This is a genomic window from Pseudonocardia sp., from assembly GCF_025465255.1.
Taxonomy (GTDB): Bacteria; Actinomycetota; Actinomycetes; order Mycobacteriales; family Pseudonocardiaceae; genus Pseudonocardia.
This window is the reverse complement of the sequence record NZ_JAODNI010000228.1, coordinates 1-52192: the sequence shown is the minus strand read 5'-3', so window position 1 is coordinate 52192 and position 52192 is coordinate 1. Positions and strand designations below refer to the sequence as shown.

General features: G+C 72.8%; 47 protein-coding genes and 3 pseudogenes. 26 read left to right on the top strand and 24 right to left on the bottom strand.

The features are described 5' to 3' along the window. Positions 1–456: pseudogene (locus JWP64_RS28720) on the bottom strand (hypothetical protein); the annotation flags it as partial. Positions 457–842: 386 nt separating this feature from the next. Next, positions 843–1715, bottom strand: a complete 873-nt coding sequence (locus JWP64_RS28715) for an acyl-CoA desaturase (RefSeq protein WP_297503182.1) — start codon at positions 1713–1715, stop codon at positions 843–845. 495 nt (positions 1716–2210) lie between these two features. Between JWP64_RS28715 and JWP64_RS28710 the strand changes: the two genes are divergently transcribed. Further along, positions 2211–2414 carry a cold-shock protein gene (locus JWP64_RS28710; protein ID WP_297503176.1) on the top strand — a complete coding sequence of 68 codons (204 nt, stop codon included), beginning with the start codon at positions 2211–2213 and terminating at the stop codon, positions 2412–2414. Between the two features lie 91 nt (positions 2415–2505). On the opposite strand, the gene JWP64_RS28705 is transcribed toward JWP64_RS28710, so the two are convergent. Continuing rightward, on the bottom strand, positions 2506–3432 hold the full coding sequence (locus JWP64_RS28705) for an NAD-dependent epimerase/dehydratase family protein (RefSeq protein WP_297503175.1): 927 nt from the start codon (positions 3430–3432) through the stop codon (positions 2506–2508). A 274-nt stretch (positions 3433–3706) separates the two neighbouring features. On the opposite strand from JWP64_RS28705, the gene JWP64_RS28700 reads away from it, so the two are divergent. The 4 genes from JWP64_RS28700 (at position 3707) to JWP64_RS28685 (ending at position 7805) form a co-directional block, all read left to right on the top strand. After that, entirely contained in the window at positions 3707–4231 is a 525-nt protein-coding gene (locus tag JWP64_RS28700; protein ID WP_297503174.1) for a hypothetical protein, read from the top strand. 502 nt (positions 4232–4733) lie between these two features. Beyond that, complete coding sequence (locus JWP64_RS28695) at positions 4734–5942, top strand: DUF445 domain-containing protein (protein ID WP_297503181.1); 1209 nt, start codon at positions 4734–4736, stop codon at positions 5940–5942. A gap of 73 nt (positions 5943–6015) precedes the next feature. After that, a complete protein-coding gene (locus JWP64_RS28690) occupies positions 6016–7005 on the top strand; it encodes an ATP-binding cassette domain-containing protein (protein WP_297503173.1) in 990 nt (329 codons plus the stop codon). Next, positions 7002–7805 (top strand): ABC transporter permease, encoded by an 804-nt coding sequence (locus JWP64_RS28685; RefSeq protein WP_297503172.1) that lies wholly within the window; start codon positions 7002–7004, stop codon positions 7803–7805. Before JWP64_RS28690 ends, JWP64_RS28685 begins: the two co-directional genes overlap by 4 nt. Positions 7806–7809: 4 nt before the next feature. Here JWP64_RS28685 and JWP64_RS28680 read toward each other — a convergent pair whose 3' ends face one another. Both JWP64_RS28680 and crcB read right to left on the bottom strand, forming a co-directional pair. After that, a complete protein-coding gene (locus JWP64_RS28680) occupies positions 7810–8166 on the bottom strand; it encodes a CrcB family protein (protein WP_297503171.1) in 357 nt (118 codons plus the stop codon). Beyond that, positions 8163–8633, bottom strand: coding sequence for a fluoride efflux transporter CrcB (gene crcB / locus JWP64_RS28675; protein WP_297503170.1), 471 nt, complete (start codon positions 8631–8633; stop codon positions 8163–8165). The genes JWP64_RS28680 and crcB overlap by 4 nt, the downstream gene beginning before the upstream one ends. Positions 8634–8757: 124 nt before the next feature. Between crcB and JWP64_RS28670 the strand changes: the two genes are divergently transcribed. The 7 genes and pseudogenes from JWP64_RS28670 (at position 8758) to JWP64_RS31735 (ending at position 15044) form a co-directional block, all read left to right on the top strand. Further along, positions 8758–9216 (top strand): helix-turn-helix transcriptional regulator, encoded by a 459-nt coding sequence (locus JWP64_RS28670; protein WP_297503169.1) that lies wholly within the window; start codon positions 8758–8760, stop codon positions 9214–9216. A 5-nt stretch (positions 9217–9221) separates the two neighbouring features. Then, entirely contained in the window at positions 9222–9998 is a 777-nt protein-coding gene (locus JWP64_RS28665) for a hypothetical protein (RefSeq protein ID WP_297503168.1), read from the top strand. Positions 9999–10144: 146 nt separating this feature from the next. Further along, positions 10145–10507, top strand: a complete 363-nt coding sequence (locus JWP64_RS28660) for a DUF2516 family protein (RefSeq protein WP_297503167.1) — start codon at positions 10145–10147, stop codon at positions 10505–10507. Next, complete coding sequence (locus tag JWP64_RS28655; protein WP_297503180.1) at positions 10501–11052, top strand: YbaK/EbsC family protein; 552 nt, start codon at positions 10501–10503, stop codon at positions 11050–11052. Before JWP64_RS28660 ends, JWP64_RS28655 begins: the two co-directional genes overlap by 7 nt. A gap of 89 nt (positions 11053–11141) precedes the next feature. Continuing rightward, complete coding sequence (gene lon, locus JWP64_RS28650; RefSeq protein ID WP_297503166.1) at positions 11142–13442, top strand: endopeptidase La; 2301 nt, start codon at positions 11142–11144, stop codon at positions 13440–13442. A gap of 203 nt (positions 13443–13645) precedes the next feature. Further along, positions 13646–14116 (top strand): annotated as a pseudogene (locus tag JWP64_RS31740) (FAD-dependent oxidoreductase); the annotation flags it as partial. Between the two features lie 616 nt (positions 14117–14732). Continuing rightward, positions 14733–15044 carry a BBE domain-containing protein gene (locus JWP64_RS31735; protein ID WP_366890757.1) on the top strand — a complete coding sequence of 104 codons (312 nt, stop codon included), beginning with the start codon at positions 14733–14735 and terminating at the stop codon, positions 15042–15044. Positions 15045–15105: 61 nt separating this feature from the next. Here the strand turns inward: JWP64_RS31735 and purU are convergent, their stop codons facing one another. Next, positions 15106–15999 (bottom strand): formyltetrahydrofolate deformylase, encoded by an 894-nt coding sequence (gene purU / locus JWP64_RS28640; RefSeq protein WP_297503165.1) that lies wholly within the window; start codon positions 15997–15999, stop codon positions 15106–15108. A gap of 251 nt (positions 16000–16250) precedes the next feature. Continuing rightward, positions 16251–16751, bottom strand: coding sequence for a DUF2505 domain-containing protein (locus tag JWP64_RS28635; protein WP_297503164.1), 501 nt, complete (start codon positions 16749–16751; stop codon positions 16251–16253). 23 nt (positions 16752–16774) lie between these two features. Between JWP64_RS28635 and JWP64_RS28630 the strand changes: the two genes are divergently transcribed. The 3 genes from JWP64_RS28630 to JWP64_RS28620 all read left to right on the top strand — a co-directional run bounded on the left by JWP64_RS28630 (position 16775) and on the right by JWP64_RS28620 (position 19428). Then, positions 16775–17824, top strand: coding sequence for a UDP-N-acetylmuramate dehydrogenase (locus tag JWP64_RS28630; RefSeq protein WP_297503163.1), 1050 nt, complete (start codon positions 16775–16777; stop codon positions 17822–17824). Between the two features lie 169 nt (positions 17825–17993). Then, positions 17994–19169 carry an Ig-like domain-containing protein gene (locus JWP64_RS28625; RefSeq protein ID WP_297503162.1) on the top strand — a complete coding sequence of 392 codons (1176 nt, stop codon included), beginning with the start codon at positions 17994–17996 and terminating at the stop codon, positions 19167–19169. Positions 19170–19209: 40 nt separating this feature from the next. Then, the gene (locus JWP64_RS28620) at positions 19210–19428 is read left to right on the top strand and encodes a hypothetical protein (protein WP_297503161.1); all 219 of its coding nucleotides are present in this window, start codon (positions 19210–19212) and stop codon (positions 19426–19428) included. Between the two features lie 33 nt (positions 19429–19461). Here JWP64_RS28620 and JWP64_RS28615 read toward each other — a convergent pair whose 3' ends face one another. Both JWP64_RS28615 and JWP64_RS28610 read right to left on the bottom strand, forming a co-directional pair. Beyond that, complete coding sequence (locus JWP64_RS28615; RefSeq protein WP_297503160.1) at positions 19462–20223, bottom strand: SDR family NAD(P)-dependent oxidoreductase; 762 nt, start codon at positions 20221–20223, stop codon at positions 19462–19464. Positions 20224–20269: 46 nt separating this feature from the next. Then, complete coding sequence (locus JWP64_RS28610; RefSeq protein WP_297503159.1) at positions 20270–20521, bottom strand: DUF2530 domain-containing protein; 252 nt, start codon at positions 20519–20521, stop codon at positions 20270–20272. A 54-nt stretch (positions 20522–20575) separates the two neighbouring features. On the opposite strand from JWP64_RS28610, the gene JWP64_RS28605 reads away from it, so the two are divergent. Next, positions 20576–22021: an NCS2 family permease gene (locus JWP64_RS28605; RefSeq protein ID WP_297503158.1), complete on the top strand. Its 1446-nt coding sequence runs from the start codon at positions 20576–20578 to the stop codon at positions 22019–22021. 78 nt (positions 22022–22099) lie between these two features. After that, positions 22100–23344 (top strand): MFS transporter, encoded by a 1245-nt coding sequence (locus JWP64_RS28600; protein WP_297503157.1) that lies wholly within the window; start codon positions 22100–22102, stop codon positions 23342–23344. A 146-nt stretch (positions 23345–23490) separates the two neighbouring features. Here JWP64_RS28600 and JWP64_RS28595 read toward each other — a convergent pair whose 3' ends face one another. The 7 genes from JWP64_RS28595 to JWP64_RS28565 all read right to left on the bottom strand — a co-directional run bounded on the left by JWP64_RS28595 (position 23491) and on the right by JWP64_RS28565 (position 31629). Then, positions 23491–24375, bottom strand: a complete 885-nt coding sequence (locus JWP64_RS28595) for a DMT family transporter (RefSeq protein ID WP_297503156.1) — start codon at positions 24373–24375, stop codon at positions 23491–23493. Between the two features lie 179 nt (positions 24376–24554). Further along, the gene (locus JWP64_RS28590) at positions 24555–25493 is read right to left on the bottom strand and encodes a glycoside hydrolase family 16 protein (protein WP_297503155.1); all 939 of its coding nucleotides are present in this window, start codon (positions 25491–25493) and stop codon (positions 24555–24557) included. 72 nt (positions 25494–25565) lie between these two features. Beyond that, positions 25566–27365 carry a glycoside hydrolase family 16 protein gene (locus JWP64_RS28585; protein WP_297503154.1) on the bottom strand — a complete coding sequence of 600 codons (1800 nt, stop codon included), beginning with the start codon at positions 27363–27365 and terminating at the stop codon, positions 25566–25568. A 22-nt stretch (positions 27366–27387) separates the two neighbouring features. Continuing rightward, positions 27388–28410, bottom strand: a complete 1023-nt coding sequence (locus JWP64_RS28580; protein WP_297503153.1) for a hypothetical protein — start codon at positions 28408–28410, stop codon at positions 27388–27390. A 26-nt stretch (positions 28411–28436) separates the two neighbouring features. Continuing rightward, the gene (locus tag JWP64_RS28575) at positions 28437–29102 is read right to left on the bottom strand and encodes a hypothetical protein (RefSeq protein ID WP_297503152.1); all 666 of its coding nucleotides are present in this window, start codon (positions 29100–29102) and stop codon (positions 28437–28439) included. After that, positions 29099–29854 carry a hypothetical protein gene (locus JWP64_RS28570; protein ID WP_297503151.1) on the bottom strand — a complete coding sequence of 252 codons (756 nt, stop codon included), beginning with the start codon at positions 29852–29854 and terminating at the stop codon, positions 29099–29101. The genes JWP64_RS28575 and JWP64_RS28570 overlap by 4 nt, the downstream gene beginning before the upstream one ends. A gap of 266 nt (positions 29855–30120) precedes the next feature. Further along, complete coding sequence (locus JWP64_RS28565; protein WP_297503150.1) at positions 30121–31629, bottom strand: glutamate--cysteine ligase; 1509 nt, start codon at positions 31627–31629, stop codon at positions 30121–30123. Positions 31630–31806: 177 nt separating this feature from the next. Between JWP64_RS28565 and JWP64_RS28560 the strand changes: the two genes are divergently transcribed. Further along, positions 31807–32619, top strand: coding sequence for an RNA methyltransferase (locus JWP64_RS28560; protein WP_297503149.1), 813 nt, complete (start codon positions 31807–31809; stop codon positions 32617–32619). Positions 32620–32623: 4 nt separating this feature from the next. After that, positions 32624–33205 carry a DUF2537 domain-containing protein gene (locus tag JWP64_RS28555; protein WP_297503148.1) on the top strand — a complete coding sequence of 194 codons (582 nt, stop codon included), beginning with the start codon at positions 32624–32626 and terminating at the stop codon, positions 33203–33205. A gap of 283 nt (positions 33206–33488) precedes the next feature. On the opposite strand, the gene sepH is transcribed toward JWP64_RS28555, so the two are convergent. The 3 genes from sepH to JWP64_RS28540 all read right to left on the bottom strand — a co-directional run bounded on the left by sepH (position 33489) and on the right by JWP64_RS28540 (position 37496). Beyond that, positions 33489–35024, bottom strand: a complete 1536-nt coding sequence (sepH, locus tag JWP64_RS28550; protein WP_297503147.1) for a septation protein SepH — start codon at positions 35022–35024, stop codon at positions 33489–33491. Between the two features lie 294 nt (positions 35025–35318). Then, complete coding sequence (gene serC, locus JWP64_RS28545; RefSeq protein ID WP_297503146.1) at positions 35319–36452, bottom strand: phosphoserine transaminase; 1134 nt, start codon at positions 36450–36452, stop codon at positions 35319–35321. 60 nt (positions 36453–36512) lie between these two features. Further along, positions 36513–37496, bottom strand: coding sequence for a helix-turn-helix domain-containing protein (locus JWP64_RS28540; RefSeq protein ID WP_297503144.1), 984 nt, complete (start codon positions 37494–37496; stop codon positions 36513–36515). An 89-nt stretch (positions 37497–37585) separates the two neighbouring features. Here JWP64_RS28540 and JWP64_RS28535 point away from each other — a divergent pair, with 89 nt between their 5' ends. Then, positions 37586–38860, top strand: coding sequence for an MFS transporter (locus tag JWP64_RS28535; RefSeq protein ID WP_297503179.1), 1275 nt, complete (start codon positions 37586–37588; stop codon positions 38858–38860). A 64-nt stretch (positions 38861–38924) separates the two neighbouring features. Here the strand turns inward: JWP64_RS28535 and JWP64_RS28530 are convergent, their stop codons facing one another. Next, positions 38925–40061 (bottom strand): citrate synthase 2, encoded by a 1137-nt coding sequence (locus JWP64_RS28530; protein ID WP_297503142.1) that lies wholly within the window; start codon positions 40059–40061, stop codon positions 38925–38927. Positions 40062–40257: 196 nt separating this feature from the next. Between JWP64_RS28530 and pdxH the strand changes: the two genes are divergently transcribed. From pdxH to JWP64_RS28505, 5 genes are all read left to right on the top strand, one after another. Next, on the top strand, positions 40258–40887 hold the full coding sequence (gene pdxH, locus JWP64_RS28525; protein ID WP_297503178.1) for a pyridoxamine 5'-phosphate oxidase: 630 nt from the start codon (positions 40258–40260) through the stop codon (positions 40885–40887). 309 nt (positions 40888–41196) lie between these two features. Further along, the gene (locus tag JWP64_RS28520; RefSeq protein WP_297503177.1) at positions 41197–42456 is read left to right on the top strand and encodes an MFS transporter; all 1260 of its coding nucleotides are present in this window, start codon (positions 41197–41199) and stop codon (positions 42454–42456) included. A gap of 223 nt (positions 42457–42679) precedes the next feature. Next, positions 42680–43987, top strand: coding sequence for a citrate synthase (locus JWP64_RS28515; protein ID WP_297503140.1), 1308 nt, complete (start codon positions 42680–42682; stop codon positions 43985–43987). 124 nt (positions 43988–44111) lie between these two features. After that, positions 44112–45524, top strand: coding sequence for a deoxyribodipyrimidine photo-lyase (locus JWP64_RS28510; protein ID WP_297503138.1), 1413 nt, complete (start codon positions 44112–44114; stop codon positions 45522–45524). Positions 45525–45580: 56 nt separating this feature from the next. Beyond that, positions 45581–45898: a hypothetical protein gene (locus JWP64_RS28505; protein WP_297503136.1), complete on the top strand. Its 318-nt coding sequence runs from the start codon at positions 45581–45583 to the stop codon at positions 45896–45898. 33 nt (positions 45899–45931) lie between these two features. Here JWP64_RS28505 and JWP64_RS28500 read toward each other — a convergent pair whose 3' ends face one another. The 3 genes and pseudogenes from JWP64_RS28500 to JWP64_RS28490 all read right to left on the bottom strand — a co-directional run bounded on the left by JWP64_RS28500 (position 45932) and on the right by JWP64_RS28490 (position 47869). After that, positions 45932–46735 (bottom strand): ABC transporter permease, encoded by an 804-nt coding sequence (locus JWP64_RS28500; RefSeq protein ID WP_297503134.1) that lies wholly within the window; start codon positions 46733–46735, stop codon positions 45932–45934. Continuing rightward, a complete protein-coding gene (locus JWP64_RS28495; RefSeq protein ID WP_297503132.1) occupies positions 46732–47136 on the bottom strand; it encodes a hypothetical protein in 405 nt (134 codons plus the stop codon). The genes JWP64_RS28500 and JWP64_RS28495 overlap by 4 nt, the downstream gene beginning before the upstream one ends. After that, positions 47133–47869 (bottom strand): annotated as a pseudogene (locus JWP64_RS28490) (ATP-binding cassette domain-containing protein). Before JWP64_RS28490 ends, JWP64_RS28495 begins: the two are co-directional and overlap by 4 nt. Before the next feature lie 141 nt (positions 47870–48010). On the opposite strand from JWP64_RS28490, the gene JWP64_RS28485 reads away from it, so the two are divergent. Beyond that, the gene (locus tag JWP64_RS28485; protein WP_297503130.1) at positions 48011–49864 is read left to right on the top strand and encodes a TrkA family potassium uptake protein; all 1854 of its coding nucleotides are present in this window, start codon (positions 48011–48013) and stop codon (positions 49862–49864) included. Here JWP64_RS28485 and JWP64_RS28480 read toward each other — a convergent pair. Beyond that, on the bottom strand, positions 49825–51702 hold the full coding sequence (locus tag JWP64_RS28480) for a helix-turn-helix domain-containing protein (RefSeq protein WP_297503128.1): 1878 nt from the start codon (positions 51700–51702) through the stop codon (positions 49825–49827). The two genes, JWP64_RS28485 and JWP64_RS28480, sit on opposite strands and share 40 nt — an antisense overlap. Positions 51703–52192 lie beyond the last annotated feature (490 nt).

Genomic DNA, 52192 nt, shown 5'->3' with positions numbered 1-52192 from the left:
CGGCACGGCCGGTGCCGCCACGCCGGGGTCCGGGAGGGCAGGCGCGGGCAGGGCGGGCGCGGGCAGCGCGCCGACCGGGTCCGGAGCCGCGGCGGCGGGGTCCGGCGCCGCCGGCAGCGGGAGCTGCTCCTGGGCCGCGGCCGGCACGGCGTCCGCGGGGAGTGCCGCGACGACCGGCACCGCGGGTACGACGGGGACCGCCGGGACCGGGACGACGCCACCGAGCACCGAGGGCAGCAGGGCCTGGACCGTGGCCAGCAGCCCACCCAACAGGCCTCCGAGGGGCGTCACCGGCGCGGCGGGCAGGGCGGGTACCGCGGCGGGTACGGCGGGTACCGCGGGGACGGGGAGCTGTCCTACGACGGGTGCCGCCGAGGCCGTCCCCATGCCGAGGAGGGCGGCCGATCCGGCGACCGCGACGACGACGACCGACCGAGCCACTTTTCGTGAACGCACGACGAGCCTCCAACGGGTTTGATTCGACGTGCGAGATCTTGCGGAGCGCCCCCTTCCCGCGCCAGAGCCGGTTCAATCCCACCTCATCGGCGGAATTCCGCGATCGTCACGGAGCGCGACACCGCGCAGGCTTGAGTACCCGGACGGGGTCGCCCGAAGGAGGGTCGACGGCGGTGGCTCACCCGGGCGTGCCGTCGGCGCGCGCGACCGGGCGGCCGACCCGGAACGACACGTCACCCGAGAGCGTACGACTTCGCCGTCGGTCACTCGTTCGGGCCGCCGGTGACCGGCTGTGCAGGATCGACGCCCCGTTCGTCACCGCCCGTCACGCACGACGACGGGGCCCGGGCGCGATGCCCGGGCCCCGTCGCCGAGGAGAAGGTGCGTCAGCGCGCCGCGAGGCGCTCCAGCCGCTTCGTGGTCGGCCAGCGCACCGAGTGCGCCCAGCCGAACCGCTCGAAGAACCAGATGACCCGCGCCGAGATGTCGACCTGGCCGCGCTTCACACCGTGCCGCGCGCACGTCGGGTCCGCGTGGTGCAGGTTGTGCCAGGACTCGCCGAAGGACAGGACGGCCAGCCACCAGACGTTGGCGGAGCGGTCCCGCGCGGCGAAGGGCCGGTCTCCCCAGATGTGGCAGACCGAGTTGATGCACCAGGTGACGTGGTGCAGCAGCGCCACGCGCACGAGGCCGGCCCAGAGGAACGCGGTGAGCGCGCCCTGCCAGGACCACGTGGCCAGACCGCCGATCACGCCCGGCGTCACGATGCTGGCGATCGCGATCCACATGAAGCTGTCGTCCACCCGGACGATGTCGCGGTCCGCGAGCAGGTCCGGCGCGAAACGTTCGGCGTTCGTCTTGTCCCGCTCGAGCAGCCAGCCCATGTGCGCGTGCCAGAAGCCGCGGACGAGCGCCAGCGGGCCGGTGCCGAAGAGCCACGGCGAGTGCGGGTCGCCCTCCTTGTCCGAGAAGGCGTGGTGGCGGCGGTGGTCGGCGACCCAGGAGACGACGCTGCCCTGCAGCGACATGCTGCCGGCCACGGCGAGCGCGATCCGCAGCGGACGCGAGGCCTTGAAGGAGCCGTGGGTGAAGTAGCGGTGCAGCCCGACGGTCACTCCCAGGCCGCTGACCACGTAGAAGCCCACGAAGAGGCCGACGTCCACCCAGTCGAGCCCCCAGCCCCAGGTGAGCGGAACCGCGGCGGCGAGCGCGAGCGGCGGGATCGCCATGAACGCGATGACGAGGACCTGCTCGAGCATCGTTCGCTGCCCGGCGGTGACCGGGGCGGCGGCGGGAGGGGGCGGACGTTCGTGGGTGACTGCGGGCATGCCTGACCTTCGTTCGCTGAGGGGGGTGGTGGGTCGTCCGGACGGAGAAGGTCGTGACGGCACGGTCACGGACGGCGGCGGCGATGCCGCGCGCGATACCCGACCCACCTCTACGACGACCACCACAGGTAACGGTAGCGCAACGGCCAGGTCGCAGGGAGGTCGCGGCGGTGGTGTGGCGATCGCGTGTCCGGCGCGGGCGTGCCGTACACGTTGCGGTGCGGCCGTCGTCACGTCGGGGTCTGGTAGCGTTCGAGCCGGTTGCAGTCGTGTCTTCCTCGATCGCCGTGACAGCGTGCGTGCGAAGTGTGACAGCGGGCCCCGCGCGCGGTCCGAGGGTTCTCCTGTTCGGTGCGCGGCCTGCCCGCGCAGCCTCCGGTCGTCGCGATGTCGGCCGGATCCGTACCGTGTGTGGGAGAAATAGCTATGCCGCAGGGCACCGTCAAGTGGTTCAACGCCGAGAAGGGCTTCGGCTTCATCGCCACCGACGACAACGGGCCGGACGTGTTCGTCCACTACTCGGCCATCCAGACCAACGGCTTCCGGACCCTGGAGGAGAACCAGCGCGTCTCCTTCGAGGCCAGCCAGGGCGCCAAGGGTCCGCAGGCCGACACCGTGACCCCGCTCTGACGAACCTTCCGGTTTACGACGAGCTTCCGCCCCTGTAAGCAAGGGGCGATCCGATGCCGGCGATCCTTCGGGGTCGCCGGCATCGGCACGTCTAGAGGTACCTCTTCAGCCAGCCCGCGGTGAACGTCAGGCCCTCGTCGACGCCCCGGGGAGCGAATCCCAGCGCGCGGGCACCGGCGTCGTCCATGTGCACCGGCGGGAAGCCGCCGTAGACCTCCGAGCGTCTCGCGAAGGTCGGCGCGTCCGGTCCCAGGGTCGAACCGGGCGGCAGCGTGCGCACCCGGTGCGGGCTGCCCAGCAGTTCGGCGGCGGTGTTCACCACCCGTCCGAACGGCGCGACCTCGCCGCACAGCACGTACCGCTTCCCGGGATCCCCGTCGTCGAGCACGCGCAGCAGGCCCTCGCCGACGTCGGCCACCTGCACCCAGCCCATCGGCGCGTCGACGACCGTCGTGATCGTGCCGCGCGCCGCCTCCAGGAAGAGCCCGTTGTAGCTGAACGGCCCGCGCGGGCTCGGGCCGTAGATGCTGACGGGACAGGCGATCGAGACGGACAGGTCGCCGGCGGCGAGGACCAGTGCGTCCGCCTCCGCCTTGCTGGCGGAGTAGGGGTCGCTGAGCGCCGCGGGCGCGACGGGCTCCTCGGCGACGAGCCCGGTGGCGTCCATCACGGCCGCGCTGCTCGACGTCTGCACGAACCGCGGGACGCCCGCCTTGCGGGCCGCGGCCAGGATCGCCCGGGTCCCCTCCAGGTTCGCGTGCCGCACCTGCTCCGGTGTCCCGCCGACCGTCCCGGCCAGGTGCAGGACCGCGGCGCAGCCGTCGACGGCCTTCACGAGATCGTCCGAGTCCAGGTCCCCGGCGACGAGCTCGACGCCCGCGGGGAGCAGTTCGGCGGCCCGTCCCGGATCCCGCACCAGCGCTCGCACCGGCCGTGACCTGCGCACGAGCAGGTCGACGAGCACGCTCCCGAGATATCCGGTGGCCCCGGTGACGAACAGCACCGGAACATCATCCACCGCTCGTCCGCGGGACGGACGGTCGCCGGCGGGGCCCGGATCAGGGCATTCGCCGCCCGGTGGCCGCCCGTCCCGGTCCGGGAACCGGTGAGCCGTCGGTCACCGGTCGGCCGGGCGCCGTTCGTCGGCCCGTTCTCCATTCGTCTCCTCGTCACGTGCGGTCACCGCCGGGCACCCCCGAGTGGACACCTGAGAGCTCTCAGGGGGTGTTTCATCTCATGTGTGAAGGGGCGCCGACGACGGCGCACCGGCGGGCGAACCAAGGAGGTCGGCGATGTCGTGGTGGGACAGCTACCGGGCCGTCTACGGCGCGGAGCTGAGGGCTGCCGCGCGTGAGTACGTCGACCACGGGTGGCCGTTGGTCCCCGGGCCGGGCGCGGACGTGCTCCTCGACACGGGGTCCGTCCTCGACATCGTGGAGGTGCCGGCCGAGGTCGGCCGAACCGTCTGCGCCACGTTGCGTGACCAGGGCCAGGTGGTCCCGGTCGCCGCGACGCCGCACGACACGTGGTGGTTCCCGATGACCCCGAACCACGCCCTCCCGGCCGAGCTCAGCCTGCACGCGGACGTCGTGCTGCACACCGACGGCATCGGGGTCCTCGCCCCGCCGACGGAGCGGCCGGACGGCTGGGTGCACTGGCGGGTCGCCCCCGGGCTCGTCGGCTACCGGGTGCCCGACGCAGACGTGATCATCGAGGCCGTGACCGCCGCCGTCCGGCGGCGGGCGGCGAACGACGACGAGCAGCCGGGCGCCCAGCGGCCCGTCGCGGCCGTCGTCGCCGGAGTGCGCAAGGGCTAGTCCCTTGCGCCGGCGCGTCCGGCTCGTCGTCCGCGATCCCGCGGGGCATCGCCCCGCGCCGGACGACCCGGACGCACCTGGTGCGGCTCGGCGGCGGGGAGCACTTCTCCCCGAGCCTGGCAGCCGCACCCCGAACATGGCCGGGGCCGACGGAACACCGTCGGCCCCGGCCAGAACCATCTTCGGGGATCGTATGGTGTCCGGAGTCTCGACCGAGGCGTGGGGCAGCACGCCCCCACCGCTCGCGCCGGGGGAGCCCGCGCGACGGACCGCCGGACGGGTGGTCGCACCGCACACGCGCCGGTGCTCGACCCGGGCCCGACCGGTCCGGACGACGAGTGTTCGCACGGGCAGGCACTATGGGTTCGTGTCCCTCTCCGACCGCACCGACGTCGTCCCCGTGACCGAGCCCCCCGGACCGCGGCGTGGGACGCGGCCGTCCGTCCCGCTGGGTGCCTTCGGCCCGGTCGACGAGGAGATCAAGCGGCGCGACCTCCGGAAGATGAAGATGGTCGCCACCGGGTTCCTGCTCGGCGCGACGGTGCTGTTCCTCGTCATGCGCTACCTGGAGCAGATCCAGGGCCAGGCGTGGGCAGGCTACGTCCGGGCCGCGGCCGAGGCCGGCATGGTCGGCGCGCTGGCGGACTGGTTCGCCGTCACCGCGCTGTTCCGGCATCCCCTGGGGATCCCGATCCCGCACACGGCGATCATCCCGCGCAAGAAGGACACCATCGGCGACAGCCTCGGGGACTTCGTCGGCGAGAACTTCCTGTCCGAGGACGTCGTGCGGGACAAGCTCCGGCGCGTCGACGTGTCCTCGCGGGTCGGCGCCTGGATCGGCCAGGAGGCGAACGCGGACCGCATCACCGCGGAGCTCGCGACGGCCGCGCGCGGCGTCGTCACCGTCCTGCGGGACGACGACGTGCAGGAGATCATCGAGCAGATCCTGGTCCGCAAGATCCTGGAGAAGGAGGTCGGGCCGCCGCTGGGCAAGATCCTGGAGGGGATCCTCGCCGACGGGGCGCACCGGCGGCTCGTCGATCTCGTGTGCGACCGCGCCTACGACTGGGTCACGGACAACCAGGAGATGGTCCTGCGGGTCGTGCACGAGCGCGCGCCCATGTGGACGCCGCGGTTCGTCGACGACATGGTCGCGGACAAGCTGTTCAACGAGGTCCGCTCCTACGCCTGGGCGGTCAAGACGGACCCCGAGCACCCGCTGCGGCACGCCGTGGACCGCTTCCTCACCGAGTTCGCCGGGGACCTGCAGAAGGACCCGACGACCATCGCCCGTGCCGAGCAGGTCAAGCAGCAGGTCGTCGAGCACCCCGAGGTGCAGAAGTTCATCGGGCAGGCCTGGGGCGTCGTCAAGGGCATGATCCTCGACGCTGCGGCGGACCCGTCGAGCGCGCTGCGGATGCGGGTCCGGGACGGCCTGATGAGCTTCGGCGCCCGGCTCACGCAGGACGCGGAGCTGCGCGGGAAGCTCGACGGCTGGCTCGCGGACGCGGCGGGCTACGTCGTGCGGCACTACCGCCACGAGATCACCACGCTGATCACCGACACCGTCGCGAAGTGGGATGCGGAGGAGACCTCGCGGAAGATCGAGCTGCAGGTCGGGCGGGACCTCCAGTTCATCCGGATCAACGGCACGGTCGTCGGCGCGCTCGCCGGGCTGGTCATCTACACGGTGTCCGAAGTCCTCTTCTAGCCCGCGGCCGCGCACGAGCGCCGGGGCGCAAATCGGGCGAAAAGTGTCGGGGGCCCGCTCTAGTCTCCGCGGTATGACATCGACCGTGGCGGTACGCGCCGAGGGCCTCGTGAAGACGTTCGGCTCCACGCGCGCGCTCGACGGCGTGGACCTGGAGATCCCGGCCGGGACGATCCTCGGCCTGCTCGGACCCAACGGCGCCGGCAAGACCACGACGGTCCGGGTGCTCACCACGCTGCTCCGGCCGGACGCGGGGAGGGCCTGGGTGGCCGGGCACGACGTGGTCGCGGAACCCCAGGCGGTGCGGCGGGCGATCGGGCTGTCCGGCCAGTACGCCGCGGTGGACGAGAACCTCACCGGCTTCGAGAACCTCTACCTCGTCGGCCGGCTCTACGGGATGCGCCGCAGGCCGGCCCGCGAGCGGGCGCGGGAGCTGCTCGAGCGGTTCAACCTGCAGGAGGCGGCCGAGCGGCCGTCGAAGACGTACTCGGGCGGGATGCGCCGCCGCCTGGACCTCGCGGGTGCGCTGGTCGCGCAGCCGCCCGTCGTCGTGCTGGACGAGCCCACCACCGGGCTGGACCCGCGCGGCCGGCTGGACACCTGGTCGATGATCTCCGAGCTGGTGGCCGACGGGGCCACGGTGCTGCTCACCACGCAGTACCTGGAGGAGGCGGACCAGCTCGCGGACAGCATCGTCGTGATCGACAAGGGCCGGGCGATCGCGCGCGGCACGGCGGACGAGCTGAAGAACCGGGTCGGCGGGGAGAGGCTGCAGCTCGTCGTCGCGGACGCGGACCAGCTGCCGGCGGCGCGGACCGTCCTCGCCGAGGTCGGGTCCGGGGAGCCGGTCGTCGACGAGAACCTGCGACGGCTGTCCGTCCCGGTCGACGGCGGGACGAAGGCCCTGGTCGAGGTGCTGCGCCGGTACGACGGCGAGGGCATCGAGGTGCAGGACGTCGCGCTGCAGCGCCCCACGCTCGACGACGTGTTCCTCAGCCTGACCGGCCGGATCGCCGAGGACCCGGACGACGCCCCGGGCGCGGACCCGAAGGAGAAGAAGTGAACCCCGTGTCGCAGGCCGTCCGCGACGGCAGCATCGTCACCTGGCGGAACCTGGTCGGGATGAAGCGCGTCCCGGACGCGCTGATCGGCCTGACCGTGCAGCCGATCATGTTCGTGCTGCTCTTCGCGCTGGTGTTCGCCGGCAGCCTCGGCGGGGACACCTACCGGGAGTTCCTGATCGCCGGGATCTTCGCCCAAACCGTCGCGTTCAACGTCTTCTTCACGACGATCGGGATGGCGAACGACCTGGGCAAGGGCGTGATCGACCGGTTCCGGTCGCTGCCCATGTCCCGGGTGGCGGTGGTGCTCGGGCGTACGACGGCGGACCTGGGCGTCGGGGTGATCACCCTGATCGTCATGGCGCTCACCGGGCTGGTCGTCGGCTGGCGGATCCGCGGGAGCTGGCTGGACGCGCTGGCCGGCTTCGGGCTGCTCCTGCTGTTCTCCTTCGCGATGTCCTGGATCGGCGTGTTCGTGGGGTTGGTCGCGCGGAACGTGGAGGTCGCGCAGAGCGTCGGGCTGCTCTGGCTCTTCCCGTTCACGTTCCTGTCCAGCGCGTTCGTCTCGGTCCAGGGGTTCCCGAACTGGCTGCAGCCGGTGGGGGAGTGGAACCCGGTGAGCGCGGTGGCGCGGGCGTCGCGGGTGCTGTTCGGCAACCCGACCCAGCTGCCGGGCTTCCCGGAGTCCACGGCCTGGCCGGCGCAGAACGCCGTCCTCTACGCGGTGCTGTCGTCGATCGCGATCATCGCGGTCTTCCTGCCGCTGGCGGTGGCGAGGTACCGCCGGGTGGCCAGCCGGTAGCGCGTCAGACGAGGGTTCCCAGCGCGAGGCCGAGGCCGGCCGCTCCCAGGGCCGCCGACATCGAGCCGAGCGCGTTGAGGGCCGCGAAGAGGCGGGACCGGTCCGCGGCGAGCTGCACGGTCTCGTACCCGAAGGTCGAGTACGTGGTGAGGGCGCCGCAGAATCCGGTCCCCACCAGAGCGACGACCGCCGGTGAGGCCGTGGAGCCCAGCACGACCCCGAGCACGAACGAGCCCACGACGTTGACCGTGAACGTCCCCCACGGGAAGCCCGTGTCGTGCCGGGACTGCACCAGGCGGTCCGTCACGAAACGCAGAGGTGCACCGACCACGGCCCCGAGGGCCACTATGAGCGGGATCACCGGTGCCTCCCCTGCCCCGCCGCCCGGGCCAGGGCGACACCGGCCCAGGTTGCGAGCAGGGCCGCGGCGAGGGTCCCGAACAGGTACCCGAAGGCCGTCCCGACGTGCCCGTCCCGCAGCAGGCGCTGGGCGTCGACGGCGTAGGTGGAGAACGTCGTGAACCCGCCGAGGATCCCGGTCGCGACGAACGGCCGGAGCAGCGGATGCGGAGTGCTCAGCTCGGTGAGCACCACGAGGAGCGCCCCGATGACGAAGGCGCCCACCACGTTGATCGCGAACGTCCCGACCGGGAAGGCTCCGGGCGAGCCCGGCAGGGCGAGTCCGACCGCCCAGCGGGCGAGCGCACCGAGCGCGCCGCCGACGGCGACCGCGCCGATCGCGGGCAGCTGGCCGGACAGGGGCTCGAACACGCGTCGCGGAGGGGCGAAGACCTCGTCCTCGCCGCTCGTCGGCAGGCTCAGGGGCACGGACGGACCCTAACCGCACGATGCTCGGGACGTGGCGCAGGCCACGCCACCAGCGCAAGCATTCCGCTTGCAACAGCTAGCACTCGTGCGTACGGTCGGTGTCGTGCGAGGGAGGTGAATGCAGATGACCGAAGACCCGAAGAGTGACGGCACCACCGAACGCGTCGGCCAGGCGGTCGAGCAGGTCGGTCAGGCCGTCGGCCAGGCGGTCGACGACATCGGCTCCTACATCCGGGCCCAGCGGGAGACCGCCCAGGTCAGCCTGCGTCAGCTCGCCCGGACCGCCGGCGTGAGCAATCCCTACCTCAGCCAGATCGAGCGGGGGCTGCGCAAGCCGTCGGCCGAGATCCTGCAGCAGATCGCCAAGGGGCTCCGGATCTCCGCCGAGGCGCTCTACGTCAAGGCCGGGATCCTCGAGGAGAGGCCGCTGAGCCTGGTCACGGACGCGGTCCTTTCCGACGTCGCGCTGACCGAGCGGCAGAAGCAGGTCCTGCTCGACATCTACCAATCCTTCCGTCGCGAGAACGACCTACCGGCCGATCCCGGCGAACCAGCAGTTCCGACACCAGAACAGGGGAAGTGATCACCATGCCCGTTTCGCTGCCGACCGCCGCGGACGTCCGCAAGGTCCGTGAGCAGGCTGCCAAGAACGTCTCCGAGCAGGCCGGTGTCGTCAAGACGCCGCTGCTCGCCGCGCTCGGCGCCGGCGACTACGCCGTGAGCACCGTGCTCGGTGCCTACAGCACCGCCCGTGCCCGGACGACCGAGCAGGTCGGGGCCGCGCAGCAGCGCGCTGCCGAGCTGCCCACCGAGCTCGCCGATCTGCGCGGCAAGCTCAGCACCGACGAGCTGCGCAAGCTGGTCGACGAGCTGCGCGCCCAGGCCGAGAAGTACTACTCCGGCCTCGCGAAGCACGGCGAGACCACCTGGAGCAAGATCCGCCGGCAGCCGCAGGTCAAGCAGGCCTTCAGCACCGTCGAGTCGCTCACCGAGACCTTCGACGCCCGGCTGGACGGCTTCGTCGACGACGCGCACGACGCGGCGGAGAAGGCGCTGTCCACCGTGACCCGCCAGACCCGCTCGGCCGGCGAGAAGGCCGCGCAGCGGACCCAGAAGTTCGCCGAGGAGGTCGCCGAAGAGGTCACCGAGGTGACGTCCGACGCCGGCGCCAAGCTGACCTCCGTGGGCGAGGACACCGCCGCGAAGATCGACGAGGCGGGTGACGACGCCGCCGCCACCACGCGCAGCACCACGCGCAAGGCCGCGAACCGCACCGCCCCGAAGACGACGCCGAAGACCGCGACCCGCAAGCCGGCCGCGCGTCGTACCGGCACCAACGGCACGAACGGCACCGCCGAGAGCTGATCTCCCCAGTTCGCCCCGACGGCCCCGGAGCCTCCCGCTCCGGGGCCGTCGTCGTGCCCGGCCGGCCGGGGCGCGACCGCACGATGTTCATGAACGGTCACGGGGCGGGAGTGTCGGGAACCCGCCTGCGCACGTAGTCTGGGCCGGTGAACCTGCTAGCGAACCTCGACTCCCTGGTGCTGGCCGTCATCGGCATCGTGGTCGCCGTGGTGTCGGGGTACGCGTTCGTCCACGTCGTGCGGCAACGCGCGGACGCATTCCAGGCGGCCGGGAAGCTGACGAAGAACGCCTGGCTCGGCATCACCGGGGCGTCCGGGTTGTTCCTGCTGCTCATCCCGGTCTTCCGGGTCGTCTACAGCCCCAGCTTCGCGGGCATCCTCGCGGCCTTCCAGGGGCTGCGCAGCGAGTTCACGCTGTTCTGGCTGGCCGGCCTCGTGGCCACGCTCGTGTACGTCGTCGACGTGAAGCCCGCCGTCGTCGGGGTGCAGCGGGGCGACCAGCGCTGGTGATCTGGTCCGTCCTCGGCACCCTGCGCGCGGTGCCCGCACTCGACCGCCCGGACCTGCTGGCCGAACCGGTCGTCAAGGCCCTCGCCGCCCTGGACGACGCGAGCGGCGTGGGTGTGGCGGAGATCGATCCCGACCTGGCGGACACCGCCGCCTTCTGCGCTGCATACTCCTCGCCGCCCGAGTCGTCGGCGAACTGCGTCGTCGTCTCCGGGAAGCGCGGGGGCGAGGTGCGCTACGCGGCGTGCCTGGTCCTCGCGACGACCCGCGCGGACGTCAACGGCGTCGTGCGCAAGAAGCTGGACGTCCGGAAGGCCTCGTTCGCGCCGACTGCCGAGGCCGTCGAGCTCACGGGCATGGAGTACGGCGGGATCACCCCGCTCGGCCTGCCCGCGGACTGGCCGTTGCTGATCTCGCCCGAGGTCGCCGCCGCCGAGGCGGTCGTGGTCGGGAGCGGGATCCGCGGGTCGAAGCTCGCCGTCCCCGGCGCGGTACTGGCCGCCCTGCCCGGTGCCGAGGTCGTCGAGGGTCTCGCCCGACCTGCTTGAGTCCGCCTCGCTCAAGGTTCCTGCGTTCACTGACAGCGTAATTACTTGAGCGTTGGAATGTGTCTTGCGGTGTAAGCGTTGTTCAGGACATGACACAGACGCTGAAGCTGCCGGTGCTTCCGCTGACCGACTCGGTGGTGCTGCCCGGCATGGTGGTTCCCGTCCGGCTCGATGCGCCGGAGGTTCAGGCTGCGGTTGACGCCGCAGAAGGCAAGAAGGTCCTGGTCGTCCCCCGTGTCGACGGCAAGTACGCCGCGATCGGTGTGGTCGCGGTCCTCGAACAGATCGGCAGGCTCCCCAGTGGGGAGAAGGCCGCCGTGGTCCGCGGTGAAGGACGCGCACGTATCGGCTCGGGTGTGACCGGGCCGGGATCGGCCCTCTGGGTCGAGGCCGAGACCGTGGACGAGGGGCCGGTCGCCGGCCGCACCCACGAGCTCGCCAAGGAGTACAAGGCGCTGGTCGTCTCGATCCTGCAGCAGCGGGGTGCGTGGCAGATCATCGACAGTGTCCAGCAGATCTCCGACCCCTCCGAGCTGGCCGACACGGCCGGCTGGAACGCCTGGCTCGACCTCGAGCACAAGGTGCAGCTACTCGCCGAGGTCGACGTGACCCGGCGCCTCGAGCTGCTGCTCGAGTGGACGAAGGCGCACGTCGCCGAGCAGGAGGTCTCCGAGAAGATCTCGAACGACGTCCGCGAGGGCATGGAGAAGCAGCAGCGTGAGTTCCTGCTGCGCCAGCAGCTCGCGGCCATCCGCAAGGAGCTGGGCGACGACGACCCCGAGGGCGAGGCGGACTACCGCGCTCGCGTCGAGGGCGCCGACCTGCCCGAGCACGTCCGTAAGGCTGCGCTGACCGAGGTCGGCAAGCTGGAGCGGGCGTCGGACCAGAGCCCGGAGTCGGGCTGGATCCGCACCTGGCTGGACACGGTCCTGGACATCCCGTGGAACGAGACCACTGTCGACACCGACGACCTGGTCGCCGCCCGCGCGATCCTGGATGCGGACCACGCCGGACTCGACGACGTCAAGGAGCGTCTGATCGAGTTCCTGGCCGTCCGGTCCCGCCGCAACCGCAAGGGCCTGGAGACCGTCGGTGGACGCGGCTCGGGTGCCGTGCTCGCGCTCGTCGGACCTCCCGGCGTCGGCAAGACGTCCCTGGGTGAGTCCGTGGCGCACGCGCTCGGCCGCAAGTTCGTCCGCGTCGCCCTCGGCGGCGTGCGCGACGAGGCGGAGATCCGCGGGCACCGGCGCACCTACGTCGGCGCGCTGCCCGGCCGGATCGTCCGGGCCATCCGCGAGGCCGGCTCGATGAACCCGGTCGTGCTGCTCGACGAGATCGACAAGGTCGGCAGCGACTACCGGGGCGACCCGTCGGCCGCGCTGCTGGAGGTGCTGGACCCGGCGCAGAACCACACGTTCCGCGACCACTACCTCGAGGTCGACCTGGACCTGTCGAACGTCCTGTTCCTGGCCACCGCCAACGTGTACGACACCATCCCCGGCCCGCTCGCGGACCGCATGGAGATCGTGACGCTCGACGGCTACACCGAGCAGGAGAAGATCGCGATCGCGCGTGACCACCTGCTGCCGCGGCAGATCTCGAAGGCGGGTCTGGAGACCTCCGACGTGGAGTTCTCCGAGGTCGCGCTCGGGATGATCGCCGCCGAGTACACCCGCGAGGCGGGCGTGCGGCAGCTGGAGCGGGGCCTGGCGAAGGTCCTGCGGAAGGCCGCCGTCGCGCTGGACTCCGGCACAGAGGCACCGATCCACGTCGACGCGCAGACGCTCGTGAAGTACCTCGGGCGGCCGCGGTTCACCCCGGAGTCCGCGGAGCGCACGTCGGTTCCCGGCGTCGCAACCGGACTGGCCGTGACCGGAGCGGGCGGTGACGTCCTCTTCATCGAGGCCACCGCGATGGACGGCGACCCGGGCCTGACGATCACCGGGCAGCTGGGTGAGGTCATGACCGAGTCCGTCTCGATCGCGCTCTCGTACCTGCGGTCCCGCGGGCTCGCCGGTGACCTGGCGTCGAAGAAGCTGCACGTCCACGTGCCGGCCGGCGCGGTCCCGAAGGACGGGCCGAGCGCGGGCGTCACGATGACGACGGCGCTGGCGTCGCTCGCGTCGGGGCGTGCGGTGAAGTCGTCGGTCGGGATGACCGGCGAGGTCACGCTGCAGGGCAAGGTCCTGCCGATCGGCGGGGTCAAGCAGAAGCTGCTGGCCGCCCACCGTGCCGGACTGACGGACGTGATCATCCCGAAGCGCAACGAGCCCGACCTCGACGACCTGCCGGAGTCGGTGCGCGGTGAGCTGCGGGTCCACCCCGTCGCGGACGTGGCGGAGGTCCTGGAGCTGGCCCTGGAGCCGGTGCAGGAGCACGCCGCGGCCTGACCCGGTTGATCTACACGAACGGCACTTTCGCTCATACCTGGTGAGCGGAAGTGCCGTTCGTCGCATTTGGGCCCGAGACCGCCTGAACGCCAACATCAAGCCCGTCTGACCGCCCGTCGGGTCGGGTCGACACGTTCCGCTGACTATGATGTATCTCACTTTCGGTGAGGTTTCTCTGCCTTCTATCCGACGGAGGAGGAGCCATGACCAGCACGGCGCGGTACGACGTCGACGGGTTGCGGGGTGCGATGACCGGCGCCGTCGTCCTGCCCGGCGAAGCCGGCTACGACGACGCCCGGTCGATCTGGAACGGCGCGATCGACCGCAGGCCGGCACTGATCGCACGATGCCGGACCGCGGACGACGTGGCCGCCGCCGTCACCTTCGGCCGCGACCACAGCCTGGAGATCGCCGTCCGCGGAGGCGGACACGGCTTCGCCGGGACGGCGGTCTGCGACGACGGGCTCATGATCGACCTCTCGCTCCTGAACGGCGTGCAGGTCCACCCGCACGAACGCAGGGCGGTCGTCGGGGGCGGGGCGACCCTGGCGGACCTCGACGCCGCCACCCAGGCCCACGGTCTCGCCGTGACCGGTGGAGTCATCAGCCACACCGGCGTCGGCGGGCTGACCCTCGGTGGTGGCATGGGCTGGCTGGCGGGCCGCTGCGGGCTCAGTCTCGACAACCTGGTCGGGGCCCAGGTGGTGCTGGCCGACGGCCGCATCGTCCACGCCGCGGAGCGCGACCACGCCGACCTGTTCTGGGCACTACGCGGCGGCGGCGGCAACTTCGGCGTCGTCACCGAGTTCGAGTTCACCCTGCACGAGGTCGGCCCGGAGGTGCATCTCGGGCTGCTGTTCTGGGGTCTCGACCAGGGCCGTGAGGCGCTCCGGGCGTGCCGGGACTCCATCCCTGGTCTGCCCGAGACCAGCGGCGTGCTCATCGCGGCGGCCATGAACGCGCCTCCCGCGCCGTTCGTCCCGCCGGAGCACCACTTCGCACCCGGTCACGCGCTGATGGTCGTCGGGTTCGACGGCGCGGAGGAGCACGACCGCTCGCTCGACGCCGTCCGCCGGGCATGTCCGCCGCTGTTCGAGTTCGTGACCCCCCTCCCGTACGTCGCGCTGCAGGGCATGCTCGACGACAGCGCACCGTGGGGGATCGGCGGCTACGAGAAGGCGCTCTACCTCGACGATCTGACGGATGACGCCGTCGACGTCCTCGCCACGCGAGCCGGTGAGAAGCGCTCGCCGCTGAGCTTCGCCCCCATCTTCCTGCTGGACGGCGCCTATGCGCGGGTCGGCGACGACGACACCGCGTACGGGGGCCGGCGGAGGCGGCAGTACGTCGTCAACATCGCAGCGGTCGGCCCGGACCTCGCCGCACCGGCGGTCGACCGCGACTGGGTCCGGTCCATCTGGGACGAGCTCAGGCCGCTGGCCGCGGACGGGGGGAGGCTACGTGAACTTCATGGCGGAGGCGGACGCCGACCGGGTCCGCGCCAGCTACGGCGCCGCGAAGTACGAGCGGCTGGCGCACATCAAGGCCGAGTACGACCCGGGGAACCTCTTCCACCGCAACGCCAACATCAAGCCCGCCTGAGGGCTGTGCGCGGGGTAGGTGGCGCTGCGGCACCATCTACCGCGCACGGGCGGCTGAGCCGCTACTTGAACACCACGGTCTTGTTGCCGTGGACCAGCACCCGGTCCTCCAGGTGCCAGCGCAGGCCCCGGGCGAGCACGAGGCGCTCGATGTCCCGGCCCCGGCGGACCATGCTGTCCGGCGTGTCGCCGTGGTCCACCCGGATGACGTCCTGCTCGATGATCGGGCCGGCGTCGAGGTCCGCGGTGGCGTAGTGGCAGGTCGCGCCGATCAGCTTCACCCCGCGCGCGTACGCCTGGTGGTACGGCCGGGCGCCCGCGAACGACGGCAGGAAGCTGTGGTGGATGTTGATCGCGCGCCCGCCCCACTCCTCGCACAGGTGCGCGGGGAGGATCTGCATGAACCGGGCCAGGACGATCGCGTCCGGCTCGTGCGCGTCGACGAGCTTGCGGACCTCCTCGAACGCCGCGACCTTGCCCTGCTCGCGCTTCGGGTCCCGGACGCTCGGGAACGGCACGTGATGGAACGGCACGTCGTGCGCGCGCACGAGGTCCCCGAGCGAGTCGTGGTTGCCGATCACCGCATCGAGGACGACGGGTAGCTCGCCCGCCTGAACCCGGCCGAGCAGGTCGTGCAGGCAGTGCGGCTCCTTGGTGACGAGCAGGACCGCGTGCTTCGGCACGCCCGTGTCCGTCACCCGCCATGTCGCCTCCGGGCCGAACTCGGCCGCGACCTCGGCGAAGCGGACGCGCAGCTCGTCGACGTCGAAGGGGACGGAGTCCGCACGGATCGCCTGGCGCGTGAAGAACCAGCCGTCCTGCGGTTCCGCGTGGTACGCCGCCTCGACGATCCAGGCGCCGGCGTCCGCCAGGAATCCCGCGATCCGCGCGACGATGCCCGTACGGTCAGGGCAGCTGAAGGTGATGACGTAGCGGCGGTCTCGTCCGGGTTCCACGAGGGAAAATCGTGCCACTGCCCTGATCACGGCCCCCGCCGGGTGCGGATCCGGGTCGCCGGGGGCAGGCCGGGCCCCTGCCGGAGACGCTTTCCCGCGACGGTGCCCGCGCACGGGGTGGGCGGCGTGTGCGTCGTGGGCGCGCGTTCCCAGCCCTCGGACTGCTGGTGCGACCGCTCGAGTTCGGGACGCGTCTGCGCAGGTCACAGAGGGTTGTGCGGGCGTAGCCTCGTTCTAGCGAGGCTGCGCGCTCACAGGGAGTCGAGGTAGGCGTGGGTGAACTCGGCCTCCATGGCGAGCAGGCGCTTGATCTGGTCCCCGACCGTCGCCTCGATCTTGCCGCCGATGACCGGGACGTTGACCTTGGTCTCGATGTGCACGTCGAACGAGCTGCCCTCGGCCGTCGGGGCGAGCTTCATCGTCCCGTTCGCGCCGGCGGGCAGGCCGGGCAGCCGGACCTCCACCGTGCCGTCGTAGGAGCCGTCGCGCGCCGGCGTCCAGGTCTCCCGCCGCTGGACGACGATGTCGCTCTTGAGGAACGAGCGGACCACGCCCGGCAGGTCCTTCTCGTCGAGCCCGTGCTTGAGCCGGTAACGCACCCCCGACTCGTCCGCGTCGTACTCCAGGATCTCGGCCCCCCGGCCGCCGATCTCCTTGAGCCGCCTGTTCAGGTAGTTCTGGTCGATCATGGCTGCGTAGACCGCGTCGACGGGGTGGGCGGACGTCGAGCGGTAGTCGATCGAGCGAGACATGGGCGGAGGCTACCGTCGTGGCCGTGCAGACACCCGTTCTCCCGGTGCCCCGCCCGGACGTGCCGCTCGCCCCGCTGACGACGCTGCGCCTCGGCGGCCCGGCCCGGCGCCTGGTCGAGGCCCCGTCCGCGGAGGCGGTGGTGGCGACGGTCCGCGCGGCGGACGCGGCGGGGGAGCCGGTGCTGGTGCTCGGCGGCGGGTCCAACGTGGTCGTCGCGGACTCGGGTGTGGAGGGCACGGTCGTGCTCGTCACCGGTACCGGGATCGCCACCGAACGTCGCGAGGACGGATCGGTGCTGGTCACGGTCGAGGCGGGCGAGGACTGGGACGCGGTCGTCGCGGCCACGGTCGCGGACGGGCTGGGCGGGCTGGAGTGCCTCTCCGGGATCCCCGGCCGGACGGGTGCGACGCCGGTGCAGAACGTCGGCGCGTACGGCGTGGAGATCGCCGAGCTCCTGGTCGACGTCGACCTCTACGACCGGCGCTCAGGCACCGTCCGCGCGCACGTCCCGGCCGCGAGCCTGGGCCTGGGCTACCGCACGAGCGTGCTGAAGAGCACGGGCTCCGCGATCGTCCTGCGCGTGCGGTTCTCGCTGCCGGGCGGCGCGGAGAGCATGCCGATCCGCTACGCCGAGCTCGCCCGCACACTCGGCGTCGAGCAGGGGTCCCGGGTGCCGGCCGGCGTCGCCCGCGAGGCCGTGCTGGCCCTGCGCCGGGGCAAGGGCATGGTCCTCGACCCCGGGGACCACGACACGTGGAGCGCGGGCTCCTTCTTCACCAACCCGATCCTCCGCGAGGGCACCGTCCCGGCGGCACCGGGCTGGCCCGCGGGGGACGGCCTGGTCAAGCTGCCGGCAGCCTGGCTGATCCAGCACGCGGGGTTCGGCCGCGGCCACGCCGGGCCCGGCGGCCGGGTCCGGCTCTCCACGAAGCACGTCCTCGCGCTGACGAACCGGGGGGCCGGCCGGACCGAGGACCTCCTCGGGCTCGCCCGCGAGGTGCGGGACGGCGTGCGGGACGCGTTCGGGGTCGAGCTGCATCCCGAACCGGTGCTCGTCGGGTGCGCGTTGTAGGGACACAGCGTGACGATCGGCACAGCGCCACCCGAACGGGAGAGGTGCGCCGAAACCGGCGGAGTCGCCGCGTAACCTCGCGAAGGCACCCGATTCCTCCCCCGGCGCGCGCAACCTCGCTCGCCCTCCGGACGTCCATCACCGGGGAGTCGGGCTCGTGGGGGAGAGAATGCGTCGTTTTCTGCTGATCCTGGCCGTGATCGCGGTCGGATCGCTCGGTGTGGTCACCGCGGCCACGGCAGCCGGTGGGAAGGATGGTTCCGCGAGCAGCGCGGCGCCGGCCCTGCTGGTTCCGGACGCGTCGGTGGCCTACCAGCCCGCGGCGGGGGCCGCGGACGTGAACCCGGCGTCGCCTGTCTCGGCGACCGTCGAGGACGGAACGTTCGAGCAGGTCTCGCTCACCGACGCCGACGGCAAGCCCGTGTCCGGCGCGCTGAACGCCGAGAAGACCGCGTGGACGGCGAGCGAGCCGCTGGGCTACGGCACGGACTACACCTGGACCGGGGTCACGAGCGGCGGGGACGGCGTGCAGGTGCCCGTCCAGGGCGGCTTCCGCACCGTCACCCCGAGCAAGGCCGTGCGCGGCGTGATCAACATCGGCGACGGCCGGACCGTCGGCGTCGCGGCGCCGATCGAGATCCAGTTCAACAGCCACGTCGAGGACCGGGCGGCGGTCGAGCAGGCGCTGCGCGTGCGGACGTCGACGCCGATCGAGGGCGCGTGGGGCTGGCTGCCGGCCGAGAACGGCGGCTCCCGTGTGCACTGGCGGCCGAAGGAGTACTGGCCGGCGAACACGGACGTGACGGTCACCGCCAAGCTCTACGGCGTCGCCTACGGCGGCGGGGAGTACGGCGCGGCGGACGTCGACAGCACGTTCCGGATCGGCCGCGCGCAGATCGTGAAGGCGGACGCGCGGTCGTTCCAGATGGTCGTCGAGCGGGACGGCAAGCAGGTCGCGAGCTACCCGGCCAGTTACGGCCTCGCGTCGGACCCGAACCGCAACACCCGCTCGGGCGTCCACATCGTCACCGAGAAGTTCACGGACAAGCGGATGATCAGCGCGCAGTACGGCTACGACGTCGTCGAGAAGTGGGCCGTGCGGATGAGCAACAACGGCGAGTTCATCCACGCCAACCCCGCCTCGACGGGCGCGCAGGGCTCGTCGAACGTCACCCACGGCTGCGTGAACCTGTCGATCGACAACGCGAAGGCCTACTACGACACCGCCCTCTACGGGGACCCGGTGGAGGTCACGGGCACCCCGGTCCAGCTCTCGTCGAAGGACGGGGACGTGTGGGACTGGACGCTGTCGTGGGACAAGTGGCGCCAGCTCTCGGCCCTTTGAGGAATGGTTCACGCTCCGCGAGCCCGGGTAGGGCTGAGGCATGAGCGAGATCGACAGTCGTCAGGTGTCCGAGGAGCGAGCCCGGACCCGCGCCGAGCCCTTGCCCGAGGAGCGGAGGGCGGAGATCCCCGGCGAGGACCACCGCGCCGAGGCCGAGGAGATCCTGGCCGAGTCCGAGGAGCGGGTGCAGGGCGCGGTCGCGGGCCGGGAGCCCCGGGACGCCGCGGACGAGCACCGGCGTTCGGAGGACACCGTCTGACCGACGTGGCCGGGCCGCGGGGCCCGGCCACGGTCAGCTCTCCCGGTAGGCCCGGCTCGCCGACGCCTGGGCCCGCGGCTTCAGGACGATCTGGTCGAGGTTCACGTGGGACGGCCGGGTCGCGGCGAACGCGATCACGTCCGCGACGTCCTCGGCCGTCAGCGGGGTGAGGCCCTTGTAGACGTCGTCCGCCTTCTCCTCGTCGCCGCCGAACCGGACCAGGGAGAACTCCGTCTCGACCATCCCGGGGCAGATCTCGGTGAGCCGGACCGGCTGGCCCAGGAGCTCCCCGCGCAGCGTCCGGTGCAGCATCGCCTGGGCGTGCTTGGCGCCGGTGTAGCCCGCGCCGTTGTCGTAGGGCTCGAGCGCGGCGATCGAGGTGACGGTGACGATGTGCCCGTCGCCGGAGGCGAGCAAGGCCGGGAGCAGGCCCTTCGTCACCCGCAGCGTGCCGATCACATTGGCCTCGAACATCCAGCGCCAGTCGTCCTCGTCCGCCTCGGCGACGGGTTCGAGGCCCTTCGCGCCGCCCGCGTTGTTCACCAGCAGCCGGCACTCGGGGACCGCGGCGACGAAGGCCGAGACGGAGTCGGGGTCCGTCACGTCGAGCCGCACCGCGGTGCCGTCGATCTCCCTGGCGATCTCGGCGCACCGGTCCACCCGGCGGGCGCCGAGGACCACGTTGAAGCCGGCCCGGGCGAGCGCGCGGGCGGTGGCCGCCCCGATACCGGAGCTGGCCCCGGTGACGACGGCGGTGGGACGGCCAGAATCGGTGGGCTCGCTCGCGGCGGTCATGGGTGCACCCTAGGCAACGACGCCCGGCCGAGCTGCAGAGTCTGTCCTAATCGAGCCCGCGCTGGGCCGTCCGCGACCCCCGCCGCGCCGCGGCGCGCTGCCAGCTGGACACACCCCAGCCGAGGGCGCCGAGCAGTGCTCCCGCGACGCAGGTGGCGAAGGCGACGCCGAGCGGGCGGCCCGTGGCGAGGTGCGCCACCAGCAGCACGACCATCCCGACGACCCACAGCGCGGTACCGGCGCCGACGACGACGCGGATGTCGTCCAGGCGGCGCGGGAGCGGGGGCGGGTCGATCACGGCGCCAGCCTACCGGGGCCGGGTCCGGCGGAGCACGGCCGGAGGTGACACGGTATGCGCGTGATCGAGCGCTTCTTCCGGCTCGCCGAGCGCGGCTCCACGGTTCCCCGGGAGCTCCGCGGCGGCCTCGTCACCTTCGTGACGATGTCCTACATCATCGTGCTGAACCCGCTGATCCTCGGCAGCTTCTCGGCCGCGGATCCGGGGGCCAAGACCGATGCGCTCGGCGCGATCCTGCCGGTCCCGCAGGTCGCGGCCGTCACCGCACTCGTCGCGGGCCTGATGACGATCCTGTTCGGCCTCGTCGCCAACCTCCCGTTCGCGATCGCCACCGGCCTGGGCATCAACACCCTGCTCGCGGTCACGATCGCCCCGCTGATGAGCTGGCCCGAGGCGATGGGCCTCGTCGTCATCGACGGCGTGGTGATCGTGCTGCTGGCGGCCTCCGGCTTCCGGACGGCGGTGTTCAACGCCGTCCCGGCCGAGCTCAAGACGGCCATCGCGGTGGGCATCGGGTTGTTCATCGCGCTGATCGGGCTGGTCGACGCCGGGTTCGTCACCCGGCTGCCGGACGCCGCGAACACGACCGTCCCCGTCGGACTCGGGATCAGCGGCTCGATCGGGTCCTGGCCCACGTTCGTCTTCGTGATCGGCCTGCTGATCACCGGCGTGCTCGTCGCCCGCGGGGTGCGGGCCGGGATCCTGGTCGGTGTCCTCGTCACGACGGTGATCGCGATCATCGTCGAGTCGATCGCGCACGTCGGATCGGCCGCGACGAACCCCAGGGGCTGGTCCCTGGCCGTGCCGACGCTCCCGGACCGCGTCGTCGAGCTGCCGGACCTCTCGCTCGTCGGCAACGTGTCGTTGGGTGCGTTCACCCGGCTGGACACCCTGACGGTGGTCCTGCTCGTCTTCACGCTGGTGCTGGCAAACTTCTTCGACGCGATGGGCACCATGACCGGACTCGGCCGGCAGGCCGGGCTCGTCAACCGGGACGGGCAGCTGCCGAACATCGGCCGGGCCCTGGTCGTCGAGGGGGCCGGGGCGATCGCGGGTGGCGCGGCGTCCGCGTCGTCGAACACCGTGTTCGTCGAGTCCGCCGCGGGCATCGCCGAGGGCGCACGGACCGGGCTCGCCAACATCGTCACCGGGCTGCTGTTCCTGGCGGCGATGTTCTTCACGCCGCTCTACTCCATCGTCCCGGTGGAGGCGGCGGCCCCGGCGCTGGTGATCGTCGGGGCGCTGATGTTCCGCCAGGTCGCGGAGATCGACCTGACGGAGCTGCGGTCGGCGATACCGGCGTTCCTCACGATCGTCGTCATGCCGTTCACGTACTCGATCGCCAACGGCATCGGTGCGGGCTTCATCAGCTACGTCGTGCTGGCGGCGGCGACGGGCGGGGCACGCAAGGTGCATCCGCTGATGTGGGTGGTCGCGATCGCGTTCGTGGGCTATTTCGCAGTCGGGCCGATTCGCTCGCTGACGGGAGGGTCGTTGTAGTAAGCTAAGTAAATCGTGAGTGCTGTCGTCGAAACCCCGGGCCCTGCTCCGTCGACGTCCGCCGAGTCCCCTCCCGGCATGTTCGCCTCCCTGCACGTGCCCAACTACCGGCTCTACGCCGGCGGACAGATCGTCTCGCTCGTCGGGACGTGGATGCAGCGGATCGCGCAGGACTGGCTGGTCCTCGACCTCACCGGCGGCAGCGCCACGGCGCTGGGGGTCGCGGCGGCGCTGCAGTTCGCCCCGACGCTGCTGCTCTCGTTGTGGGGCGGGGTGCTGGCGGACCGGGTGGACAAGCGCCGCGCCCTGATCCTGCTGCAGATCGCGATGGGGCTCTGCGCGCTCGCACTGGGCGTCACGGTGGTGACGGGCGTCGTCGCGCTGTGGCAGGTCTACCTGCTGTGTGCGCTGCTCGGCTGCTTCTCCGCGCTCGACGTGCCGGTCCGTCAGTCCTTCGTCTCGGAGATGGTGGGTCCGGCGCAGCTCGGCAATGCGGTCGCGCTCAACTCGCTGACGTTCAACCTCGCCCGGATCGCGGGGCCCGCGGTGGCCGGTGCGCTGATCGTCGCGGTCGGCACCGGCTGGGTGTTCCTGATCAACGCGGCGAGCTTCGCCGGCGTCGTCACCGGGCTGGTGCTGATGCGCACGGACCGGCTGTTCCGGTCGGAGCCCGTGCCCCGCGCTCCGCACCAGCTGCGCGACGGCCTGGCGTACGTCCGTAGCCGGCCGGAGATGGTCGCGGTGCTGGTGCTGGTCTTCCTGGTCTCGACCTTCGGGATCAACTTCTTCATGACCCTGGCGATCATGGCGCGCAACGTCTTCCACCGCGATGCCCAGGGCTACGGCCTGCTGACGACGCTGATAGCGGTGGGGTCGGTGATCGGGGCGACGCTCGCCGCCCGGCGGTCCGGACGGCCGCGGATCCGGCTCGTCGCGTCGTCCGGGCTGGCGTTCGGCGTCCTGCTGGTGGCGGCCGGGCTGATGCCGACGTACCTCAGCACCGGGATCGCGCTCGTCCCGGTGGGGCTCGCGGCGCTGACCTTCACGACGGCGGCGAACTCGGCGGTGCAGCTCTCGGCCGATCCGGCGATGCGCGGGCGCGTGATGGGGATCTACATGCTGCTGTTCCTCGGTGGGACGCCGCTCGGCGGACCGCTGCTGGGGATGCTGGCCGAGCGCTTCGGCGGACGCGCGCCGCTGGTGGTCGGCGGGGTGGTGACCGTGGTGTCCGTGCTGGTCGTCGCGCTGGTCCTGGCCTGCCGGATGGAGCCGTCGCCCCTGGCCCGGTTCAGGACCACCCGGTTCGGGAGGTTGACCGCGTAGGAAGGGTAGGCTAACTTCAGTCACGTCGCTTCGTGGTGGGAGCGGCGCGTCAGTTCGGGAAGGATCAGGGCCCCTGCCTACAGGCAGGGGCCCTGGTTCGTCCTCCGGGTGGTTCGGTGGCCGGCATCCAACGCGGCTCGGTGGGGTCAGCGCCGGCGGGTGAGGGCGACGCCGGCGAGGGCCAGGACGCCGCCGGCCAGGGCGAGGGCGGGCGGGGCCTCGCCGAGCAGGATCGCGGCCATGACGATCGTGATCGGCGGGACGCCATAGGTGGTGACGCCCAGCCGTCCCGCGTCCATCCTCGCCAGGGCGTAGGCCCAGGTGCTGAACGCGAGGGCGGTCGGGACCAGGCCGAGGTAGACCATGCCCGCCGTCGCCCCGGCCGGGGCGCTCGCCAGGTCCCGCACGAGGCCGCCTGCGTACGGCAGACACGCGAGCATCCCGATCGTGCAGGCCAGGAAGGTCACCTGCAGGCCCGGGAGGCGGCGCAGGACGGGTTTCTGCGTCAGCACCCCGATCGCGTACGTCACCGCGGCGACGACGCACAGCAGTGCGCCCACGAGGTCGGTGGCGTCTCCTGTCGCGGTCGCCGCCCCGATCAGGACGACCCCGGCGAACGCGACCGCCGCGCCGATCACCAGCCAGCGCGGGAACCCTTCGCCGAGCAGCACGCCGGCGAACAGGGCGATCAGGATCGGGCCGATGTTCACCAGCATGGCCGTCGTGCCCGCGTCCACGCGTTGCTCCGCGGCGTTCAGTGCGACGTTGTAGGCGGCGAACCAGGCCAGCCCGCAGAGCAGCAGGAGCGCCCACTCGCGGCGGGTCGGGGCGACCCAGTTTCGGCGGACGAGCAGCAGGAGGCCGAGCGCGACGGTCCCGACGGCGAGGCGGCCGAGGGCGAGCGGCCCGGGCTCGAACGCCCGGCCGACATAGCGGATCGCCACGAAGGCCGACGCCCACGCGAGCACGGTGATCGTGACGGCCGCGAGGGCGCTCCAGCGGTACCGGGACGCGAGTGCGGGAGCGGTCACGAAACGACCGTAGGCGGACGGGGCGGCACGGCGCGCACGATTTCTCCGCGAGAGGCTTGCGGATCAAGAGAAGGGTAGGCTAACTTCATCACGTCGCTTCGTGGTGGGAGCGGCGCGTCAGTTCGGGACGTGGGGTCCCAGCCGATCGGCTGGGACCCCATCCCTGTCTAGGACAGACCCTAAAGCCCGTAGATGCGCACCCAGTCCACGTCGAGCTTCACCTCGGCCGGCGTCGTGGCGTCCGGCCCATCGGCCCAGCCATCGCCGAACGGGCCGATGTCCTGCTGGATGGCCAGGTGCATCGGGCGCGGCGGGATCTGCTCCTTGTCCGTGGTCCGGAACGTCTCCTGGCCGTCGATGAAGCCCGCGACGTGGTCCGGCGTCCACTCGACGGCGTAGGTGTGCCACTGGGTGAAGTCCCCGGGCACGGTGACGCCGGTCTGGCTGTTGTCCTTGCCGTAGTGCAGGACGAAGTGGGTCTCGGTGCGGTCGCCCTTCGGCTGCTCCATGAAGTCGATCTCGCCGCCGCGCGGGAAGTCCTCCGCATCCGGCCAGAGCAGGATCACGGCGCTGTAGCCGTTCCCGACCTGGGTACGCGCCCGCACCTCCCAGCGGCCGTACTGCTGGCCCCTGCCCCACGCCATCCCGGCCGACCTCAGGCCGCGGCTCGTGATCGTCATGACGCCGTCCGCGACCGTGATGTTCTTCGGGTCGTGCCGGCCGACGCCACCGGTGGTCTTCCCGGTGTAGGTGTTCCAGAGCGACTCGTCGAGCGCGCCGCCGTCGAACTCGTCGTGCGCCGTCAGGGGCCAGTTGTTCTTCACCGCGGCTTCGTCGCCCGAGCGGGCGCTCGGGTCCAGGGTCGCGACGCCGCCGGGGCGGACGGGGTCACCGGGGTCGTGCGGTGCGCTCGGGGCCCCGGCGGTGGTCGTCGTGATCGGGCGGCGCTCCTGCGAGGTCGACGAGGTGCGGCCGTAGCTGATCACGGCGGTCAGGACGCCCGCGAGGGCCACGATCGACACGATGGACAGCACGATCGTCCAGACACGGCGGGGGCCGGGCGGGGGCTCGGGGTCCGGTGACGGTGTCGGAGGGGTGAGCTGATCTGTGCCCGGCACGTGATCCCCCAAGGGTGATCGAGGTGGAGGGGCTCACCGTAGGGAACGGATTCTGTGCCGACGCTGAGAGGGTCAGCCGGCCTCGCCCTCCTGCCGGGTACGGGCCTCGTCCTGGTTCCGCACGCCGGCCTGGTCCCGGCCGTCGTCCCGGGTCTGCCCGCCGTCGTTCCGGGTGCCGCTGGACCGGCTGTCGTCGCTGGGCCGGTCGACGGTGCTCGATCCGGAGCCGCCGTCGAGGGAGTACTGACGGACCCAGTCGACGTGTTCGAGGCCGCCGCCGCCCGCGGAACCGTCCCCGGGGAAGTAGTCGAGCTGGATGCAGAGGTGCATCGGGCCGGGCGGGAGGATCCCGGTGTCCGTGGTCTCCCACCACTGCTCGCCGTCGACGTACGCGGTGACCCGCTCGGGAGTCCACTCCACAGCCCAGTTGTGCCATTCGGTCGCGTCGATGTCCAGGCTGCCGTGGACCTGGGAGTTGTCCTCGCCGTAGTGCAGGAAGATGTCGGTCGACTGACGGTCGGGGTCGCCGATCTCCATGAAGTCGATCTCCCCGCCGACCGGGAAGTTCTCCGCGTCCGGCCACAGCAGCAGCAACGAGTGGTAGGCGTCCGCGCTGGCGGGGGACTTCACACGGGCCTCCCAGCGGCCGTACTTCTGCCCGGGGTTCCACGCCATGCCGGAGGTGTTGCCGTCCTCGTCCCCGGTGATCGTCATGATGCCGTCCTGGAGGGACACCGCGTCCGGGGTGCGACGTCCCTTGCCGGCGTGGCCGGGGCCGTCGTAGATCGACCACTGGTCCATGCCGCCGTCGAAGTCGTCCTCCCGGTCGGGGGCGCCCCAGCCGAACCGCTCGGCGGCGGTGGTGCCCTGCCCGGTGGTGTCGCTGCTCGCGGCACCGGCGCTGCTCGTGCCGGAGCTGCCGCTGCTCGGGGTGCCGTTGCCCGCGGAACCGCGTGCGGAGGAGTCGTCCGCATCGATGGGCGAGGCGCCGGTGCTTCCGGAATCCGAGCGGTCGTTGCCTGAGCCATCAGCGCTGGAGTTGCCGGAGCTGCCGGAGCCGCCGGAGCGAGAACTGCCGGAGCTGGAACTGTCGGGCCCCGAGCCGGCGGAGTCCGAGCCGCCAGAGCTGGAGTCGGCCGAGCCGGAGCTGCTCTCGTCGGGGCTGTCCGATCCAGCGCTGTCCGGTCCAGCGTTGCCCGAGTCGGAGCTGCCCGAGCTGGAACCGCCCGAGCCCGAACTGCCGGCCCGGGAGCGGGACGATGTGGCGGAACGTTCAGGTGCGGGCACGACGAGGACGTCCCCGTCATGGTAGGTGTCGCCCGAGCCCGAGCCCGAGCCCGAGCCCGAGCCCGAGCCCGAGCCCGAGCCCGAGCCCGAGCCCGAGCCCGAGCCCGAGCCCGAGCCTTGGCCGGCTCCTGACCCGGTCCCGGCCCCGGTGCCGGATCCGCTCTCGGAGCCGGTCCCGGTTCGAATGCCGGCGCCGGCCTCGGACCCGGAGCTGGTTCCCGTCCCCGATCCCGTCCAGGAGCGCACGCGAGAGCTCCTGCCGCCGACCGAGCCCGACTCCGTGCCGGATTCCTGCTCCGATCCCGAGTCTTGTCCCGTATAGGTCCCGGAGCCCTGATCGGAGCCCTCGGTGTCCGCCGACGCCCGGCCGTCGCGCCCGGGCCCGGAGCTGTGCCCGCCCCTGCCCGGATGCCCGCTCGGCGTGTGCTCGTAGCTGCTGGCGCGGCTCGCGGCCGTGCTGACGGTCGCCGGGGCCACCTCGGATCCGTCCTTCGCCACGACCCCGACGACCGCGGCTGTCACCAGCAGCCCGGCCGCCACCCCGGCCACCAGGTAGCGGCGCAGCAACCTCTCGACGTCGATCATCAGGTTCTCCGGTTCGGGGGTGTCACGGCGCGAAGCTCACGTGGACGTGGTCGAAGTGCCCGCCGGTCGCGTCGTGGACGTCGTAGACGCTGCTGCGGTACGCCCGCCCCCACCCGCCGGAGTCGGTGACCGACGGGTCCCAGTAGCGGCCCTGCCAGATCAGGTACGAGACGCGCAGCGGGCCGGCGTTCGCCCGCAGCCACTCCGCGAGCCGCCAGCCGTTCGCCAGCTCCCGGCCCTGCGGGAACCTGCCGCCGGTGGTCGGGAACAGGTCGCAGGCCCGGCCGCGCGGGTGATCGCTCGACGGGTTCCAGGCGTGCGCGTCCCAGCAGCTCGCCGTGTGCACGACCGGGCCGCCCTGCAGGGACCCGAACGCCGTGGTGACGGCGTCGAGCCCGTGCCGGGCGACGCCGGTGAGGCAGCCACGCCCGCTCGTCGGATCCGTACCGGTGCAGCCGGCCGGACCGCCGCCCCACGGTCGCGCGGCCGCCGGAGGCGCCGTCGACGACGCGATCCGCGGTGCGACGACCTGCGGGACCGGTGGGGGCCGGTCCGCCGCCGCGTGCCTCGCGAGCCCGGTCGAGTGGCCGAGATAGGTCCTCGCGCCGGAGAGATGGTCCGGGACGGCCTCCGGTTCGGCCTCCCGCCCGGCGAGCGGAAGGTCCGCCGTCGCCGGCAGGCCACCCGTCGCCGCGCGCAGCGGCGGGCAGACCCACGGCGTGACGCCTCGGAGATCCGCCGCGACGGACGAGGCGAGCGACGAGGGCCAGCGAGAACCGCCGGCGCCGACCCAGGTCTGCTCGACGGCGGCGAGCAGCCCGGACCCGGGCGGCTCGCCGCTGCCCTGGACGACCCGGGCGATCGGCAGGTTCTCCGGGCACAGGGAGGCCATGAGCCCGAGCAGCGGGACGGAGGCGGCGGGGGGCACCTCCGCGTGCGCCGGGGCGGCGCCCGCGAGCATCGCCACCGGCAGCAGACACCCCGCGAGAACGGAGGCGAGCGCCGCCCGCACCGGAGTCCGGAGGGGTCGCAAGGACGTGCGCACGGGTCACCTCGACCGCCGCCCGGGCGTCATCGCCGGGCTCCGTTCACGGCGGGCAGCGCCGGCGGCCGCGAGCCGGTGGCCGGTGTGGCCAGGATCCGGATGCCGCGGACGGGCCGCAGCCCCGGGACGACCGCCTCGGGCTCGTCGGGCGGCACCGTGGCGTGAGGCCCCGCGGCCGGCAGCGCGGTGAGCGGCCTCGGGGCCGGCCGCGCCGGCGGGGCAGCGACGAGCGCGCGCGGCGCCGGAGCGCTCAGCCGGCCGGAGTCCGCGACCGCCCGGGCAAGCCTCCCGATTGCCGTGGCGTACGCCCGGACCGGCCGCGGCAAGGTCTCCCGCTGGGTCCCGAGCAGGTCCGTGACCTCGGCGTACGGGTCGTCGAGCTCGAGCCAGCGGGTGACCATCGGCAGCTCGACGACCGCGCTCCAGCCGGGCCCGGTCTCGGCCAGCAGCGCGGCGATGCGTCCCCGGCGGCTCGGCCCGCAGGTCACGGCCAGTACCGGCGGCGGCCCCCCGCCGAGCATCACGGACATCCGGCCGGCGCGGTTCAGGGACTCCGCGGTGCCCCGGCAGACCACGACGTCCGCGCTCCCGATCTCGATCCCGCCGTCCCGCGCGTGCAGGGCCAGCGCGACGGTCGACGCGCCGACACCGCCGGACACCCCGGCGACCACCGGGATCCTGAAGCCGCTCATGACAGCCCTCCGGGCCCCTCGTCGAGGTCCTCCTCGCCGGCGTCGACGACGAGCCGCTCGCCGTCGACCGCGATCCCGATGCTGATCCGCACCCAGTGGCTGGGCAGGCTCCGCCAGCCCCGGGCGGTGGGGGCGGGCGCCGCCGCGGGCACGCCGGCGACGCCCGCCTCCACGTCGACCGGGACCCCGCCGCGCTCACCGACGGAGCGGTAGGGCGTGACCCGGACCCGGACGTCCACCAGCAGCCGGCCGCAGCCGTCCGGCCGGACCAGTCCCGGGAGCGCGAAATCCGCGCGCTGCCGTCCCGCGCCGTCCCAGCCGAGGTTCACCGGGCAGGACCGGCGCAGGTAGTCCGCGAGGACGAGCGCGCGGCGGCCCGGGTCCTCCTCGTCCCAGGACAGGTAGTCCGACGCGAACGCCGCGGCCAGCGCGGCGGCCTCGGCGGGATGCGGCACGGGCTCGGGCGCCGGGGTCTCCACCCGCCGCTCGACGACCGGGGCCCACGGGGCCGAACCCGGTCCCGTCGGGCCGTAGGGGGCGGGGGGCACCGGCGGGAAGCCGAACGGGTCCGTCAACGGGTCCTCTCTCGGGTCCGGGCCCAGCAGGTCCTCGGCGCGGCGCGCCGGACGCGCGTAGCGGGTGGCGGTTCCCGACCCGCGGGCCCACCCGTCGTCGCCGGGAGGCACACGCGGGTCGGGACCGCCGGGGCCGGGATCGGGGCGGCCGAACAGACGGAAGGGCACGGGGCTCACCGGCCCTTCGTCGGGCCGGGAGCTGCGGGTCGATCGGGCATGGCTCCCCCGTCTGCGGGCGCGCCGGCTCACCCGTACGGCTCCGGGAGCCGGACGGGCGGAGCAGGCACGAGAGCCCGGCACGGGGCCGGGGATCGGTGTGGGCGGGCGCGTAGGGACGTGGCCGCCGTGTGGGACGGGAGGAACCCTAGGAACCGCGGGGCCGGTCCCGCGGGGAAACGGGAAGACCGTTCACCATCGCGAACGAGGTGGGTCGAGCCCGCCGGTCAGGCGGGGAGCTTCCAGGTGTGCACCGGCTCGTTCGCCTCGGACATCGCCACGTACCGCTCGAGCATCCCCAGGAGCGCCTTCTCCCGGCTCGCGCCCCGGTTCTCCAGGGCGGCGACCGTGTCCAGCTGCCAGCCCGCCGAGGTGCGCCGGGTGACGCAGCGCCGCTCGATGACATTGAGGTAGCGGTCGCGGACCGCCGCGCTGACGCCCCAGCGCGTCAGGCCCTCGTGGGCCAGGGGGAGCAGCTTGCGCAGGGTCAGTTCGTCGGGTCGGATCCAGCCGGTACCGGGCCAGTAGAGCGGGGCCTCCATGCCGTGCTTGGCCGCCGTCGTGAAGTTCTCCTCCGCCGCCTGGAAGGACATCGAGTGCCAGAGCGGCTCGTCCGCCTCCACCAGCACGCGGAGCAGGCCGTAGAAGAACAGCGCGTTCGCGACCATGTCGACCGCGGTCGGCCCGGACGGCAGCACGCGGTTCTCCAGCCGGATGTGCGGCTGCCCGTCCGCCACGTCGTAGACCGGGCGGTTCCAGCGCCAGATCGTCCCGTTGTGCAGTTTGAGCTCGTCGAGCTCGGGGACGCCGCCCGCGCGCAGCACGGCCATCGGGTCGGTGTTCCCGGTCATCGGCATGATCCCGGGGAAGTACCGGGCGTTCTCGGTGAACAGGTCCAGCACGGAACCGATCCAGCGCTCGCCGAACCACACCCGGGGCCGGACGCCCTGGTTGCGCAGCTCGACCGACCGTACGTCGCAGGCCTGCTTGAACAGCGGGATCCGGGTCTCGGCCCAGAGCCGGCGGCCGAGCAGGAACGGCGAGTTCGCGGCGAGCCCGAGCTGGACGCCCGCGAGGCACTGCGCGGCGTTCCAGTACGCCGGGAACTCCGCGGGCGAGAGCTGCAGGTGCAACTGCATCGACGTGCACGCCGCCTCGGCGACGATGGACTCGTAGTCCGCCGTGAAGGTCTCCGGCGGGACGGCGTGCAGGTTCGCCGGATCGTCGCCCGCGATCTCGATGTGGATCGGCTCGCCGCGTGCGGTCAGGACCTGCTCGTTCAGCACGGTGTAACGTCGGTCACTCGACAGCGACTCCGGCACCATGTGCTGCGTCTGCAGCGTCGGCAGGATCCCGATCATCACCACCTGCGACGCGCAGTCGCTGGCCTTCGCCCGGGCCACGGCGAGGTTGTCCAGGAGCTCGTGTTCGAGATGCCGCCACTGATCACCGGGCAGTGGGCGCGGGGGGAGGTTGAGCTCGAGGTTCCAGCGGCCGAGTTCGGTCTGGAACTCCGAGGCGCCGATGGCGTTCAGGACGTCCCGGCCGGTCATCGCGGGGGAGAGGTCGTCGTCGACCAGGTTCAGCTCGACCTCGATCCCCGTCATGGGGTCGTCCTCGGCGAACGGGTGCTCCCGCAGCATCGTGGCCAACGCTTCCAGGCACCGTTGCACCTTGGCCCGATATCGCTGGCGTTCCCGTCGACTGAACCGGGTCCGGTCGACGTCCTGGCCCATGCGTGAGCTGCCTCCTTGCTTCCGGATGTCCGGCCTCCGTCACCGGCCTGACCGGCGCCGGTCGGGCGGCTATCCACCGTGTCACATCGCCGAGCGGTCCGGTACCGGCTGAAAGGGCTACCCCGCGCGACGAGCGGCCGCCGACCTGGGTCGATCGGCACCTGGGATCATCAACTCGTGGCCACCATCACCGCGATCCGGGACCCTGCGGACCCCCGGCTGGACGACTACCGGGACCTCACCGTCGCCGACCGGCGGCCGGACCGGCCCGGCGGCCGCGGGATCGTCATCGCCGAGGGCGTCGTCGTGGTGCGCCGGCTGATCGACTCGCCCTACCCGGTGCGCTCCCTGCTCGGGGTCCCGCGGCGGCTCGCCGAGCTCGAGGACGACCTCGCCGCGCTCGACGTCCCGGCGTACGAGGCGGACGCGGACACCATGGCGACGACGGTCGGTTTCCACCTCAACCGCGGCGTGCTCGCCGTGGCGGACCGGGCCGAGGCGCCGGACGTCGCCGCGCTGGCGCGCACCGCACGGGTCCTGGCCGTCTGCGAGGGCGTCAACGACCACGAGAACCTCGGCTCGCTGTTCCGCAACGCCGCGGCCCTGGGCGTCGACGGGATCCTGCTCGGCCCACGCTGCTCGGACCCGCTCTACCGGCGCAGCGTCCGCGTCTCGATGGGGCACGTCCTGCGGGTGCCGTTCGCGACGATCCCCGAGCCCTGGCCCGCGTCGCTGGACGTCCTGCGGCAGGCCGGGCTGCGCGTCGCGGCGCTCACCCCGGCCGCGGACGCGGTCCCGCTCTCCGCCGCCGGCCTGTCCGGCGAACGGGTGGCATTGCTCGTCGGCGCGGAGGGCCCGGGGCTCAGCACGGAGGCGTTGCAGGCCGCTGACCTGCGGGTGAAGATCCCGATGGCCTCCGGGGTCGACTCTCTCAATGTCGCAACGGCCGCCGCGGTGGCCTTCCATGCGGTGGCGCCTTCCGTAACCTGAGAGCGTGCACCTCGCTGATGGGGGACAGGTGGTGCTCGGCGAAAAGCGGCCGGGCGACTCCGTGCTGCCCCCGGAACTCGAGGACTCGCTGCGCGAGTGGGGCGCTGTCGCGTCGACCGTCGCGCTGCGGGCGGGGCCGGTCGAGCAGGACCTCGTCCGACGGCGGGGCCGCCAGCTGGCGGGCCGCGTCTCGGACGTCCTGGGCCGGCCCGTCGAGTACGTGGATCCGGTGACCGGCGGGATCGACGTCGTCCACGGGCCGAACACGGGCCCGCTCGCCGGGCTCCCGCTCGTCGCGGAGCATCGGGCGCGGGCGGAGTCCGCGGAACCGACCCCCTGGGCGACGGGCCTGACGGTCGCGGTGTTCTTCGCCGTCCTCGCGGCGGTCGGGGACATCGCGCTGAGCCGGGCGTTCGGGACGGCCTTCGGTGCTCTCTGGGTGCCGGCGAACGTGATGGTGGTGCTCGGCCTGGCCCCGTCGATGTGGATCGCGCGGCGGATGCCGTTCTGGCGCTGGATCGCGCTGGGGGCGGCGGTGGGGCTCGGTGCGGCCTGGGTCTGCCTGATCCTCACCGCGCTCCTCTGAGCGGCCCTGGTCGCCTGCCGTGCGCTGACGTGACGGACTCCGGCCGACGTGTGGGCTCGCCGCGAGGTGCCGGGCGATCCGGGGCTCGGTCAGCGTTTGCGGTACAGGGCGGCCATCACGGGCCGGTATGTACCGCGGCCGCGATCAACCTCGTGCTGATCACCGTTCCTGACGGGCCATCCGTGGCCGGTGAGGGGTCGCGGGCGGCGATCGAGCAAGCACCCGAGGCCGGGACAGCACCCGACCCGCGCTCCGGAGCCGGATCGCGGGTCGGGTGGGTGGTTCAGCGCTGGCCGCGGACGCCCAGCAGGACCTCGTCCCAGGAGGGCATGACGGGCTTGCCCTTCTTGGTCCGCTTCGGCGGCGCGGGCGGGGCCTGCTCCGCCGCGGGCTTCTCGGCAGCAGGCTTCGAGGTAGGGGCTGCGGTGCTCGGGGTCTCAGGGGCAGGTGTCTCAGGGGCAGGTGTCTCAGCGGCAGGTGTCTCAGCGGCAGGGATCCCGGGGGCAGGGATCCCGGGGGCAGGGGCCTCGGCGGCAGGGCTCGCCTCGGCCTCTGCCGCCGTTGCCGGGGCTGGCTCGGAGCCCGTCACCGCGGTCGGCTCGGAGCTGGTACCCGTCGCCGGGGTCGGCGCCGAGCCGGCCGCGGCTGCCGGAGCCCCTTCGGAGATCGTCGCTGCTGGAGCCTGCTCGGAACCGGTGGCCGCTGAAGGAGTCGGCTCGGGGCTCGCCGCCGCGGCGGGCTTCTCCCCCGGAGTGGGGTCGGCCTCCGGGAGGTCCGGCTGAACACCCGCAGGCTTCGCCACCGGCTGATCGCCCGTCGCCGTCGTCGCCGGCTGATCGCCCGGCGCGGAAGTGTTTGCCGCCTGAGCACCCGAGGAGGAGCTGTCGGCGGGCTGGTCGGTCTCCGCCGCCTCGCTCTGCGCGTCTGCGGCAGCCGTGGGTGCCGCCGCCCGGTTCCATGCCGGCGCTCCCGCGGTCTCGTCGCGCGTCTCCTCCGCCGAAGCGGATTCGGGTTCCTCCACCGGCGACGGCTCCGGGCGGCGCGGTGCCGGCGGCGGGCGCCGCTGCTCCGGCGTGACCGACCGGGAACGGGTGTCCGAGCCGCCCAGCGGCCGCTCGCGCACGCCCATGCCGGAGGCTGCGCGAACCATCTCGGCCCGCGCCTGCTCGGAGTGCCAGCGGTCCTGCTCCTCCTCGGCGCGGGCGATGTCGATCACCGGGCCGACGGTGCGCAGCGGGCGTTGCGGCAGGCCCTCGACCAGATCGGAGGCGTGCTCGTCGAGCGCGGTGACCGTGCCGCCGTGCGCCCCGGGCTGGAACGTCCAGTGCGCCCGGATGTCCGACCGGCCCGCCCGCCAGCTGAGCGCGACGACCCACTTGCCGTCCTCGCCCTTCCAGGAGTCCCAGTCCGCCTCGGTGTGGTCCTGCCCGCGAAGCCCGAAGGTGTGCGCGACGGTCTCCCCGAGGGTCCGGACGTCCGGCCCGTCGCTCCGCACGGGATGCGCGGCCCGGGCGACCTCGGCCGTCCGGGTGCGCTCCAGCAGCACCGGGTAGGCGAAGCGCTCGATCTTCTGGGCGGGTACCCCGGCGGCCGAGGCGACCTGCTCCACGGACGCCCCGGCCCGGATCCGGGCTTGGATCTCACGTGGTCGCAACTGGCTCTCCAACTCGATCGCGATCTGTCCGAGCCGGGTGAGGTCACCGCGCGCGGCGGCCCGCAACTGCTCGTCGGCCGGGACCGTGAAGCGTTCGCGGCGCCCGGGGTCCTCGAGGACGACCGAACCGTCCTCGGTGATCCCGACGACCCGCAACGCCCGCATCGAGGCCTCCCCGCTGTCTCACGTCCCCGTCCGGGTGACGGTAGATGCCGATCCGTGTCCGACGGGTGAGGCGCGCCGGGACCGGATTCCCCTGGTGAACGGGGTGTGTCCGGCCTGCGACGCGTCCGGCTCCACCGGCGTTCGGCAGAGAGTTGCACGGAGTCGACCACTTGGTAAAGCTGAGACCCATGTTACGGATGTGACTACAGCGCGTCATCCCTCTCCGGATCACGGACCGGATACGACGGCGGCCGGGCCGCCCGAAGGCAGACCCGGCCGCGTCGAGGGGGTAGGTCAGCCGAGGCGCTCGACGACCCAGTCGATGCAGGTGGTGAGCGCCGAGACGTCCGCCGGCTCGACCGCCGGGAACATCCCGATCCGCAGCTGGTTGCGGCCCAGCTTGCGGTAGGGCTCGGTGTCCACGACACCGTTGGCGCGCAGCACCTTTGCGACGGCGGCGGCGTCCACCGAGTCCGCGAAGTCGATCGTGCCGACGACCTGCGAGCGGTGCGCCGGGTCCGCGAACGGCGAGGTGTACTCGGTCTTCTCGGCCCAGGAGTAGAGCCGGTCCGAGGAGTCCTTGGTGCGGGCGACGCAGGCGTCCAGGCCGCCGAGGCCGTTCATCCAGTCGATCTGCTCCGCGAGCATCAGCAGCGTCGCGACGGCCGGGGTGTTGTAGGTCTGGTCCTTCGCCGAGTTGTCGACGGCCGTGGCCAGCGACAGGAACGGCGGGATCCAGCGCTCACCCTGCGCCAGCTCGGCGACCCGCTTCAGCGCGGCCGGGCTCATCAGCGCGATCCAGAGCCCGCCGTCGGACGCGAAGCCCTTCTGCGGGGCGAAGTAGTAGGCGTCCGCCTGGGTGATGTCGACGGGCAGGCCGCCGGCGCCGGACGTCGCGTCGATGACGACGAGCTGGCCGTCGATCGCCGCCTCCGGGCGGACGACCGGCACCGAGACGCCGGTGGAGGTCTCGTTCTGGGCCCAGGCCAGCACGTCGCAGGAGGCGTCCGCGGTGGGCGCGGGTGCGGTGCCCGGCTCCGACGAGACGATCACCGGGTCCGCCAGGAACGGCGCGCCCTTGGTGGTGTCCGCGAACTTGGAGGAGAACTCGCCGTAGGCCAGGTGCAGGGAACGCTCGCGGACGAGGCCGAACGCGGCGGCGTCCCAGAAGGCGGTGGACCCGCCGTTGCCGAGGACGACCTCGTAGCCGTCCGGCAGGGAGAACAGCTCGGACAGGCCCGCCCGGACCCGGCCGACGAGCGACTTGACCGGCTTCTGGCGGTGCGAGGTGCCCATGTAGGTGGCGCCGGACTCCGCGAGCGCCGCGAGCTGCTCGGGGCGGACCTTGGACGGTCCGCATCCGAAGCGCCCGTCGGTGGGCAACAGGTCGGCGGGAATCTGCAGATCGGTGCTGGTCGACGCGGTCACGGAGCCCAGTGTCGCAGCCGCCCCCGACCGCCGCTGCCACCGGCCCGGTGACATCGGCCGTCAGGCGCTCGCCGGCACCCGGAACGAGCGCCGGTAGGCGAGGGGTGACATCCCGATCGCCGCGTGCAGGTGCTGGCGCAGCGACGCCGTGCTGCCGAAGCCCGCGCGGCCGGCGATCCCCTCGACGGGCAGGTCCGTCGTCTCCAGCAGGCGGCGGGCCAGCTCCACGCGGCGGGTGGTGAGCCAGCGGGCGGGGCTGAGGCCCGTCTCGGCGCGGAAGCGGCGGGTGAAGGTCCGGACGCTCATCGCGGACCGGGTCGCGAGCTCGTCGAGGGAGAGGGGTTCGCCGAGGTGCTCGAGGGCCCAGGTGCGCGCGGCCGCGGTGCTCGCGCCCGCCGGCTCGGGCACGGGTTGCTCGACGAACTGGGACTGCCCGCCCTCCCGCCAGGGCGCGACGACGCTGCGCCGGGCGACCGTGGCGGCGACCTCCGCGCCGTGGTCGCGCCGGACGAGGTGCAGCAACAGGTCGATGCCGGCGGCGTTGCCCGCGGAGGTGAGCACGTCCCCGTCGTCGACGAACAGGACGTCCGGATCCAGCTCGACCTGCGGGTACAGCGCCCGGAACCGGTCGGTGTGCAGCCAGTGCGTGGTGGCGGGGCGGCCGTCGAGCAGGCCGGCGGCCGCGAGGACGAACGCGCCGGTGCAGATCGAGACCACCCGGCCGCGCTCCGCTGCGCCCCGCAGGACGCCGGCGAGCTCGGGCGAGATCGACCCGTCGGCCATCTGCGGGCCATCGTTGTGCCCGGGGACGATGAGCGTCTCCGCGGTCCCGACGATCTCCGGCCCGTGTTCGGGCAGCACCGAGTAGCCCGCGGACGTGCGGACCGGGCCGCCGTCGAGAGTCGTGACGCGGACCCGGTAGAGCGGCTCGCCGTGCGGCCCGGCCGCGCCGCCCAGCAACTTGTGCGGCAGCCCCAGCTCGAACGCGATGACCCCCGGTAGCGCCAGCACCGCCACCTGATGACGTGATGTGCGCCTCGGCATGGCCGGATTCTTGCACAGTATGTCTGTCCGGCCACTTCCGTCGCCCCGCTCGCGCGGGCGATGCTGTGCCGGTGACCGAACTCGACACCATGGACGTGGCGCCACGCCGGGACCGGCGGGTCCACCCGGCCTGGTGGGCCGCGGCCGCCACGTTCCTCGCCCTCATCGGCGCGGCGGGCTTCCGCTCGACGCCCGGGGTGATGGTCGAGCCCCTCCACGACGAGTTCGGCTGGTCCATCGGCACGATCTCGGTCGCGCTCGCGGTCAACCTCGCGCTGTTCGGGATCACCGCGCCGTTCGCCGCGGCGCTGATGGAGCGCTTCGGCATCCGGCGGGTGGTGGCGAGCGCGCTCGTCCTCGTCGCCGTCGGCAGCGGGCTGACCGTCTTCATGACGGCGTCCTGGCAGCTGGTGATGCTGTGGGGCGTCGTCGTCGGCATCGGGACCGGCTCGATGGCGATGGCCCTGGTGGCGACGGTCGTCGGGCGCTGGTTCGTGGCCCGCCGCGGCCTCGTCTCCGGCATCCTCACGGCGGCGAACGCGACCGGGCAGCTGATCTTCCTGCCCGCGATCGCGAACATCGTGGCGAGCGGCGGCTGGCGCGCTGCGGCGCTGACCGTCAGCGGCGCGGCACTGGTCGTCGTGCCGATCGTGCTGCTTTTCCTCCGGAACCGGCCCGCCGACGTCGGCGAGCTGCCCTACGGCGGGAGCGAGGCGGACGTCGTCGAGCCGCTGCGGTCCGGGGCCGCCAAGCTGGCGATCACCACGCTCGTCGCCGCCGCCAGGAACCGGACGTTCTGGCTGCTCGTCGCCGGGTTCTTCGTCTGCGGGGCCACGACCAACGGGCTGATCCAGTCCCACTTCGTGCCGGCCGCCCACGACCACGGCATGCCCGCGACGACGGCGGCGAGCCTGCTGGCGATCGTCGGGATCTTCGACCTGGTGGGGACGATCTTCTCCGGCTGGCTGACCGACCGTTACGACCCGCGGGTCCTGCTCGCCGTCTACTACCTGCTGCGCGGGGTGTCGCTGGCGCTGCTGCCGCCGCTGTTCGGCGCGGACGTCGACGCCAGCATCTTCGCGTTCATCATCTTCTACGGCCTGGACTGGGTGGCCACGGTGCCGCCGACGATGGCGCTGTGCCGGTCCGCGTTCGGGGCGTCTGCACCGATCGTGTTCGGCTGGGTGTTCGCCTCGCACCAGCTGGGCGCGGCGTTCGCGGCGCTGGTCGCCGGGCTGGTGCGGGACGCCCTGGGCAGCTACGACGTCGCGTGGTTCGGCGGGGCGGTGCTGTGCGGGCTCGCGGTGGTGGCGTCCCTCGCCATCCGGAAGGCTCCGCGCAAGCCCGCGCCGCTCCCGGCCTGAACCGCAGCTCAGGCCGGGTCGTGCGGGTGGAACCTCGCCGGAACGAGGTTCCACCCGCACAGGGTCAGCCGGAGACCAGGTCCCAGCCCTCGACGTCCTGCGGCTTCCGCGGGCCCGGGCCGATGTACTGCGCGGACGGCCGGACCAGCTTGTTCTCCAGCTTCTGCTCCACGATGTGCGCGGACCAGCCCGCGGTCCGGGCGCTGGTGAACATCGCCGGCATCATGTGCGGCGGCACCTGGGCGAAATCCAGGATCACCGCGGCCCAGAACTCGACGTTCGTCTCGATGGGGTGGTCCGGGCGGCGCTCCCGCAGGATCTTCAGCGCGGCCTGCTCGAGCCCGGCGGCCACCTCGAAGCGCGGCGCGTCGAGCTCCTGGCAGGTGCGGCGCAGCACGCGGGCCCGGGGGTCCTCGGCCCGGTAGACCCGGTGCCCGAAGCCCATGAGCTTCTCCTTGCGGTCCAGGATGCCCTTGACCAGCGCCTCTGGGTCCCCGGTCCGCTCCACCTCGGCGATCATCGGCAGCACCCGGGCCGGCGCGCCGCCGTGCAGCGGTCCGGACATCGCGCCGATCGCCCCGGACAGGGACGCCGCGACGTCCGCGCCGGTGGACGCGATGACCCGCGCGGTGAACGTCGAGGCGTTCATGCCGTGCTCGGCCGCGGAGACCCAGTAGGCGTCGATGGCCCGCACGTGGGCGGGGTCCGGCTCGCCGCGCCAGCGCACCATGAACCGTTCGGTGATCGTCTTCGCCTCGTCGATCCGCGCCTGCGGCACGGCCGGGACACCGATCCCGCGAGCCGACTGCGCGACGTAGGACAGCGCCATCACCGAGGCCCGGGCCAGCTGGTCCCGCGCCTCCTCGACGGAGGTGTCCAGCAGCGGCTGATAGCCCCAGTGCGGCGCCAGCATGGCCAGCGCGGCCTGGACGTCCACGCGGACGTCACCGGTGTGCACGGGGATGGGGAACGGCTCCGCCGGTGGCAGGCCCGGCCCGAACCGGCCGTCGACGAGCAGGGCCCAGACGTTGCCGAACGACACCGCCCCGACCAGGTCCTCGATGTCGACTCCGCGATACCGCAGGGCGCCGCCGTCCTTGTCCGGCTCGGCGATCTGCGTGCGGAACGCGACGTGCCCCTCGAGGCCGGACTTGAAGCCCGGCGGCGGCGGGGGTACGTCGTGTGCGTCGGGGACGGACACCGGCATCTCCTCTGATCCAGGTCGTGTTCGCCGTCACCCTCCCGCCCACCAGCGCCGTTGCACAACGGGGCGTCCGGGTGGGTTCTGTCACCGGACCCGTTCGGAGGGTGGTCGCCGTGCCGCGCGCGACCTAGCGTCTAAGCCCCCATGAGGAGGTGTGCGAATGACGGTTCCCACGCAGAGTCCGCTGTCCGCCATGCGCGTCGACTACCGGAGCGGCGAGCTCGACGTCGACCTGCTCGCGCCGACCTGGCACGAGCAGCTGTCCGCCTGGCTGGCGGAGGCGCAGGCGGCCGGGCTGCCCGAGGCGAACGCGATGGTGCTGGCCACGGCGGACCCGGAGGGCCACCCGTCCTCGCGCACCGTCCTGTGCAAGGGCCTCGACGAGCGTGGCGTCGTCTTCTACACGAACTACACCTCGGCCAAGAGCCACGACCTGCGACGCACGCGCTTCGCGTCGGTGACCTTCCCCTGGTACGGCCTGCAGCGGCAGGTCCACCTGCGCGGCCGGGTCGAGCAGGCCAGCTACGCGGAGGCCGATGCCTACTGGGCCAGCCGCCCGCGCGGGTCGCAGCTGGGGGCGTGGGCGTCCGCCCAGTCCGTCACGGTCCACGACCGGCAGGTCCTCGACGACGCGCTCGGCAGCGTCACCCGGCGTTTCGCGGACGCCGAGGCCATCCCGCGGCCCCCGCACTGGGGCGGCTGGCGGCTGGTGCCGGACGAGGTCGAGTTCTGGCAGGGGCGCACGAACCGGATGCACGACCGGCTGCGCTTCGTCGGGAACCGGGACGACCGCACCTGGCGGGTCGTCCGGCTCGCGCCCTGACCGCCCACGCGGGGAGCGCCCGGCGGGGGTCCTTCTGGTAATCCTGGGGACGTGACAGTCCCTGGTGGTCCACCGTCGGACCAGCCGACCGATCCGATGCGGACCGGCGGCGAACCCCCCACGCGGCCCACCCGGGACCCGGCGGCGGATCCGGCGACCGTCGAGAGCCGGGCCCGAGGGAACCCGTCGGCCGAGCCGCCGACCGTGCGCGCGCCCCTCGGGGAGGGGCGCACGGTCCGCGTCCCGCACCACGAGGGCCGCACCCGTGAGGTACGCACCGAGGCCATCCCGGTCGGCCCCAGCCGGCGGATGCTCACTGCCGTCCGGGGCACCTTCGCCGACACCACGCCGCTGCAGACCCCGGCCTACCGCAGGCTCTGGCTGGCCGGGGTCGTGACGACGGTCGGCGCGCAGCTCTCGGTCGTCGCAGTCCCGACGCAGATCTACGCCATGACGAACTCGTCCGGCTATGTCGGCCTGACCGGCCTCTTCGGGCTGGTCCCGCTGATCGTCTTCGGGCTCTGGGGCGGGGCGATCGCGGACGCCGTGGATCGGCGCACGATGCTGCTGGTCACCGGCGCCGGGATCGCCGTCACGTCACTGGCGCTGTGGGTCGTCGCGGCGTCCGGCGTGGGCAGCGTCTGGGTCGTCCTCTGCCTGTTCTCGGTGCAGTCGGCGATGCTCGCGATGAACCAGCCCGTGCGCAGCGCGGTGATCCCGCGGCTGCTCCCGGCCGTCCAGCTGCCGGCGGCCAACGCACTGAACATGACGGTCATGCAGGTCGGCTCGATCGCCGGCCCACTGATGGCGGGCGTGCTGATCCCAGTGATCGGTCTCGGCACGCTCTACCTGCTCGACGCGATCTTCCTGCTGGCGACCCTCTGGGCCACCTGGAAGCTGCCGTCCATGCCGCCGCTGGACGCCGAGCCCGGCGTGCGCCGCAAGGCCGGGTTCCGCGAGGTCGTCGACGGGTTCCGCTACGTCTCGACGCAGAAGATCCTGCTGGTCTCGTTCCTGGTGGACCTGATCGCGATGGGCTTCGGGATGCCGCGCGTGCTGTTCCCGGAGCTGGCGGAGACCCGGTTCGGCGACCCGCCCGGCGGCGGGTTCGCCCTCGGCCTGCTGTTCGCGGCGGTGCCGATCGGGATGGTCGCGGCCGGCGTGCTGTCCGGCTGGCTGCAGAAGGTCCGACGGCAGGGGGTCGCGGTCACCGTGGCCGTCTGCGTCTGGGGCCTCGGCGTCGCCTTCTTCGGCCTGACGAACTCGCTGTGGCTCGCGGTGCTCGCGCTCGCCGTCGCCGGGGCCGGCGACCTGGTCAGCTCGGTCTACCGGAACTCGATGCTGCAGACCGTCGCGACGGACGAGATGCGCGGCCGGATGCAGGGCGTGTTCCTGGTCGTCGTGGCCGGCGGGCCCCGGCTGGCGGACATGTGGCACGGCTGGGCCGCGGAGGGCGTGGGCGCCGGTGCGGCGGCGACGATCGGCGGCGTCGCCGTGGTCGTCGTCGTGATCGCCGTGGTGTTCCGGTTCGCCGCGTTCTGGCGCTACGTGGGTCCCCGCGGCAGGTGAGCAGGACCGGTCGTCGTCCCACCAGGTGGCCAGCGGATGCCGGACCGCGGAACTCGGACGACGATGGGCGCAGGCCCGCGTCGGCGACGGTAAGAGGCCATCGCGGAGTGATCCTTACCGCGTCCGGGACGTGATGCGTAACGCCCTGGGCGACGGGGGGGCCTCGGAGCACTAGCGTTGTGTACAACCGAGATAATTGACGAGTGTGAGAGGGAACCTCCACATGGCTGACGAGTCCGCCGGAAGCGACACCGCCGTCCTGAAGTACCCGGGCGGGGAACACGAGATGGCCATCAAGGCGCCGACGGAGGGTGCTTCGGCAGTCGACGTCAGCAAGATCCTCGCGAAGACGGGGATGACGACGTTCGACCCCGGGTTCACGAGCACCGCGGCCTGCGCCTCGGCCATCACCTACATCGACGGCGACGCGGGGATCCTGCGTTACCGCGGTTACCCGATCGACCAGCTGGCCGAGAAGAGCAGCTTCCTGGAGGTCAGCTACCTGCTGATCTACGGCGAGCTGCCCACGGCGGCCGAGCTCGAGCGATTCACCAACGACATCAGCCGGCACACGCTGCTGCACGAGGACCTCAAGGGCTTCTTCGACGGCTTCCCGCGGGACGCGCACCCGATGCCGGTGCTGTCCTCTGCGGTCAGCGCGCTGTCGACCTTCTACCAGGACGCCCTGGACCCGTTCGACAAGGACGCGGTCGAGCTCTCCACCGTCCGGCTCATGGCGAAGGTCTTCACGATCGCCGCCTACGCCTACAAGAAGTCCGTGGGCCAGCCGTTCCTCTACCCGGACAACTCGCTGGGCCTGGTCGAGAACTTCCTGCGGATGACGTTCGGCTTCCCGGCCGAGCCGTACGAGGTGGACCCGGCCATCGCGAAGGCCCTGGACACGCTGCTGATCCTGCACGCGGACCACGAGCAGAACTGTTCGACCTCGACGGTCCGGCTCGTCGGCTCGTCGCAGGCGAACCTGTTCGCGTCGATCTCCGCGGGGGTGAACGCCCTGTTCGGCCCGCTGCACGGTGGCGCGAACCAGGCCGTGCTGGAGATGCTCACCCGGATCAAGGACGTCGAGGACGGCAACGTCGACGCGTTCGTCGAGCGGGTGAAGAACAAGGAGAAGGGCGCGAAGCTGATGGGCTTCGGGCACCGGGTCTACAAGAACTACGACCCGCGCGCGAAGATCGTCAAGCAGAACGCGGACGAGGTGCTCAAGAACCTCGGCGTCACGGACCCGCTGCTCGACATCGCCATGCGGCTGGAGGAGAAGGCGCTGGCGGACGACTACTTCGTCGAGCGCAAGCTCTACCCGAACGTCGACTTCTACACCGGCGTGATCTACCGGGCCATGGGCTTCCCGACCAAGATGTTCACGGTCCTGTTCGCGCTCGGCCGGCTCCCCGGCTGGATCGCGCACTGGCGGGAGATGATGGACGACCCGCAGAACAAGATCGGCCGCCCGCGCCAGCTCTACGTCGGCGCGACCGAGCGCAAGTACACCGGCATCAGCGAGCGCTGAGCCACCTGCACGATGCACGCCCACGGGGCGGGCCCACCGGGCCCGCCCCGTGGGCGTCCTTCGGTTCGGGTGCTCGGTGGAGATTCGCCGCGCGTCCTGCGGGAGCAGTCGCTAGCGTCGTCGGATGGCCGACCCCGGGCAGAGCGCCGTCGTCTGGTTCCGTCGCGACCTCAGGGTCGGTGACCAGCCCACCTTCCTCGCCGCCGCCGACGCGGCGGACTCCGCGCTCGCACTGTTCGTGTTGGACCCGGCCCTGCTGGACCCCAGCGGAGCCGCGCGGCTGAACTTCCTCCACGGCACCCTGCGCGAGCTCGACGACGCCCTCGACGGCCGGTTGCTGGTGGTCAGGGGCGAGCCCGCGGACGTCGTCCCCCGGGTCGCGGAGGCGGTGCGGGCGGCCACGGTGCACGTCGCCGCGGACTTCGGGCCCTACGGCAGCAGACGGGACGAGGCCGTCGAGCAGGCCCTCGCCGCGGACGGCCGCGAGCTCGTCCGCACCGGCTCCCCGTACGCCGTCGCACCGGGCCGCGTCCGGAAGACCGACGGCGAGCCGTTCAAGGTCTTCACCCCGTTCCGCCGCGCCTGGACCGAGCACGGCTGGCGCGAGCCGGCGGACACCGGCGCGACCACGCTGACCTGGATCGACCCGTCGTCGAAGGACGGCGGCCCGCGCGCGGTCGCGATCCCGGACGACCTCGCCGTCGACGCCGCGCTCCCCGAACCGGGGGAGAAGGCCGCGCTGCGCACGTGGCGGGACTTCCTCGCCGGCGTCGGCGACAGCGGCGGGGTCGACGCGTACGGGGACGCCCGGAACCGGCCGGACCAGCCGGGGACGTCGCGCATGTCCGTCCACCTGAAGTACGGATGCGTCCACCCGCGGACGTTGCTCGCCGACCTCGCGAACCGCCGTTCGGCCTCCGCGGACACCTACCGCACGGAGATCGCCTGGCGGGAGTTCTACGCGGACATCCTCCACCAGCGTCCGGACTCCGCGCGGAGGAACTACGACCGCTCCTTCGACGCGTTGCCGGTCGAGACCGACGCGCAGGCCCGCGCCGCGTTCGAGGCGTGGCAGGAGGGCCGCACCGGCTTCCCGATCGTCGACGCCGGCATGCGCCAGCTCCGCGCCGAGGCCTGGATGCACAACCGGGTGCGGATGGTCGTCGCGTCGTTCCTGGTCAAGGACCTGCACCTGCCGTGGTGGTGGGGCGCGCGGCACTTCATGACCCTGCTCGTGGACGGCGATCTGGCCTCCAACCAGCACGGCTGGCAGTGGACCGCCGGCAGCGGCACGGACGCGTCGCCGTACTTCCGGGTGTTCAACCCGGTCACGCAGGGGGAGCGGTTCGACCCCGACGGCGCGTACGTCCGCAGGTACGTCCCCGAGCTCGCGGGCGTCCCGGGCAGGGCCGTGCACCAGCCGTGGGCGCTGAGGGAGGGGATCCCCGAGGGCTACCCGGAGCCCATGGTCGACCACAAGCAGGAACGCCAGGAGGCGCTGCACCGCTACGAGAGGGTCAAGAACGCCCGCCGCTGACGGCCGGATGCCCGGGTCCTAGTCTTCGGCCCACCGGACGAGGGAAGGCACGGGACATGGCGGAGCGGAATCGCGGTCGACGGCGGGTGGTGCTCGCGGTCGTGGCCGCCGGTGGTGTGGGCGTCGCCTTGTGGAGGCGCAACGTCGCGGGCAGGGGCGCGCACGTCTCGGACGTCTTCCAGGCCGAGGTCCCGGCGCGGGCCACGTTCGACACCGTTCCCGACCCGGCCCGGCACTCCGTGCCAGGCGCGGGCTCCGCGCCGAGGCCCGCAGCCGAGCCGAAGCCCGTGAACGCGCCCGAGGTGCGGCCCCGCGGCGGGTTCGCCCCGGAGCCCGCGAAGCCGGCGGCCCTGTTCGACCCCGATCACGCCTAGCGTCCGGCGCTCGAGCGGCTCGAGCGCCGGTGGTCAGGTCTTCCCGGCCCCCCGCAGCGCCTCGGACCAGGTCACCCGTGCCCCCGTCCGCAGCACCGAGTTCCGGTAGATCCGCGCCGCGACCTGCACCACCCCGACGATCGTCGCCAGCGTCAGCACGATCGCGATCCCGACCTGCCACCACGGCGCCACCCCGAGCGCGGCCCGCGCGGGCATCAGCGTCGGGGCGAAGAACGGGACGAAGCTCAGCACCGTCCCGACTGTGTTCCGCGGGTCCCCGGGCAGCACGCTCACTGCGAAGAGGAACGGGAGGAACAGCGGGAACATGATCGGCGTGACCAGCGACTGCAGCTCCTCCTGCCGGGACACCATCGACCCCGCCGCCGCGTACACCGACGCGTAGAGGAAGAACCCGAGCAGGTACCAGATCACCGCCGCGACCAGCGCGGACGCCGCCGCGCTCGGCGCCGTCAGCAGGCCGGACGCCGTCGCCCCGGCGAGGCCGACCGCGCCGAGGGTCACCAGCTGCGCCAGCCCGACCGCGCCGAGCCCGAGCACCTTCCCGGTCAGCAGGTGGATCGGTCTGATGGTCGCCAGCAGCAGCTCGACGACCCGGCTGGACTTCTCCTCGACCACCCCTTGCGCCTCCGCGGTCCCGTACCCGATGAGCGACATGAACAGCAGCACCGACGTGACGATCGCGAGCCCCAGCCGTTGCCCGCGTTCGGGATCGACGGGTTCGAGCGTCGTAACGGCGACCGTGCCGCGCTGCGCGACGAGCACCGGGTCCTGGCCGGCCGAGGTCAGCGCGTCGCCGAGCGTGCGCTGCCGGATCACGCCCTCGACATCACGCCCTCGACGAGGCCCTGCAGCTCCGGGCCGACCGCGTCCCGCCCGATCAGCTGATACGAGCCGGGCGCGCCGGTGAGCAGGGCGTCGAGGTCGTCGTCCCGGACCTGCTGCTCGCCCGCCGCCCGGTCCACCTCGACGATCGTCAGCGTGCGGTCCGCCGCGGACGTCGCCTGCTGCAGGACGGCCGCCAGCGCGGTGCTGTCCGGCGTCACCCCGACGGTGTCCGACGAGCTCTGGTCGCCGATGAACCGGAGGACCAGCCCGTAGATCCCGAAGATCACGAGCGTCACGACGAGGCCGATCACGAAGCTGCGCGAGCGGGTCTGGGTCACGAACTCGCGCTTCGCCACGAGCAGCACCGCCTGCGACGCGGAGAGCCCGTTCACGACGCGCCCCCGGCGGTGACGACGTCCCGGTACAGCTCGGTCAGCGGCGGCCGGAACCGCGCGAACTCGTGCACCGGGCCCACGGCCAGCGCCGCGTGCAGAACCTCCTGGTCCGACGCGCCGTTCTCCAGCTGGACCCGCGTCCGCCCGTCCGCGCTCGCCACGACGCTGACGCCGGGCAGCCCGGACGCCCAGTCCGCTCCCCTCGGCCCGACGACGTCGATCCGCTCGACCCCGCCGCTGCGCAGCTCCTCGACGGTCCCGACGGCCACCATCCGGCCGGCGGAGATGATCCCGACCCGGTCGCAGAGGCGTTCGACGAGGTCGAGCTGGTGGCTGGAGAACACCACGGGGACACGGGAGTCCGCGGCCTCCCGCAGCACCCCGCTCATCACCTCGACGGCGGTGGGGTCGAGGCCGGAGAACGGCTCGTCCAGCACCAGGACCTGCGGGTCGTGGACCAGCGCGGCGCAGAGCTGCACCCGCTGCTGGTTGCCTAGCCGATGCGCCGGCGCGCGTCCGCGTCGATCGGCGCGCCGTCCCAGCGGACCTCCCCCGCGTCGGCGCCGAGCACGCCGAGCACGATCCGCATCGTCGTCGTCTTGCCCGCCCCGTTGCTGCCGACGAAACCGAACAGCTCCCCGGGACGCACCGTGAACGAGACGTCGTCCAGTGCCGCCCGGGTGCCGAACCGTTTCCCCAGCCGCCGGAGCTCCAGCCCCCCTGGTTCCACGGGGCGACCCTAGCGCCGCACACGTAGGTGCGGCGGAAACCGGCGGAACGGGGGCACAGCCTCACCGGTCACAGACCCGTGACCCGAAGGTGACACGGGATCGCGAGACTGCGCCGAGGGGGCCGACGGAGAGGGGGCCCGATGCAGGAGAGCAGAGCCGGCCACGTCGTCGTGTGCGGAATCGGGGCCGTCGGGGTGCGGACGATCGAGCAGTTGCACGCGGCGGGCGTCGAGGTCGTCGCCGTCGAGGCGGGGGACGAGCCGGGGCCCGGCACGGAACGCCTGCTCGATTCCTGGGGCGTCCCCCGGGTCCCCGGGCGGCCGCGGGAGGCGCTGGCCGCGGCCGCGGCCACCCTGGCATCGGTGGTGGTCGTGGTCCCGGAGGACGATCTGGCCACCACGGAGACGGCGTTGCTGGTCCACCGGCAGGCCCCTGACGTGCGGCTCATCGTCCGGATCGCGAACTCGGCGGTGGGCCGGGCGCTCGCGGAGGTGGCCGGCCCGGGAAGCGTGCTGGACGTCGCCGCGCTGTCCGCCCCGTCGATCGTCGAGGCCTGTCTCGGGGTCCGGCCGCACCCCGTGCAGCTGGCCGGGCAGGAGTTCGTCGTCGCCCGGCTGGCCGCGCCGAGGTCGGGGACCCTGCGCGAGCTGTACGGCGACCTCGCCCCGATCGCGGCCGGCGACGGGGACCGCGGGGTGGTGTGCCCCGGCCGCGACCACCGCGTCGACGCCGGCGAGCCGGTCGGCCTGATCGGCACGGCTGCGCAGTTCGCGGCGTCCGGCTCGGGGGCCCTCGCCGAGACGGTGCGGGCGGGGCGGTCCGTCGGCGCCCGGTCCGCGGGGGCGGCGCGGGCAGCCGAGCGGGACGAGGAGGGCGGCCGGGCGGGCCTGCTCTCCGTCCTGCGGATCCTGCTCGCCGAGGCCGAACGGCCGTTGCGGGTGACCGCGCTCGTGTTGCTCGGGGTGTTCGTCCTGTCCGTCTTCGTCCTGCACGCCGGCTACGTGAAGGAGGACGGCGCGCACATGACCTGGGTCGACGCCGTCTACTTCACGGTCGAGACGATCGGCACCGTCGGCTACGGGGACTTCTCGTTCGCCGAGCAGCAGACGTGGTTGCGGGTCTACGCCATCGGGATGATGTTCGGTGGCGTCGTGCTCGCCGCGGTCCTCTTCTCGCTGCTCACCCAGATGCTCGTCAGCAGCAGCATCGAGCGGTCCGTCGGGCGGCGCCGGCTGGGCTCGATGAAGGGCCACGTGATCGTCGTCGGGCTGGGCGCCGTCGGGATCGGGGTGCTGGAAGGGCTGCTCGCGGCCGGGGCACGGCCCGTCGTCCTGGAGCGGGACCCGCGCAACCGGCACCTGCCACGGGCCCGCGAGCTGGGCGTCCCCGTGCTGACCGGGGACGCGACCGACGCCGCCGTCCTTGCGTCGGTCAATCTCGCGGCGTCCGCGGTGGCCGTCCTGACCAGCGACGACCTCGTCAACATCGAGACCGGGCTGGCCGTACGGGACCAGCTCGGCGGGCGCTGGGCGGACGTCCCCGTGGTCCTGCGGATCTTCGACCGGGACCTCTCGGAGGCGGTCGAGGAGGGCTTCGACTTCCGGTACGTCCGCTCCACCGCCGCGCTGGCCTCACCGTGGTTCGTGGGCGCGGCGCTCGGCCTGGACGTCCTCGGCACCTTCTACGTGGACCGCACGCCGTTCATGATCGGCCGGATCGCGGTAACGGCGGGCAGCGGCCTCGACGGGCTGGCGATGGGCGAGCTCTCCGCCCGGACCCGGGTCGTGGCGCTGCTCCGCGCGGGCGCCACGGACCCAGAGTTCCCGCCGCGCCGCGGCACCCGCTTCGGCCTCGGGGACGACGCGTATGTCGTGGGCCCGTACGAGGAGCTGCTGGCGCTGCTCCGCCAGGCCCAGATCCGGCGGAACGACGCCGGGACACCGCCCGGAAGGGATCAGTCCCCGCCGTCGGACGTCGGCATCGAGATCCCGTAACCCCGGATCTTGCGGTAGATCGTGGCCCGGGACATCCCCAGCCGCCGTGCCGCCTCGGCCTTGTTGCCGTCCGTGTCCAGCAGCGCGTCCACGATCGCGTCGCACTCGATCGCCTCCAGCGGCGTGAGCACCCGGCGGGTGATCGCCCGGGTCTCGGACGGCAGGTCCTCCGGCCGCACGGTCCCCGTCCGCCGGCGCGCGACGACCTTGCGCAGCACCTGGTAGAGCTGCTCGACGTTGCCGGGCCAGCGGTTGCGCATGAGCACCCGCATCGCCTCGGGCGAGCACACCAGCTCCGCCCCGCGGGTCAGCCGGGCCAGCAGGTACGGCACCAGCTCGGCGACGTCCTCGATGTGGTGGCGCAGCGGCGGCACCTCGATGGTGCGCGGGAAGCAGTCCAGCAGGGTGCGCAGCTCGGGCGAGTCCTCCAGGACCCCGGCGCGGGACCGCGTCGCCACGACCCACTGCCGTTCCAGCTCTGGGGACTCGCGGTGCGGTTCCAGCGCGTCCGCCAGCGCCTGCGCACCGTCGGGCGGCAGGGTGTCCACGTTGCGGAGCACCAGCGTCCCGCCCCCGGTGGCGAGCTCGTCCACGACCTCGCCGATCCAGCGCGGGCTGTAGGACGCGGCGTCGAGCACCCGCACGTGTCCGGCGGGGGAGTGCATCTGGTGGGTGGCGCGGGCCAGCGTGGTCCGCCCGGATCCGGGCTCGCCCTCCAGGACCAGCCACTCGTTCATCCGGAAGTGCCGGTCGACGGTCTGCGCGCACTTCGTCCACAGCGCCCCGGACCCGACGGCGGCGGGCAGGGCGGCCCCGATGGCGTGCGCGGTCGGCCGGTGCTGCAAGGGCTCCCGGGACACCAGCTGGACCTGCAGCACCCCGCCGGAGAGGCCGCCCTCGGTCCAGCTCGGCCGGCAGGTGACCCGTGCGGTCGCCCCGCTGGGCAGGTCGACGATCAGCTGCCGGCGGCGCCCGGTGCGGATCGCCTCGGTGGCGTCGGCGAGCAGCGGGACCTGGTCGCCCGGCTCGATCAGCTCGCGGGCCCGGTCGTTCATCATCAGCAGGTCGTCGCTGACGGCGAGCACGGCGCCGCGGTTGCGCCGGCAGGCGGCCAGGTAGTCGTGCAGCAGGGTGAGCTCGCGCCGCCCGGAACGCTCCAGGAGCGTCTCCTCGATGCGCCGGGCGAGCGTCGTCGCCGTCGCGATCATCAGGGCGTTCGCCTCGCGCCGCCAGCAGGTCAGGTCGATGACGCCGAGCGTCTTGCCCGTGACGGGGTGCCGGATCGGGACGCCGGCGCACGCCAGGTCCTCGAGGTGCTCGACGTAGTGCTCGTGGCCGAACACCTGCGTCGCGCAGCGGCCCTCCAGCGCGGTGCCGATGCCGTTGGTTCCCACGTAGCGCTCGGCGTAGCTGAAGCCCGGCGCGAGCCAGACCCGGTCCAGGTGCTGGCGCAGCGCGGAGTCCCCGGTCCGGCGCTCCAGGACCACGCCGTCGTCGTCGCAGAGGATGACGCTGACCGGCTCGGTCGTGAACTGGTCCGCCACCTCGTCGACGATCGGGCGGGCCGCGCGCATCAGCGGGGTGTCCGTCTCGTCGTCCGTCTCGTACGGGAGCTCGAGGTGGTCCGCCGCGACCGAGAACTGCTTCGACCGCGTCCAGGACGCAAGGATCGGCGGGCGCACGAGGCCGGGCTCGAGCGGCTCGTCACCGAGGAACAGGTCCCGCGCGAGGGCGATCCGCTGCGCGCTGCTCTTCGACGGCACGACGAGGTCGCCGTGCGGGTCGTCGTGATGGGGGGACGGCGCTTGGCGGTGCGTCTGTTCAGGCGGGTAGACCAACCGGTTGCCCTCCTCGGAGCAGCTGTGGTCCGCGTTGTCGCGGCAGCCGGTATCGATCCGGACGGTACCGCCCGGACGCGTCGAAGAATAGAGCGCGTGTCAATGCCGGGAACCGACCACCGTCTCATATTGAGACCGCAGGTCAGCGGCCTCGGGGGTGTGATTCCGAGCACGAGAAGGGCCGTGTCGACGACGCGCGGAGCCGGCACTCACCGGCCCCGGACGACCGAGACGCGGACCGACTCGGTCCGACCGCCAACCGGGGGCGCCCGCGCCGGCCGCGGTAGGGACATCCCACCACCGTGAGGAGACGACGTGAGTCGGCAGAGTCTGGCGAAGGCTCACCAGAAGATCCAGGAACTCGCCTGGGAGCCGCAGTACCACGAGCCGTACATGAAGTACGGAACCGACTACACCTTCCGCAAGGCTTCGAAGAAGGACCCGCTCAAGCAGGTGCTGCGGTCCTACTTCCCGATGCAGGAGGAGAAGG

Coding starts and splice junctions, on each gene's coding strand:
- JWP64_RS28715 (WP_297503182.1), bottom strand. CDS start 1,715: ATGCTCGAGCAGGTCCTCGTCATCGCGTTCATGGCGATCCCGCCGCTC.
- JWP64_RS28710 (WP_297503176.1), top strand. CDS start 2,211: ATGCCGCAGGGCACCGTCAAGTGGTTCAACGCCGAGAAGGGCTTCGGC.
- JWP64_RS28700 (WP_297503174.1), top strand. CDS start 3,707: ATGTCGTGGTGGGACAGCTACCGGGCCGTCTACGGCGCGGAGCTGAGG.
- JWP64_RS28695 (WP_297503181.1), top strand. CDS start 4,734: ATGAAGATGGTCGCCACCGGGTTCCTGCTCGGCGCGACGGTGCTGTTC.
- JWP64_RS28690 (WP_297503173.1), top strand. CDS start 6,016: ATGACATCGACCGTGGCGGTACGCGCCGAGGGCCTCGTGAAGACGTTC.
- JWP64_RS28670 (WP_297503169.1), top strand. CDS start 8,758: ATGACCGAAGACCCGAAGAGTGACGGCACCACCGAACGCGTCGGCCAG.
- JWP64_RS28665 (WP_297503168.1), top strand. CDS start 9,222: ATGCCCGTTTCGCTGCCGACCGCCGCGGACGTCCGCAAGGTCCGTGAG.
- lon (WP_297503166.1), top strand. CDS start 11,142: ATGACACAGACGCTGAAGCTGCCGGTGCTTCCGCTGACCGACTCGGTG.
- JWP64_RS31735 (WP_366890757.1), top strand. CDS start 14,733: ATGCGCGGGTCGGCGACGACGACACCGCGTACGGGGGCCGGCGGAGGC.
- JWP64_RS28635 (WP_297503164.1), bottom strand. CDS start 16,751: ATGTCTCGCTCGATCGACTACCGCTCGACGTCCGCCCACCCCGTCGAC.
- JWP64_RS28625 (WP_297503162.1), top strand. CDS start 17,994: ATGCGTCGTTTTCTGCTGATCCTGGCCGTGATCGCGGTCGGATCGCTC.
- JWP64_RS28620 (WP_297503161.1), top strand. CDS start 19,210: ATGAGCGAGATCGACAGTCGTCAGGTGTCCGAGGAGCGAGCCCGGACC.
- JWP64_RS28615 (WP_297503160.1), bottom strand. CDS start 20,223: ATGACCGCCGCGAGCGAGCCCACCGATTCTGGCCGTCCCACCGCCGTC.
- JWP64_RS28605 (WP_297503158.1), top strand. CDS start 20,576: ATGCGCGTGATCGAGCGCTTCTTCCGGCTCGCCGAGCGCGGCTCCACG.
- JWP64_RS28600 (WP_297503157.1), top strand. CDS start 22,100: ATGTTCGCCTCCCTGCACGTGCCCAACTACCGGCTCTACGCCGGCGGA.
- JWP64_RS28585 (WP_297503154.1), bottom strand. CDS start 27,365: ATGATCGACGTCGAGAGGTTGCTGCGCCGCTACCTGGTGGCCGGGGTG.
- JWP64_RS28575 (WP_297503152.1), bottom strand. CDS start 29,102: ATGAGCGGCTTCAGGATCCCGGTGGTCGCCGGGGTGTCCGGCGGTGTC.
- JWP64_RS28565 (WP_297503150.1), bottom strand. CDS start 31,629: ATGGGCCAGGACGTCGACCGGACCCGGTTCAGTCGACGGGAACGCCAG.
- sepH (WP_297503147.1), bottom strand. CDS start 35,024: ATGCGGGCGTTGCGGGTCGTCGGGATCACCGAGGACGGTTCGGTCGTC.
- JWP64_RS28540 (WP_297503144.1), bottom strand. CDS start 37,496: ATGCCGAGGCGCACATCACGTCATCAGGTGGCGGTGCTGGCGCTACCG.
- JWP64_RS28535 (WP_297503179.1), top strand. CDS start 37,586: ATGGACGTGGCGCCACGCCGGGACCGGCGGGTCCACCCGGCCTGGTGG.
- pdxH (WP_297503178.1), top strand. CDS start 40,258: ATGCGCGTCGACTACCGGAGCGGCGAGCTCGACGTCGACCTGCTCGCG.
- JWP64_RS28520 (WP_297503177.1), top strand. CDS start 41,197: ATGCTCACTGCCGTCCGGGGCACCTTCGCCGACACCACGCCGCTGCAG.
- JWP64_RS28515 (WP_297503140.1), top strand. CDS start 42,680: ATGGCTGACGAGTCCGCCGGAAGCGACACCGCCGTCCTGAAGTACCCG.
- JWP64_RS28510 (WP_297503138.1), top strand. CDS start 44,112: ATGGCCGACCCCGGGCAGAGCGCCGTCGTCTGGTTCCGTCGCGACCTC.
- JWP64_RS28505 (WP_297503136.1), top strand. CDS start 45,581: ATGGCGGAGCGGAATCGCGGTCGACGGCGGGTGGTGCTCGCGGTCGTG.
- JWP64_RS28485 (WP_297503130.1), top strand. CDS start 48,011: ATGCAGGAGAGCAGAGCCGGCCACGTCGTCGTGTGCGGAATCGGGGCC.